A 54916-nucleotide genomic window follows, 5' to 3' on the forward strand; every position below is an offset into this window, starting at 1 on the left:
CCGTCGGCCTTCGGCCGGCGGGGTGACCTCGGTGAAGGCGGGCCCGGAACGCCCGGACCCGACGGCCCTCCGCTCTCCGGACTCGGTGAGGGCGGTTCGCCCCGGATACGCGGAGACCGTCCGTCCTCCGTTGGCCGTGCCCGTCCGAACCCCCGCTGTTGCGCGGCATGTTCCTCTCATCGGGGGAATCCGGACCCGCGCCTCGGCGGCGCAGGGGATCCGGCGGCAATGCGCGAGCCGGGCAGGGCCGCCGAATCCGTCCGGGTCGTTCGCGTGCGGTCCCTTGTCGGAGCAGTGGCCTCCGGAAGTTCACCGAGTGCAAGCCCGGTCTGTCGAGAGCCTCCGTGCCATTTCGGGCCTTTGATTCGATTGGCTGTTCCGCCGCACTCCGGGTGATGCCGACCGGAGTCGTATCAGAACGGAACCGCAGGTCATAAACGAAATGCACCCCGGCGGACGTGTCGCCCGAACACGGCTCCCGAGTTTTCTCGGCCGATGACGGAGTTGCGCTCCTCCACCTGGGCTGACGTGCGTATACGTTCTGATCGCAGACCTGGTTCCGGTCGCGCGGTTTTATCGGCGGCGCGCATGTCGGGAACGCGGACGACGCCGCGATCCCTCCGGTGGGAGAACCCGCAGGGGAAATCGGATCGGAAACGCGGGCGGACCTGGTCATCAGTAGCGCAACAAGAGGGAACTCGTCGGGGAATGCCCGGTGAGTCGTGCCAGTCGTCACCGTCCGGTGGTCGGCTGTTGGTCGGAAACTGGTTCCTTGTTCAGTCTTGTCGAGAAAGGTTGCTTCCCGCCGGTCCCCCTGGCCGGTTTCTCTCCCCCGCATATCGGAGGCAACCGCATGCCAACGCCCCATTCACGACATGCGCAGACGCGTCGCGCCCCCAGGGCACGCCGTTACTTTCGCACCGCGATGACGGCCTCGATGGCCGCTGCCATCGCCGGTTCCATCACCATGGTCCCCGCCCCGGCCGCGGCAGAGCCGTCGGAGAACGGGGACGACGCCGCCTACCGCGGCGGGATCGAGGTCGTCCGGTCGCAGCCCGCCGACGACTCGGTGCTGACGGGCCGGGTGTTCGTCGACGCCGACCGCAACAGCGTCAGCGACCGCGGCGAGGACGGCCTGGCCGGCGTCGTGGTCACCAACGGCCGCGACGTGGTCCGCACCGACCGGCGGGGCCGCTACGAGCTGCCCGCGTTCGACAACATGACGGTGTCGATCACGCAGCCCTCGGGCTACCAGGTGCCGATGGACGAGCACAACATCCCGCAGTTCCACTACAACCACCTGCCCGAGGGGTCCCCGGAGCTGCGCTACGGCGGCATCGAGCCCACCGGACCGCTGCCGTCCGCGATCAACTTCCCGGTCGTGGAGAGCGGGGAGACCGGCGACTCGGACCAGAGCTGCGTCATCGCCGGAGACCTGCAGACCTACGACGAGCAGGAGGTCGAGTACGCGCGCGCCGGCGCCATCAGGGACCTGGCCGAGCGCGACGACTACGCCGGCTGCGGCACCCTGTTCGTCGGCGACGTCGTGGGCGACGACCTGTCGCTCTACCCCGCCGTCAAGGACCTGGTCGCCGAGACCAACGGTCCGGCCCGCTTCCTGCCGGGCAACCACGACCTCGACTTCGACGCGCCGAACTCCGAGCACTCCTTCGACACCTTCCGCGCCCAGCTGGCGCCGGAGTACTACTCCTACGACGTCGGCGACGTGCACGTCGTCGCGCTGAACACCGTCGACTACCCGTGCACCGCGGCCGAGGACAGCCCCGCGGGCATCGCCGAGCACTGCGCGGACCCGGAGGGCCGCCCGGCGTACAACGGCCGCATCGACGACGACCAGCTCGCATGGCTCGAACAGGACCTGGCGCACGTCGACCGCGACAAGCTCGTCGTGGTCGCCGGCCACATCGGCCTGCTCAACTACGCCGACGAGAGCTCCCCGGTGCACCAGGTCGACCAGGTCCGCCGCGTGCACGAACTGCTGGAGGGGCGCAGGGCCGTGGCGCTGTCCGGCCACAGCCACAGCATCGAGAACCTCAAGACCGGTGACGACGTCGAGGGGTGGCGCACCCTCTTCGGTGTCGAGGGACTGCCGTTCCCGCACATCACCGCCGGCGCGATCTCGGGCGACTGGTACTCCGGCGAGGTCGGCGAGGAGGGCTACCCGACGGCGATCGGCCGCGACGGCGGCCGCCCCGGACTGGTGACGCTGGACATCGAGGGCAACGAGTTCCAGGAGCGCTACACCGTCACCGGTGAGTCCGACGACGTGCAGACGCAGCTGGGCATCAACAGCCCGACCTACCGCGAGTGGTTCGCGGAGCGCCAGGAGTGGAACGCCGACCCCGTGGGCGAGGCCCCCGAACTGGACGAGCCCCTGGTGGTCGACCGCTCCGACCTGGCAGGCGGGAGCTGGCTGACGACCAACTTCTTCTTCGGCTCCACCGGCTCGACGGTCGAGGTGAGCATCGACGGCGGGCGGACCAGGGAGGCCACGCGTACCCAGCAGATGGAGGGCGAGGACGTCAACGTCGGCGTCGAGTACTCCGACCCGTACGCGATCTCGCAGCAGCTGGTCCACGGCGGCAGCCTCGCCGACCGGACGATGCACCTGTGGCGGTTCGACCTCCCCAGGAACCTGCGCACCGGTGAGCACACCGCCGAGGTGACCGCGACCGACTCCTACGGCCGCGAGTTCACCGACACCATCGAGTTCGAGGTGGTGGGGCGCCGGTAACGGGGCTCCACCCGGAGGGCCGTCACCCGCAGGGGTGGCGGCCCTCCTCCGTGCGGACCGGCCCCGCGGAAAGGAGGCACGGGCCACGGGACTCCGCGCGGCGGTGACGGGTTCTGGCAGGGCCTCCCACCCGGGTTCCCGCGGATGTTTCACTGCGACAGGAGGCCGGAAGTCACGGCCCCCGCCTCGCCCCGCCCGCGTGCGGCGACTCCGCCGCGCCCCGGGCGTCGGCGAGGCCGTTCCGAAGAACACCGCTGAGGAGAAGCATGCCCACCGTTGCCGCCTACACGGCCACCTCGCCGACCGCGCCCCTGACACCGGGTACGGTCGAGCGCCGCGAGGTCGGCCCCAAGGACGTCCTGATCGACATCGCCTACGCCGGGGTCTGCCACTCCGACATCCACACCGTCCGCGGCGACTGGGGCGAGGTCCCCTACCCGCTGACCGTCGGGCACGAGATCGCCGGCGTGGTCGCCCGGGTCGGCGAGGAGGTCACCGCCCACAAGGTCGGCGACCGGGTCGGCGTGGGGTGCATGGTGGACTCCTGCCGCGAGTGCGCCAACTGCCTGGCGGGGGCCGAGCAGTACTGCCTGCGCGGGTTCACCGACACCTACAACGGCACCGACCGGGACGGCACCACCACCCAGGGCGGCTACTCGACCGGCATCGTGGTCGACGAGCACTTCGTCCTGCGCATCCCCGACACGATCCCCTTCGAGAAGGCCGCCCCGCTGCTGTGCGCGGGGATCACCACCTACTCGCCGCTGCGCAACTGGAACGCCGGACCCGGCACGAAGGTCGCCGTGGTGGGACTGGGCGGCCTGGGGCACATGGCCGTCAAGATCGCCCACGCCCTGGGCGCCGAGGTGACGGTGCTCTCCCAGAGCCTGAAGAAGCGCGAGGACGGGCTGCGGTTCGGCGCCGACCACTACCACGCCACCGCGGACCCGGCCACCTTCGAGCAGCTGGCCGGCGCCTTCGACCTGATCGTCAACACCGTCAGCGCGCCCATCGACCTGGACGCCTACCTGAACCTGCTGGCGCTGGACGGCACGATCGTGAGCGTGGGAGCCCCGCCCGAGCCGGTGTCGGTGACCCTGTTCACGCTGTTCGAGAACCGCCGCTCCTTCGCCGGGTCGAAGATCGGCGGCATCGCCCAGACGCAGGAGATGCTGGACTTCTGCGCCGAGCACGGCATCGCCCCGGAGGTCGAGGTCATCGCCGCCGACGAGGTCAACGACGCCTGGGAGCGGGTACTGGCCTCGGACGTGCGGTACCGGTTCGTCATCGACACCTCCACCCTGGGCGGGTCCTGACCCCGGACCGGGGGAGCCGCCGGACGCCCCGGGGAACGGCCGCGGGGGCAGGCCCTGCCGCACCCTGCGGTGAGGGGGTCCGCCAGGGCCTGCCACCCCGCGGACGCTCCGCCTAGCCTGGGGGCATGGACAAGAACACCGTCCGCGAGTTCCTGGTCAGCAGGCGCGCCCGCGTGACACCGGAACAGGCCGGGATCCCCGCCTACGGGAGCGACCGCCGGGTGCCGGGGCTGCGCCGCGAGGAGGTCGCGATGCTCGCCGACGTCAGCCTCGACTACTACACCCGCCTGGAGCGCGGCAACATCGGCGGCGCCTCCGAGGGCGTCCTGGACGCGATCGCCCGGGCGCTGATGCTGGACGAGGTCGAACGGGCCCACCTGTTCGACCTCGCCCGCGCCGCGTCCGGAAGCCGTGCCCGCGCCGCCTCGCCTCCCCCCGGCGGGGTGCGGGCCTCGGTGCAGCGGATGCTGGACGCGATGGACACCCCGGCCATCGTCCACAACGCCCGCCAGGACCTGGTGGCCGCCAACCGGCTGGGCCGGGCCCTGTACGCGCCGCACTTCGACACCGACCAGCGGCCGCCCAACATGGCGCGGTTCATCTTCCTGGACCCCCGCGCCCGCGACTACTACGCCGACTGGCCACTGGCCCGCCACACCACCGCGGCGACGATGCGCCTGGAAGCCGGCCGCAACCCCCTCGACAGGGAGCTGACCGCGCTGATCGGGGAGCTGTCGGCGCACAGCAGCCACTTCGCCGGGGACTGGGCCCGCCACAACGTCCACAGCCACCGCACCGGCACCAAGTCCTTCCGCCACCCCGACGTCGGCCCCGTCGAGGTCGACTTCGACGTGTTCGAGCCGACCGGGCAGGACAGGTTGTGGATCGTCACCTACACCGTCGAGCCGGGCACCCCCTCGGCCGACGCCCTCGCCCTGCTGGGCACCCTGGCCGCCACCGACGAGGACGGCCGGGACCGCGGCGCCGCCGGCGCGGATGCCGAGAGCCGTCGCGGGCGCTGAGGGAGGGGTTCTCCGACCCCTTCCACGTCCCGGAGGCCCCGGCCTCTCCCGCGGTTCCCCCGGTGGCATCGGCGCCGGTGGTGAACCCGGCACGCGCGGCCGCATGTCCGTGTCGTGCGGGCAGGCCGTGTGTGTCGGCGGAAGCCCCTCGCGGATGTCGGGGCGGACGGGCGGCGCGGCGGCGCGGCGCCCGGCCCGGCGGCGGGAGGACCCTCGGGCAGGCCGTCAGGGCGTGAGGAGCGCCTTGGTGGCGCGGCGCTCGTCCATCGCTCGGTAGCCCTCGGCGGCCTCCTCGAGCGGGAGGGTGAGGTCGAAGACCACGCCGGGGTCGATCCGGCCGCTCATGATGAGGTCGACGAGCTCCGGCAGGAACCGGCGCACGGGGGCCGGGCCGCCGAGGAGGCTCACCGTGGCGAAGAAGAGCTCCAGGCCGTCCAGTTCGACCCCGTGCGAGACGCCCACGTAGCCGACGTGCCCGCCGGGGCGGGTGGCGCCGATGGCCTGCGCCATGGACTCCTGGGTGCCGACGGCCTCGACGGTGGAGTGCGCGCCGTACCCGTCGGTGAGCTCCCTGATCCTCGCGACGCCCTCGGCGCCGCGCTCCTCGACGATGTCGGTGGCGCCGAACCGCCGGGCGAGCGCCTGCCGGTCGGGGTGGCGGGACATGGCGATGATCCGCTCCGAACCGAGGCGCTCGGCGGCCATGACCGCGAGCAGCCCGACCGCGCCGTCGCCGACCACGGCGACCGACTTGCCGAGCCCGGCGTCCGCGGCGACCGCTCCGAACCAGCCGGTGCCGAGAACGTCGGAGGCGGCCAGGAGGCTGCGGGCCTGCTCGGGGGTCGGCTCGCCGGGCACCTTGACGAGGGTGCCGTCGGCGAGGGGGATGCGGGCGTACTCGGCCTGCGTGCCGATCGCGCCCATCATGACCTGGTGGACGCAGCGGGACTGGAAGCCGGACCGGCAGATCTCGCAGGTGTTGTCGCAGGCCACGAAGGAGCCCACGACGAGGTCGCCCGCCCCGACGTAGCGGACACCGGATCCGACCTGCTCGACGACGCCGATGTACTCGTGGCCCATCCGCGCGGGGCCGTCCTGCTGTTCGATGCCGCGGTAGGGCCACAGGTCGGACCCGCAGACACAGGTGGCGGTGACGCGGATGACGGCATCGGTCGGTTCGATGATCGCGGGGTCCGCGACGTCCTCGACCCGGACGTCCCCGGGACCGTGCATGACGACGGCTCGCATGGGTGCTCCTCGGTTGTCGGTTCCTCGAAACCTTCTCCACACCACCACCGTTCCCGTCCGCGTGGAGTTCTACCTGGTGGAGGCGCTGACCGGGGTGTCCTCGCGCGGCCGGGCGCCCCGCCGCCCCCTGAGGAGACGGATCGGGACCACGGCGGCACGGGTGCGGATTCCGGGCGGGGTCCTTCGCCCGGGAGCACCCGTCCGCGCCTGCCGGGGAGGCCGGGAACGGCAACCGTGCAGGCAGGGGTGTCCGATCCGCGGACCCCGGGTAGTGGGGTCGCACGTTCCTGGGCGGAACGGTGACGAAGAGGCGGGTCAGAGCATGTTCCGACACACCGGGCACCTCCAGTGCGAAGCCGAGCCCGAGGCTCCGGACCTCCTGGAGTGAGACTCCGGAGAGGGGTGTGGACACCGCCGCGCCGTCAGCGGGACAGGTGTCCACACCCCCGCGCGGCCGGCCGGCGCCTCACGGCACGTACCCGGCCCGGCCCCGGCCGTCCCGGACGCCGACCCCGCGAAGAGCGCTCCCCAACCATGAAAGGCCGCCCATGATCCGCCCCGAGCCCCGAGGCCCGCTGAGTGAGCGACTGCTCCTCTCCCTGACCCGTCCGCCCCTGGAGGGGGAGGCGACGCTTCCCCGAGGCGTGCCGGCGGTCGCCGACCCGCTCCAGGACGAGGACCTGCAACTGTCCCTGTTCACCTGCTACCAGCTCCACTACTCGGATCTGGAGGGGGTGGACGGCACGTGGGAGTGGAACCCCGCACTGCTCGCCCTGCGCGCGGAGCTGGAGGGCGAGCTGGAGCGCGCCCTGCGCGAGGCCACCCCGGGCCACGGGTGGCAGGGGCAGGAGGACACGCTGCCGTGCGAGGTGCCGACCAGGCTCACGGGGATGACCCGTGCCGCCGGAGGGCCGCCCCTGTCGGCCTTCATGCGGCGGCACGCCACCTTCGGGCAGTACCGGGAGTTCGTCAAGCACCGCTCCCTTTACCACCTGCGCGAGGCCGACCCCCACACCTGGGCGATCCCGCGCGTACAGGGCAGGGCCAAGGCCGCCCTCATCGAGATCCAGGCCGACGAGTACGGGCAGGGGGAGGCCGGGAGAATGCACTCCGAGCTCTTCCGGAACACCATGCGCGGCCTCGGCCTGGACACCGCCTACGGCGCCTACCTGGAGTCGGTCCCGGCGGTGACACTGGCCCTGAACAACACGATGTCGCTCCTCGGCCTCCACCGGCGCCTGCGCGGAGCGCTCCTGGGGCATCTGGCGGCCTTCGAGATGACCTCGACCGGTCCCAACCGCGACCTCTCCCTGGGACTGCAGCGGCTGGGCGTGGCGGTCCAGGTGCGCCGCTACTTCGACGAGCACGTGGAGGCCGATGCCGCGCACGAGCAGATCGCCGCCCGCGACATGTGCGGCTCCTTCGCGGCGGACCACCCCGACCTGGTGCCCGACGTGCTGTTCGGCGCCGCGGCCTGCCTGACCCTGGACCGCCTGTGGGCGGAGCACGTCCTGGGCCGCTGGCAGGAGGGGGAGTCGTCGCTGTCGTCGGCGGACGCCCGGGCGGCCGCGGCCACATGAGTACCCCGGCCGAACTCAGCGTGGTCGTCCCGCTGAAGTGGGAGGACGACGGGGAGGCGGAGGACATGACCGCCTACCTGCGGTTCCTCGCGGGCGTGGTCCACGAGGTGATCGTCGTCGACGGTTCTCCGAAGGCCCTCTTCGACGGGCACGCAGAACTCTGGCGCGGAACGGGGGTACGCCACATCCCCCCGGACCGGGCCGCCGTGTGCGCGAACGGCAAGGTGGCGGGTATCCGCACCGGTGTGACGGCGGCGACCCGCGAGAAGGTCGTGATCGCGGACGACGACGTGAGGTACGACGAGCCCTCGCTGGGGCACGTCTCCCGGCTGCTGGACGGCGCCCACCTGGTCAGGCCCCAGAACTACTTCGACCCGGCGCCCTGGCACGCCGTGTGGGACACCGGGCGCACCCTGCTGAACAGGTCCGTGGGCCAGGACTATCCGGGGACCTTCGGGTTGCGGCGGTCGGCGCTGCTGGGCATCGGCGGCTACGACGGGAACACGCTCTTCGAGAACCTCGAACTGGTGCGCACGGTCCGGGCCGCGGGAGGGACCGAGGTACTGGCGACCGGCCTGTACGTCCGCCGCCTGCCGCCCCGGGCGTCCCGTTTCTGGTCGCAGAGGCCGCGCCAGGCGTACGACGACACGGCCCAGCCCGCGCGCATGGTGCTCTTCCTGTCACTGCTGCCCCTCGCGGGTGTCGCCGCCCTGCGCTCACCCGGGCTCGTGGCGGCCGGGGCCGGGGCCGTCGTCCTGCTCGCCGAAGCGGGCAGGAGGAGGGCGGGGGGAGGCGACGTCTTCCCGGTGCGCGCCTCGCTGGGCGCGCCGTTGTGGGTCCTCGAACGGGCGGTGTGCGCGTGGCCCTCGTTCGCCGCCTGGCTGACGGGGAGAGGCGTTCCCTACGCGGGTTCGAGGCTCACCGCCGCCGCCCACTCACCCCGTCTGCTCAGGCGGAGCCGGGCGGGCACGCTCTCCCTCCGCCCCGCCGGGGGCGGTGAACCCGATCTCCTTGTGCGTGCCGTCGCAGAAGGGGCGGATGGATGACGCACCGCAGCGGCACAGCGCCACCGTCCGGCGGCCCTTGGGGATGGGGTCCCCCTCCGCGTCCAGCAGCCGGAAGGGGCCGCGCAGCAGCAGCGGTCCGTCCGGGCAGGCGGTCACCGAGACCTCCGGGGCGGAAGGGCGTTCGTTCGGCGGGTCGTCTTCCATACGGGGCTCCTGCCCCGGCGGGGGGCACGGAAAACGGCGGCCCCGGCGGGCCCGGCCCTCTCCGCGCCGCCGCGGCCGTCCCGGGCGGGCCGGTGTCGCGGACATACGGGAGGACGGCGTGCGACAGGCGGGAGCGCGGGGAGGGTCACGACGCCTGAGGAGGAACCACGTCCAGGGCCCGGCCGAGAGCGGCGGTGAGTCGCGCAGAACGCCCGGGGAGGTACTGCTCGGCCCACACCCCGGCCGACCGCAGGAAACCGGTCAGGTCGTCCTCGGCGCCGGCCACCAGCCGGCGGAGCCCGGGGGCGGAGGTCTCGATGACCGGGCTGCCCGGCTGTTCCTGGTCGGGAGTCAGGCGCACGGTTCCTCCCGAGACCTCGACGAGCGGGAAGGGGTCGTGGCCGAGGTCGAGCCGAAGACTGCGTTCGTCGAGGTAGTCGAGCCAGTCACGCCACTCGTTGAGGTCGCTGCAGCAGCCGGGCAGCAGGGCGGCGCCGGTCGTGGTGTCGGTGATGCGCATTCCGCCTGCCACGAAGAGCTTGTCCGTCGTGAACAGGGGGTGGAGGAAGCGGTCGAGCGGTTCCGCAGGGCGCGGAGGATCCTCCCCGGGGAACACCCCTTCGACGTCGTTGCAGGCGACGATGAGCATCACCGCCGTACCGATGTCGACGGGGGACATCCCGCCGTGCAGCCGCAGGAAGTCGAAGGTGGTGGGTTTGCCGACGGGCCACAGCGAGAATCCGCCGCGGAAGTGGAGTTCCACCACGGGATGCACGACGATCATGCCGGGAGTCTGCCGCACGGCGGGCGGCGGCGCCACAGGTTTCGGCGGCCGGAGCGGCCCCGGCGGCGCTCGGCACCGGGGGCTTCCCGCACGGGGCGTCCGTCGCAGGGTGGCTGGACCGCTACGCCGCGCACGGCGCCCCTCGTCCGCGTGGTCGCACGGCGGGTCCCCCGTCCTCCTGTGGAGGGGACGGGTTCCCACCGTCCGTCCGCGGTGGGCGGCGGCCCCCGGGACGTGGGAGGCCCTGCCGTGCCCCTGGACGACATGTCCTCCCGGACTCCGGCCGGTGCCCGCGCCCCTGCCTCGACGGCCCCTTCCGGGCGGAGGGCCGCGGCCCCTACGCGTCGGGGACGAGCACGACCTTGCCGATGACGGTGCGGGACTCGGCGAGGGCCAGCGCCGCCGCGGCGTCCGAGAGGGGGATGCGGGCGCCGACCTGCGGCGTCAGGACGCCTTCGGTGAGCAGGCCGAGCACCTGGGCCAGGTCCTCGCGCAGCCGGGCGCGGAAGGCGTCGGCGCGGCGGCTCCCGGCCCAGAAGTTGTAGAAGCCGGCGCTGCGGCCGTTGGGCAGCGCGTTCCACACGCCGAGGCGGCCGAAGAGCTTGAGCACGGGCAGCCGGGAGCCGCCCTCGACGTCCTTGGTCGCGGCGGTCCCGTAGGAGACGAGGGTGCCGCCGCGCCGCAGCAGGTGCCAGGACCGGACGACGCCCTCGCCGCCGACGTGGTCGAACACCGCGTCCACGCCGTGGGGCGCCAGGGAACGGATCCTGTCGTACATGCCCTCGTCGTGGGAGTCGACGGGGGTGGCGCCGAGCTCGCGCACGGCCTCGTGGTGGCGCTGCGCGGCGGTGCCGATCACGGTGATCCCGGAGTGCCGGGCGAGCTGGAGCAGCGTGGTGCCGACCCCGCCGTTGGCGCCGAGGACGACGACCGTGCCGCCGCGCGGCACGGCGGCCGTGCGGTGCAGCATCTGCCACGCGGTGATGCCGTTGACGAGCAGTGTCTCGACGGCCGCGGGGTCCGCGTCCTGCGGCACGGGGACGAGGTCGCGGGCGTCGAGGTGCAGGTGGCTGGTCCAGGCGCCGGTCTTCGTGACGGCGGCGAACCTGCCTCCGAGGAGTGCGGCGTCCACGCCGGGCCCGACGTCGGTGACGGTGCCGACGACGTCGTAGCCGGGCACGAACGGGAACGGGGGCTGGTCGAAGTACTTGCCCCGGCGCATCTGCTGCTCGGCGAACGACACCCCGGTCGCCTCCATGCGGAGCAGGACCCGGCCGGATCCCGGAGCGGCCAGCTGCTGCGTGCGCACCCGCAGGCCGGCGGGCTCCACCTTGCCCGGCAGGAGGATCTGGGTGGCGGTGACGGTGGCGTCTCTGGCGGGGTTCATGCGGGCTCCTCCGGAACATGTTGGGTAACGACTGTAACCTTACGCATGTAATCATGGTGGTGCAAGGTCACCACCGGAAAAACTCGCAGCTGTAAGGTGACGCCATGAAGGTCACGAAGGACACCTCGGCTCCGCGCACCCGCAACCGCCGCGGCCAGGGCGGACGCCTGCGCGAGGACATCGTCGACGCGGCGGTCGCCCTGCTCGACGAGACCGGCGACGAGCGCACCATCACCCTGCGCTCCATCGCGCGCCGGGTCGGGATCGCCGCGCCCTCCATCTACCCGCACTTCTCCGACCAGCCCTCCATCATGCTGGCCGTGGTCCGGCGGGCCTTCGACGAGCTCGAAGCGGCGCTGCGCACGGCACTGGAGCAGGCGGGGGAGGACCCCCGGGCGCGCCTGTACGCCGTGTGCCACGCCTACCTGGACTTCGCCCGCACGCACCCCGAGCGGTACCGCACCATGTTCGGCGGCCTGTGGATGCCCACGCTCGCCGACACCGCGGTCACCGAGGAGGACCTCGTGGCGCTCGGCGACTCCAGCCTGCGGATCCTGTCCGGGGTCCTGGCCGCGTGCGCCGACGCCGGGCTCTCCACGAGTACCGACCCCGGCGCCGACACGTACGCGCTGTGGCTCGGCCTGCACGGGCTCGCGCACCAGCGGTCCGTCACCCGCGTGTTCCCCGGCCCCGACGACATCGGCGAGCGGATGATCCCCGCGCTGGCCCGCCTGCGCGAGGGCTGAGCCCGGCCCGGAGCCGCAGGCGGCCGCTCGCGCGAACGCGGCCGGGCGCGGTCGGCCGCGTCATCCCCGTGCCCGGCGGGCCGCACCGCCGGGTCGCGCGGTCGCGCCGGGCCTCGCGTGTGCCCACGCGAGGAGGCCGGCCAGGGCGTAGGAGGCGCCGAACAGGCAGGAGGCCCACCAGCCCCAGGTGGTGTACGCCCAGGCGGAGGTGACGGCTCCCAGGGCGGAACCCAGGGAGTAGAAGGCCATGTAGGCGCCGATGACGCCACTGGCGCGGTCCGCGTGCGCCGAGGTCAGCAGGTGCTGGTTGCCGACGTGGACGGCCTGGACGGCGAAGTCCAGCAGGACGATCCCGGCGACGAGGGGCCACAGGGTCGGCTCCGTCCGGGCGATGAGCGCCCAGGAGGCGACCAGCAGCACGAGGGACCACCCGCTGATCGGCTGGGCGCGGCCGCCGTCGGCCCACCTTCCCGCCCGGGAGGCCCCGAGGGCCCCGGCGAGGCCCGCCAGCCCGAAGAGGCCGATCTCGGTGGTGCCGAACGACCACGGTTCGGCGCCGAGCGGGAGGGCGAGCCCGCTCCAGAGGGTGCCGAAGGACGCGAAGAGGAAGAAGGCGATGAGGCCCCGGCCGAGGAGCAGGCGGTCGGTGACGGCCAGCCGCGCCATCGTGCCGACCGCCCGCGCGTACGGCTCGCGGGAGGTGCGGGGATCCGGGTGGAGGCCCGCGTGCACGGCCGCGGCGAGCACGGCGCACAGCAGCGCGAGCACGAGGTAGACGGCGCGCCAGCCCACCGTGTCGCCCAGTGCGCCCGCCAGGACGCGGACCCCGAGGATGCCGACCACCACCCCCGACGTGACCGCGCCGATGTTGCGTCCCCGCTCGCCGGGCGCGGAGACGGAGGCGACATGGGCCACGGCGACCTGGACCACGACCGCGAAGAAGCCGGCGGTCGCCAGCCCCGCCGTCGCCACCGCGCCGTTGGGGGCGAGGGCCGTGGTCCCGGCGCCCGCGGCGACGAGCGCCAGGAGCCGGGTGAGGAGCCGCCGCCGGTCCACCACGTCGCCGAGGGGGACCAGCAGGATCAGGCCCGCGAAGTAGCCGAGCTGGCCTGCGGCGGCCAGCTGCCCGAGTGACGCGGGCGCCATCCCCAGGTCGGCGCCCGCGGCTTCCAGGACCGGTTGGATCGCGTACACGGTGGACACCGCCACGGCGCACACCACCGCCAGGACGATGCGCTGAGCACTCGTCACCCCTGTCACCGCCCCACTTCTTTGGTTTCAAAATGCAACCATTGGAGGCTAGGGCATAATGGTTTCAAAGTGCAACCAGCAAAGGAGGGCTTCCATGGCGGAGGCGGAAACCGGCCGTGGCTGGACCGATCCCACGTGCCCGGTCGCCCGAACGGTCGACCTCGTCGGCGACCGGTGGAGCCTGCTCATCGTCCGCGACGCGATGGAGGGCCCGGCGTCCTTCACCGAGTTCCGCCGGCGGCTCGGCATCGCCCGCAACATCCTCAGCGACCGGCTCCGCAAGCTCGTCGACCACGGCGTCCTGGTCACCAGTCCCAGCGGCGGACGACACGTCTACGAGCTGACCGGGGCCGGAAGGGACCTGTTCACCGTCGTGGTGGCGCTGAGGCAGTGGGGGGAGCGCCACGCCTTCGCCGACGGCGAGCCCCGTTCGCGCCTCACCGACGCCGAGGGGCGTCCGCTCGCCGAGCTCCGCCCCCGGGGCCAGGACGGCGCCCCTCTCACCGCCGGTGCGACCCGGGTGGAGAGGGTGGGCTGAAGGGGACCGCGGCGTTCCTCCCGGACGCCGCCGGACGGGACCGGCGGCGCGGCCCGACGCGCGGCGACGCCCCTCCGCGACGCCGTACGGCCGGGTAGGTGTACATGCTGGCCAAACCTGGCCATAGCCTGCGAAAACATCTCATCCAGGTTCGGTGGCCTGCCAGGATGACGCTTCCGACAAGCACTCACCCCTGGAGCGCCCATGCCACGACCCGCCTCGCGCGTCACCGCCGTCGCCGCGGCAGCCGTCGCCGCCCTGTCCCTGCTGTCGGCCCCCGCGCAGGCCGCCTCCTCGACCGGGGCGCTGACGGTGACCCATGTGCGCGCCAACTCGGCGGGCACGGACACCAAGAGCAACCTGAACGGCGAGTACTTCGTCATCAAGAACACCAGCACCAAGACGGTGAACCTGAGGGGGTACGTCCCCGACATCACCAGCAACACCTACGGCCGGGTCCTGCCCTCCTACAACCTCCCTGCGGGAGCGGTGGCCTACGTGCGCACCGGCAGCGGTACCAACCGCCGCGACGCGAGCGGCAACCACCAGGTCTACCGCGGCTACGCCCGCCACGTGCTGCCCAACGACGCCACCGGCCGCAGCCCCGACCTGCGCCTGAAGAGGCCCGGAAGCGCGGACAACAACTCCTCGAGCGGATCCATCAGCTCCTGCAACTGGGGCAGGGCCGCCAACGGCACCACCTACCGCTGCTGACCCCAAGCCCGTCGGCGCCACCGGGCCCGTCCGGGGACTCCCCGGGCGGGCCCGGCCGCCGGTGCGGTACCGTCCCCGGTCGCCCGGAAAACCCGTCACCACCGCTGGTACCGGACACCGCCCCGGCGGCGATCGGACCGTTTCGGCCACGCGGCGGCCATGCGGTGTGGTAGGTCTCGGGGGACACCCTGGGAAAGGCGGGACGTTGGTCAAGATCGCACTGGTCTGCGGAGACGGGCTCCCCGTCAGCGGCCTGCTCACCGTCTTCCGCAACGTCGTGACCCGCTTCCACGGGCGACCGGACCCGCACGAGCCGGTCCCGGCCGACCTCGGCTACTCGTGGCGCCCCGACAAGCCGGCCTTCTTCCCCGACGGCGCCGGAGCGGACTGCTATCCGCCCTGGCTCCGGGTGAGCCGGGCCCGGCCCTGCGCGGGACCGGACCTGGCGGGGGAACTCCTCGACGTGCGGCGGCAGGTCGCCCGGGCGGACGCCCTCGGCCCCGGGGAGAGGGCACGCCTGCACCGGCGCGTCGAGGCCCTGGCCGGCCCCTACCGGGCCTACTTCTCGGAGTGGCTCCACGAGCACGACGTGGACTGGGTGGTGGCGGTCAACATGACCCTCTCCGACGCGGTCCCGGTGACCCTGGCCCTCCACCGCGCCGCGGAGGAGCGCTGGGGCGGCGGGCGCCCCGGCGGAGTCCTCTTCTGGGACCACGACCTGTTCGGCAGCTACGCCGTGCACGAGGGCGACGAACGGGTCTACCCCCCGGCCCCCAACGAGTTCACCCCACTGCCGGGCAGGCACCCCGCGCACCGCTGGGCGGTGGTCTCGGAGGCACTGCGTGCCGAGGCCCGCGGGTACCCCACCCCGCTGGAGCCGGTCACGGTCCCCAACGTGCTGCCCGAGGCTCCCCCCGAGGGGCTGGAGGACCGGCACACGGAGTTCTTGGAGCAGATCGGCGCCGCGCCCGACCAGCCCCTGCTGCTGGTCCCCGTCCGCGTCTTCAGGGTCAAGGGTGTGGAGATCTCGGTCCGGCTCTTCTCCCGCATGCGGCAGGTGAGCCGGGAACAGGGGCGTCCCGAACCCCTTCTCCTGGTCTTCGGGGACCTCGGCGAGGATCCGGACTACACCAAGGAGGTGCTCGACGAGGCCTCGCAGGAAGGGGTGCTGGACCACGTGAGGTTCCTGGACGGGGTGCCGCTGCAGAGCCACCGGGGGACGGACCTTCGCTGGCGCCTCGACGAGGTCGACCTCCTGCGCGTGAGCGCCGCCACGGGCGGCGGGGTGCTGTTCACACCCAACCGCCCGGACGTGGAGAGCGTGGGGCTGGGGCCCGCGCTCGCCACCGTCGCGGGCCTGCCCAGCGCGGTCGGGGACTTCCACGCCTTCTCCGACATCTACGGCGACGCGTTCCTGTGCGCCCGCCTGCACCGGGACGGCGACCTGAGGAGGACCGCCGAGGAGATGCTCGGGCTCATGCGCGCCCGGGTGGGCGGCGAGCCCCGGTTCGCCGAGGGCATGCGGCGGAACAGGGCGAGGATGGACTCCCACTTCCCCGTCGAACCGTGGCGGCGGCTCTGGGAGGAGCTGGTCTCCGTGACGGAAGGGGCCGTCCCGGCGCCGGAGGACCCGGCCGGCGCATGAGCGCGGTCCCGCCCGTGCGGAGGGGTGGGACCGCGAGCCGTCCGGCCCCGTTCGCGCCCGGCCCGGGAGCGGCGGAGCCCCCGCGCGACGCCTCGTCGTGCAGGGGCTCCGCTACAGCGCGGCCGGCCGGACCGGAGAGGGCCTCAGCCGGGGAGCTCGCCCGAGCGGGTGGAGCGCAGGGTCAGCGCGGTGAGCAGGCCGACCACCGCCACCCCCATCACCCAGTAGGCCGGGGAGACCGGGTTGCCCGTGGACGCGACCAGTTGGGCCGCGATGTAGGGGGCCGTCCCGCCGGCGACGATGGTCCCGATGTTGAAGCCGAGGGAGACGCCGGTGTAGCGGACCGCCCGCGGGAAGAGCTCGGTGAACAGGGGGAACGCGGGGACCTGCAGTGCCGCGTTGAGGATCATGAACACCAGGTACACCAGCCCCACGACCAGGAGCCCCGAGGCCTCGGACATGGCCAGCAGGATGGGGTAGGCCAGCAGGACGTACCCGACGCACCCCGTGGTGAGCACGGTCAGGCGCCCGAAGCGGTCGGTGAGCATGCCCATGAACGGCATGCACAGGCAGGCCAGGCCGATGATCGCAGCCGAGAGCCAGTACACGTGCTGGGAGTCGTAGCCCAGGTCGTTGATCAGGTAGACGTTCATGTAGGTCAGCCCGATGTACCCCGTGCCATTGGTGGCGACGGCCAGGCCGATGACCTTGAGGACCGATCCCGAGTTGCTCCGCAGCACGTCGACGAAGGGGCTGCGGGTCACCTCCGACCGGGCCTCCATCTCCCTGAAGTCGGGGGTGTCCTCCAGCTTGAGCCGCGCCCACAGGCACAGGAGGGTCAGCGGGATACACAGCAGGAACGGGACGCGCCATCCCCAGGCCGACATCTGATCGGGGGAGAGGAGCCCGACGACGATCCCGGCCACGGCCGCCGCGACCGCGAAGCCCAGGGTGGACCCGGTCGGGGTGAAGGCCCCGAAGAAGCCGCGCAGCCCGGACGGCGAGGACTCCGCGATGTAGGTGGCCGATCCGCCGATCTCGCCCCCGGCAGAGAAGCCCTCCGCCATGCGGACGATCACCAGCAGGATCGGAGCGGTGATGCCGACCTGCGGGTAGGTGGGCAGTACGCCCATCAGGGCGCAGCACAGGCCCATGCTGACGACGGTGGACACCAGTGCCACCTTGCGCCCGCTCCGGTCGCCGAGGCGGCCGAAGAAGATCCCGCCGAGCGGCCGCATCAGGTAGCCGGACCCGAACACGGCCAGGGTGGCCAGGATCGACGTGGCGGGGTTGGAACTGGGGAAGAACAGCGGGGCGATGACGACGGCCAGGAACCCGTAGACGCTGAACGCGTAGTACTCGATCAGGGTTCCCACCCCGCCGGCGACCGCGGCCCGCAGTGCGGTGCGCCGGTCGCGCACGGGTGCGCCGGGTGCGGCGACGGCCGGGGAGCTCCCGGCGCTCTCTGCAGAGGACAAGGCGATACCTCCTGGTGGGGATGGAGCTCGAGCGCCCGTCACGGGCTCTCGGGGGGATGGTGCCTCCCCGTGCGTGCGGGGCGGCGGGGCGCCGGCGTGGTGTTCGCGCCCGTCGGTGAGGCGGACCGGGAGTGCCGGTCAGCCGGTGGCGCGTGCCCGTCGGTGCTCGGCGAGGAGCAGGTTCAGGCTCCCGCCGGCCTCGATGACCTTGACCACGCGCTCGCTGAGCGGTTCCCCGGTCAGCTCGGCGTCCTGGCGGGCGAGGCGGACGGCGGGGCGCCGCCAGTCGATGGAGACGCGGTCCCACCGGCGGACGGCGCGGGTGATGCCCGGGACGGTCAGCAGCGGCATGCCGTTGTAGGTCTCCCCGCGCCAGAAGCCGGGGGAGAAGGACTCGGCGACGACGGCCGCGATCCCCAGGTTGCGCAGCGCGACCATCGGCGGGTAGTGCGGGTGCCCGTAGCCGAAGTTGCGGCCCCCGACGACGACGTCGCCGGGGCGCACCTCGTCGGCGAACGCCGGGTCGTAGTGCCGCATGCACACGCTGCGCAGCACGTCGGGGTCGTAGTGCTTGATGTTCTCCACGCCGATGACGAGGTCGATGTCGAAGTCGTCCCCGAAGATCCAGGCGACACGGCCCTCGATGGTGTCGGGCGGGGGCAGCGCACTCACGGGCCCGTCACCTCCCGTACGTCGGAGATCTCCCCGGTCACGGCGCTGGCGGCGACGGTGTAGGCGGACCCCATGTAGATGTGGGCGCCCGTGTCGCCCATGCGCCCGGAGATGTTGAGCACGCCCGTGGACACGCAGTTCTCCCCGGCCTTCAGCGGTTTCTGGTAGCCGAAGCAGAAGTCGCAGCTGGACGTGGCCACGGCCGCCCCCGCGTCGCGCAGGACGTCGAGCAGCCCCTCCTCCTCCGCCCGCCGGTGGATCGCGGCCGAGGTGGGGACGACGTTGAGCTGCACGCCGTCGGCGACCCTGCGGCCCCGCAGCACCTGCGCGGCGGCGCGGATGTCCTCCAGCCTCCCGCTGGCGCAGGAGCCGATGAACGCCTTGGTGACGGGGGTGCCCTTCAGGGCCGAGACCCCCCTCGTGTTCGCGCCCCGCGCGGAGCCGGGGAGCACGACCTGCGGTTCCAGCTCCGAGAGGTCGATCTCGTGCACGCCGGCGTAGACCGCGTCGGGATCGCTGTACAGCGGTTCGGGGACGGTGCCGGACACCTTTCGGGCGTAGTCCAGGGAGAGCTCGTCCGGGTTGAAGATCGCCGACACCGCGCCGGTGAACATCGCCATGCCGCACAGTCCCTGTCTGCGGTCGATGCTCATGGAGCGCGCTCCGGGCCCGGTGAACTCCATGACCTGGTGGGCGCAGCCGTCGGCGCCGAGCCGGGCGATGATGGTGTGGATCAGGTCGCGGTTGTCCACCCCCTCGGGGAAGCTGCCGGTGAGCTCGAACCGCACCGACTCCGGCACGTCCAGGTGGATCCGTCCGGTGACCCACGCCTCCAGGAGGTCGCGCCGCACCCCCCAGCCGAGGGCCCCGAAGGCTCCCAGTCCGCTGATGTGGCCGTCGAAGTGGATGAGGAACCTGCCGGGGAGCGCGTACCCGAGCTCGGCGGCGACCTGGTGGCCGATCCCCTCGGCCTCGTGCAGGGTGATCCCGTAGAAGTCGCACCAGTCCCGGGTGACCTGGTGGACCGCCTCCTCCTTGGCGTCGCCCCGGGTGAGCATGTGGTCGATGAAGACCAGGTAGCGCTCGGGGTCGTCCAGCTCCGTGATGCCGAAGTCGTCGTGCATCTGGCGGAACATCACGTCGGTGTACCCGGGGAAGTCGTAGGCGATCATGTGGTCGGGGCGGAAGGCGCGGTTGTCGCGGGCGCGGACCGGTGGGCCCTCGGCCGTCCGGCCGAGGATCTTCTCGGTGATGGTGCGGCCCATGGTCAGGCTCCTCCCCGGGCCGCGGGCAGGTAGGCCTTCTGTGCGGCCTCCACCTCGGCGAACCCGATCAGGTCGACGAACTCGTGGTGCGGCAGGGCGTCGGCGCTCACGTCCGCGGGGGGCTCGCCCGCCGCGAGCCGGCCCAGGGCCTGTCGCATGGCCCCGGTGGCCGCCATCAGGACCTGGGTGGGCAGGAGCGCGATCGCGACCCCGACCTCCTCCAGGACCCGGGGGGTGAACTCGCGCTCGGTCCAGGCGGACGCGGTGAGCGTGGCCACGAGGGGGACGCCGGCGGCCTCCCTGCACCGGGCCCATTCGTCGATGGTGGAGAAGGTCCTGGTGACCGGCATGACCATGTCGGCCCCGGCCCCGGCGTAGGACTTCGCCCGGTGCAGCGCCTCCTCGCCCCGGGCGTCGGTGCGCGCGATGACGAGGACGTCGTCGCCGACGGCGTCCTTGACGGCGCGCACCTTCATGGCCGCCTCCTCCGGCGGGACCAACGGCACTGGGTCTCCGACGCAGAGGGGGCAGCGCTTGGGCGACTCCTGGTCCTCCATGAAGACCGCGGCGACCCCCGCGTCGCGGAAGCGCCGGGCCGTCCGGGCGGCGTTGACGGCGTTGCCGTACCCGGTGTCGATGTCGGCGATCAGCGGGAGGCCGCTGGACTCGCGGATGCGGCGGGTGGCCTCCAGGTTCTCCGACATGGTGTAGAGCTCGGCGTCGGGGTAGCCGAGGGACGCGGAGACCGCGAAGCCCGAGGCGCACAGTGCGGAGAAGCCGGCCTGCTCGGCGAGGCGGGCGGTGAGCCCGTCCCACACGCCGGGCGCGTGGACGACCCCCTCGCCCATCAGCTCGCGCAGTCGTCGGGAACTCATCCCAACCCCTTTCGTATTGCGGAACGCGTTTCAAAAGGACACTAGGGAGCGCTAGGATCTTGTGTCAAGGGTCACTATGGTCTGTAACCCAGCAGACACGGAAGTGATCTACGTGCTGAAACGGTCTGTGTCGGCGATCTGCTCCGATCGCGATGCCGACCGGATCAGTAAAAAATGGAACGCATTCCGGTCCACCACGAAGAGGGGAAGCCTCCATGATCTCCGCGATGCAGACCGAACCCCTGGGGTTGCACCACGTCTTCGAGCGGGCCGAGGCGGTCTTCGCCGACCGCGAGGTCACCGGTCGGGAACCCGGAGGAGTCCGCGGACTGGACTACGCCGAGCTCTTCGCCGGGGCCCGCGGGCTCGCCGAGGACCTGGAGGGGCTCGGACTCCGACCCGGCGACCGGGTCGCCACCTACGCCTGGAACACGCTGGACCACATGCGCGCCTACATCGCGATCCCCGGGGCGGGCATGGTCATGCACACGGTGAACATCCGCCTCGGCGCCGACGAGGTCGCCTACACGCTCGCGCACGCCGGAGACCGCGCGGTGCTCGTGGACGGCGCCCTGTGGGAGTCCTGGTCCGCCGTCGACCTTCCCGACACGGTCGAGCACGTGCTCGTCATGGGGGAGGCCCCCGACCTCCCCGCCGTCCAGGGCGGCGCGGCCGTGCACCGGCTGGAGACCCGGCCGGTCCCCGAGCGGCGGGGCTGGTGGCGCCCGCGCGACGAGAACGAGGCCGTGGGCATCTGCTACACGTCCGGCACCACCGGCCGCCCCAAGGCGGTCGTCTACAGCCACCGGTCGGTCTACCTGCACGCGCTCACGCTGTGCGGGACCGACGCGTTCGCCATCGGCCACCACGACGTGGTGCTGCCGGTCGTGCCGATGTTCCACGCGAACGCGTGGAACCTGCCCTACGCCGGCCTGGTGGCGGGGGCCGGGCTGGCGTTCCCCGGACGCCACCTGGACCCGCTCGGCCTCACCGGGTTCATCCGGGACTCCCGGGCGACGTTCGCCGCCGGCGTCCCCACCGTGTGGGCCGCCGTGGTCAGGGCGCTCCACGAGGGGCGGGCGCCAGGAGACGCACTGGCGACCATGGACCGGATCGTCATCGGCGGCTCCTCCGCCCCGGAGAGCCTGCTCGACGCGCTCACCGGCCTCGGGATCCGGCCCGTCCACGCCTGGGGCATGACCGAGTGCTCGCCGGTCGGACTGGTCGCGTCGGAACCGTGCACCCCCGACGGGGCGGTGCGTTCGGCCGCCCGGCGCACGCAGGGCCGACCCCTGCCGGGCCTGGCCGTGCGCTCGTCGGCGGAGGGGCGCGAGGCCGCCCGCGACGGCGCCGCGGTGGGGGAGCTGGAGATCAGCGGCCCCTTCGTCGTCGACCACTACCACGCCCCGGAGAAGGACGACAGCGCCTCCTTCACCGCTTCCCCCGACGGGCGCCGCTGGCTGCGCACGGGGGACATGGTGACGGTCGACGCCCGGGGATACGTGACCCTGGTGGACCGGGCCAAGGACATGGTCAAGTCCGGAGGGGAGTGGATCTCCTCGGTCGACCTGGAGAACAGGCTGGCCGCCCACCCGCGGGTGAACGAGACCGCCGTCATCGCGGTCCCCGACGAGGTCTGGGGAGAGCGGCCCGTCGCCGTCCTCTCGAGCACGGACGGTGAACCGCTCGACCCCGACGAGCTGCGGAGCTTCCTCGGGGCGCAGATCCCGCGCTGGCAGCTGCCCGACCGGTTCGTGGTGGTGGACGAGGTGCCCAAGACCGGCGTGGGCAAGTTCGACAAGAAGCGGATGCGCGCGGAGTACGGCCATGGGCGCTGAACCGGCGGGAGGCCCCGCACCCGGGGCCCGCACACGGTGGCGGGAGCGCCGCGAACCGGCCGTTACCCTGTCATCGACGACGGAGCGTGCTAGGAGGTCTCCTCAGTGGCGATGATCGACGGTGAATCGGCCGCTGATTCCAAGGGCACGGTCAACGCGGTGCTCCGTGCCTGCCGGCTCCTGGAGTGCTTCACCCACGAACGGCCCGCGCTCACGCTCGGTGAGCTGGCGGAGCGGACCGGCCTGAACAAGGCCACCACGCACCGCCTCCTGGCCACGCTGGTGCAGGCCGGCTGGGTCAGCCAGCGCGCGGACGGCGCCTACAAGGTCAACATGAGGCTGTTCGCGGTGGGGTCCGTGGCGCTGGCCGAGCTCAACCTGCGCGACGAGGCCGCACCGCTGCTGCGGGACCTGTCCGCGCGCTTCGGCCACACCGCCTACCTGATGGTGCCCTCCGAGGACGGGGCGGTCTGCATCGACCTCGTCGAGGGGGCCGGGCCGCTGACCGTCAAGCAGATCACCGTCGGCAGCGTGCTGCCCTTCCACACGGCGGCGGGGCCGATGACGATGCTGGCCCACTCCTCCGCGCTGCGGGAGCGGTGGCTGTCCCGGCCGCTGCGCAGGTACACCCCGCACACCCTGACCGACGCGGGGGTCCTGCGGGGTGAGCTGAAGAAGATCGCGTCCGAGGGCTACACCGTCAGCGACGAGGACTTCCTCCAGGACGTGGGCGCCGTGGCCGCCCCCGTGTTCGACTCCTCCGGGGACCTGGCGGCCACGGTGAGCCTGGGCGGCCCGGCCACGCACTTCCGGGGCACGGGCCTGGTCGGCGTCATCGCGGCCGTCCGCGAGGCGGCGGCCGAGCTTTCGCACCAGCTGGGGGCCCAGGGGCGGGTTCCCGCCGGGGGCTGAGGGCCCGGGGCGGCTCCGGCTCCCGGCCCCCTCAGCGGCGGGGGCGGCCCCACCCTCCGCCGGGCATCCAGGGCCCCTCGCACGCCACCCTCGACGCCTCCTCGGGCCGGCCGTCCTCCAACAGCCACACGATCACGTGGAGCTGCTCCCGGTAGGCGGTTTCCGCGGACCCGGCCGACGGCCGCCGCCACGCCTCTAGCATGGCCCGTAGCCCGCCCGGACGGCGCGCCTCCGGCCGCGGCCACCGCCACCGGCCGTCCCGTGTGACCACCATGGACCTCTCCCTCCGTGCTCGCCCGGAGCCGCCCGGGGCAGCGGCTCCCGGGGATTCTCGCCCATGGGCCCGGAGCTTGCGTTGAGGCCGGACGAAGAGGGGTGCCCAGAAGATGAAGGCAGGACCGATGGGGGTGGCCGACCTGAGCGACCTCGCGCTGCTCGTGGAGGTGATCGAGGCGGGTTCCATCACGGACGGGGCCCAGCGGTGCGGGATATCGCTGTCGGCCGCCAGTGTCCGCATCACCGCGCTCGAACGGCACTACGGGCTGCGGCTGCTCGACCGCCGCCACCGGGGGGTGACGCCGACCCCGGCCGGCGAGGCCCTGGCAGCGAGGGGCCTGGTCCTGCTCGACGGCGCCCGGGAGCTGGAGGCGGGCATGGCCGCCCGCGCCCGGGGGCTGGAGAACAGCGTCAGGCTGGCGACCAACAGCTCCGCCGCCGACGCCCTCACCGAGTTCCTCGCCGCCACGCTCAACCGCCTGCCCAACACCGCGGTCACCCTGGTCGAGCTGAGCAGCGAGGCGGCCGTCGCCCACGTCCTCGACGGGCTCTCCGACATCGCGGTCGTCTCCTCGGTGCCCGCGGGCGCGGCCTGCCAGACCCGCCGGCTGTGGGACGACGACCTCGTCGCCGTCGGCCCGGCCTCCTCCCCGCCCCGGAGGCCGCTCCGTCTGGCGGACCTGCTCCGCGAACCCGTGGTCGGCCTCCTGCGGGGGAGCCCTCTGCAGGACCTCGTCGACCGGCAGGCGCACGCGGCGGGGACGGAGCCCGCCTACCGGGTCCGGCTGCCCTCGCTCGGGGCCGTCTGCGCCGTGGCCTGCACCGGTGTGGGGTACGCCGTGGTGCCGCGGGGGGCGGCCCGGCGCCACGGTGTCTCTCCCGCGTCCCTGTACGAGTTGGACGAACCGTGGGCGCCGCGGCACGCCGTCCTCGTCGCGGCGGACTTCTCCACCCTCACCGAGGGCACGGCGGCGTTCGTCCACCACCTCCTGGAGCACGGTCCGGCCCTGGACGAGGAGGGGTAGGGCCCGCGCCGCTGTCGGGACGCGGCGGCGGGAGGAGGACGCGGCACAGCGAAACGCACAGGCGCCCCCCGGAGGGCGCGCGGGCCCGGCGCGGCGGCCGGTGTCAGTCCTTCCCGGGGAGGGCCAGGAAGAACTCCCGGACGTCCCGGGCGAGCAGGTCCGGCACCTCCATCGCGGCGAAGTGGCCGCCGCGCTCGAACTCCGACCACTGCCTGATGTCGTACAGCCGCTCGGCCAGCGGTCGCACCGACTGCGTGATGTCGTGGGCGAAGACCGCCACGCCGACCGGTACCGGGCACGGCTCGGTCCGCCGCCGGGCGTCGCGGTGCAGCCGCGCCGAGGAGGCCGCGGTGGCCGTCAGCCAGTACAGCGAGACGCCGGTGAGCATCCGCTCGTCGTCGACGGGCGAGCGGGGGTCGGTCCACTGGGCGAAGCGCTCGGCGATCCAGGCCAGCTGGCCGACCGGCGAGTCGGTCAGCGCGTAGCCGATGGTCTGCGGGGTCGCGGCCTGCAGGGCCTGGTACGGCGGGCGGTTCGCCATCAGGTGCCTGACCTTGTCCAGACGGGCCTCGTCCTCCTCGGACAGCTCGATGCCGGCGTCCGGGTCCGGCCTGGTCGGCAGGTAGTTGACGTGCACCCCGACGACCTGTTCGGGCGCCACCGCGCCGAGCGCGGTGGAGATGCCCGACCCGAAGTCGCCGCCCTGCGCCCCGTAGCGCTCGTACCCCAGGCGGCGCATCAGCTCGGCCCAGGCCCGCGCGATCCGGACCGTGTCCCAGCCGCGCTCGCGGGTCGGCCCGGAGAAGCCGTAGCCCGGGATGGAGGGGATCACCAGGTGGAAGTCGCGTGAGAGCGGTTCGACGACGTCGAGGAACTCCAGGAACGAGCCGGGCCAGCCGTGGGTGAGGACCAGCGCGAGCGCGTCCGGTCTCGGGGAACGGACGTGGACGAAGTGGACGGTCTGGTCCTCGATCTCGGTGGTGAAGTGCGGAAGCTCGTTGAGCCCGGCCTCGTGCTCGCGCCAGTCGTAGCCGGTACGCCAGTACTCGGCCAGTTCCCGGAGCCGTGCCAGCGGGAAGCCGTAGTCCCACCCGGCGTCGGCGACCTCGTCGGGCCAGCGGGTGCGGGAGAGCCTGTCGGCCAGGTCGTCGAGGTCGGCCTGGGGGATGTCGATGCGGAACGGCTTGATCATGGTCCTGGCTCCGGGTATTCATTGGCGACATGAATGTTTGGCCACCAAACGTTTGGGTCACGAACGGTAGCACAATCATTGGAGTCACCAACGGTTCGTTAGACTCCAGGCATGGAGAACCCACCGGAGAAGACGCCCGCGGCCTGGGAGGGCACGCCCAGCTGGCTGCTCACCCAGACCGCCCACCACGCGCACCGCCTGGTGGCCGACGGGTTCTCGTCCGTGCGCGCCCGCGGCTACCACTACCGCCTGCTGGCCACGCTGGAGGAGTCCGGCCCGGCCAGCCAGGCCGAACTGGGACGCCGCAGCGGCATCCACGTCAGCGACATGGTCGCGACGGTCAACGAGCTCTCCGACCGCCGACTGGTCGAGCGTGCCCTGGACCCCTCTGACCGGCGGCGCAACATCGTCTCGCTGACCGCCGCGGGCAGGAGGCAGCTGCGGGTGCTGGAGGAGCGGCTGGCCCGCACCCAGGAGGAACTGCTGGCCCCGCTGGCGCCCGAGGAGCGGCAGGTGCTGACCGGGCTGCTGGCCCGGCTGCTGGAGCACCACGACCGGCGGAGCGGTGCCTCCGGGGAGGCACGGAGCTGACAGGGGCCCGCCCCTCTCCGGAGGAGCGCGGTGCCGCGGCGCCGGTCAGGGCCGGCCGCGCCACCCGCGGGGCAGAGCCCTGCGCTCCACCGCGATCTCGACCCTGTCCTCCTCCACGGCCACGACGTCCTCCCACCGGACGTAGCGCTCGTGGCGCCGCAACCACCCCAGCAGATGCCTCCAGGGGGTGGGAGCCTCCAGGGAGTCCCCGAACCCGAAGCGTCCGGCGAGCGCGGAACGCCCCGCGACCAGTCCCAGGACGGTGTACGCGCCCCCGCTGTGACGGACGACGATGTCCTGGACCGAACCCGCGTCCTTCCCGTTGCAGTCGACGATCCGCAGCCCCAGGAGCGCGCCCGCGCGCAGCCGGTTCACCGCCGCCCCCCGGGGATGCGGCCGATGAGGTGGCGTGCCATCCACGCCTCCAGGGGGCGCATCCCCGGCGGGGCGTCCGTGGACAGCACCGTGGTGGGGGCGAACTCCTCGACGTCGGTGAGGGGGATCCGGGTGGGCGCCTCCTCCGGCGGGCGCATCCGTTCCAGGACCGTCTCCCAGAACCGGCCGAACCGCCCGGCGATCCGTCCGCCGAGGGAGGCCGCGTCGATGATCAGGGCCGTCATGGCCGGCGCCTCCCCCTCCCGCCAGGTGAACTCCACGTCGTCGACCTTGCCCAGGTTCTCGCCCCCGCGGTCGACCACCTGGCGGTCCAGGACGGTGAACCCGATCCGGAAGATCGTTCCGTCCGCCTCGTCGGACATCTCACTGCCCCGCTTTCGTGTAGAGCATGAGGGGGATGGCGGCCACCGACACCACGCACAGCAGCACCAGGTAGACCGAGGCCAGGATGTTGGTGAAGCGCGAGTTGACCTGGTCGCCGAGGTAGCCGCGGTCGTTGGCGACGACGAGGATCGGCAGGTAGGTCAGGGGCAGGGCCGCGGCCGAGAAGACCAGGCTGTACTCGGTGACGGTGATGGGGTCGACCCCGGTGAGGACGAAGAGGGTGCCGCTCAGCAGGCTCACCATGATGACGAGGTGGAAGTAGGGGGCGCTCGCCGGCGGCAGTGTCTTCCCCCAGTGCCAGCCGAAGTACTGGGCGACGCCGTACCCCGCCGCCAGGCCCGACTCCAGGGCGGCGCCGAAGGTGGCGGCGAAGAACCCGAGGATCACCACGATCAGTCCCAGCCTGCCGAGGGTCGAGACGACGGGGAGCGCGACCTGTCCCAGGTCGGACACCTGGACCCCGGCGGGCATGAGCAGGACGGCGGCGCAGCCCATGATGGCGAGGGACAGCAGCCCTCCCAGGGGGAGGCCGAAGAAGACGTTGAGGCGCGCGGTGGCCAGATCCTCGGAGGTCCACTTCTCCTCGACCCCGCCCGAGGAGAAGAAGAGGACGGTGTAGGGGGTCATCGCGGCCCCGAACAGGGTGATGGCGTAGTACCACCACACGGCCGCCCCCTCGTTCGGCGGCGGGGAGAAGGACACCGCCTCCGTGAAGAGCGCCCCCAGGTCCGGGCCCATCCTCCACAGGGCCACACCGAACACGACGAGGGCCAGGCCCAGGAGGCCGTAGGTCTTCTCCATGTACGCGAAGGGCAGCCGCCACAGCACGATCCAGACGAGGAACCCGACGACCGGCACCCACAGCAGGTAGTGGATGCCGCTGGCGAGCTCCAGGGCCAGCGCGATACCCCCCATCTGCGCGGACAGGGTGAGCAGGGTGATGAGGTAGGAGGCCAGGAGGTTGGCGAGACCGACCCTGGCGCCGAGCCGTTCGCGCACCAGGTCGAAGGTCCCGCGACCGGTGGCGGTGACCACGCGGGCGGACATCTCGGTGAACACCATCAGCCCGACCACGCCGACGGGGACGACCCAGGCCAGGGTCATCCCGAAGCGGGAGCCGACCACGGAGTTGGCGACCAGGTCGCCGATGTCCAGGAAGCCGCCGATGGCGGTGAGCAGGCCCAGGGTGAAGGCCGCCAGCCACCTCACGAGAGGGACTCCTCGAGGTCGGAGAGTCCGGACGAAACGGCACGGAGGGTCCGCCCGGCGGCCTCGACCGCGGCGCTGTCGTCCCTCTTCAGGGCGATGCGCAGGTCGGCGAGCGCGTTCACCGCGGTGTCGCAGAGGGGGGAGAGCTCCGCCCGCAGGGCGTCGGACCCGGCGGTGGGCGGTTGGCGCGTCCCGAAGGTGTCGGCGATCGAGCGGGCGGCGTCCTCGGCGTCCTCGGCGGTGGTCTCCGCGTAGGGGGAGAACGCCCTGTTGCCCCGGTGGATCTCGACGAGCAGGACGCCCGTCCCGACGGCCGAGAGGAGGTCCGTGACGGTCTGCTCGGCGGCGTCCCGGTAGGAGCCGGCGGTCGGGGTCGGGGCCGTGCAGCCGGCGACCAGGAGCAGGAGGACCGCCACCAGGGCCAGGACGGGGGCGGTGGGCTGCGCCGGGGACCGGCCGGTGCGACCGGGCTCCTGAGAGGGCGAACGGGGCTGGAGCACTCCACGACGATAGCCATCGGTGACGGGAGAATCACCGAGCGAGAGGGTGGGGCGTGTCGGGGCGGGGGCGGAACGGCGCCCCGGGGCGGTTCCGCTCCCGCGGTTCCCGGTCCTGCGCTCCGGCCGCCCGCCGGGGGACGCGGACGGGACAGGGGAGGAAGCCGCCGTCCGCGGCCCCGCGCGGGCGGTGTGCCGTCCCCCGGCGCACCGCCCGCGCGTCACCCGTCCCGGGGTGGGCGCACGGGGTTCCCTCAGGCGCCGTCGTCCGGGGCGCGCATGGCGTCGGCGATCCAGGCGTAGGGCAGCGTGTCCTCCTCGGGCCCGGTCCCGTTGACCACTGTCACCAGGGACAGGTACCGGCCGTGGGTGTCGTCGTAGACGGGGTCCTCGGAGGCGGCGTCCTCCTCGGCGATCTGGCGCTCGATGTCGGGGAGCCGCCGGTAGGCGTCGGCCATCCGGTTGCGGATCTCGGGGGTGAGCGCTGTGTCGGCGGACACCGCCGTGACCGCCTCCATGAAGCGCGTGACCACCGCCTGCGCCCAGGGGGACCGGGGGGACTCACCGGCGCGGTAGGCGGCGAGGACCGCCTCCACGAGCGGTCCCCCGCTCTCGTAGATGAACTCCTGCATCGGCTCGGTCGCCATGGCCTGCCACTCGTCCGTGGTGTAGGTCTCGTGCAGGTAGGTGCGGACCGCGTCGCGGAACGCCGGGTCCCGCACCAGGTCGGCGAGTTCGATCCACGCCTCCAGCTGGGCGGCCGTGGGGTCGGCCGGCAGGATCGGCCGCATCGCGCGCAGCCGGTCGACGAAGCCGTCGGGGACGTCGAGGCCCTCCCCGACGTCGTTCCAGAAGTCGTCGATGGTCTGCTCGCGTTCCTCGTCGGTCATCGAGACGAGCTTGTGCATCAGGTCGGCCTGCGCGGTCGTGCCGCCCTGCCTGATCAGGGTCCGCAGCACCGCCCTCCTGGCCCGCAGGGTGCGCTCCTGGCGCTCGACGATCTCCAGGTGGGTGGTGAGCAGGTCGTGCAGGGTCGTGTCGCCTTCGAGCAGGCGGCGGATCTCGTCCAGGTCGGTGTCCAGATCACGCAGGGTGCGGACGAGTTCCAGGCGGGCGATGGCGTCGACGTCGTACAGGCGGTGGCCCGCCCCGGACAGGTGTGCGGGCTCGACGATCCCGGCGTCGGCGTAGAAGCGGACGGCGCTGACGCTCAGGCCGCTGCGGCGCGCGGCGTCTCCGATGGGGTACAGCTCGTTGTCGTTCATGGGAGCCACTGTGGTACCTCGAGCAGCTTGAGATGCAAGCCCCCGGGGCGCCCGGATCCGCGCGCAGGCGGCGGAGGGGAGGGGAGGGCTTCGCGTACGGGACACCCCGTCCGGTCGATCGCCTCAGGGGTGGGTCCCGCTCCGCGGCCGCCCGCCGACGGCCCGGGAGGGAACTGGGTGGTTCTCACCGACGCGAACGACCGCACGGGGACGCGACTGTGTCTGTGACACGCCCTGTGCCCCGGCGGGCGCCGTTCCGGCGCCGGATCCCGCCCCCGACGCGGCCGGGGCACCTTCCTTCCGTCCTCAGTGGAGATGCCTGTGAAAGACCTGACGAAGTCGACCCGCCGCCGCTGGTGGTGGACGCTCTGGGGCCTGTTGGCCGTGTCGGCCGCCGCTGTCGCCCTCTATTCGGCGGAGCCCTACGCTGTCGGGGACGTGGAGCGCAACAGGATCCCGCTCGACCCCGGGGTCGCCTCCCACTACCTCTCCATCGCCGTGCACGCGATCCCCAGCTCCTTGGCGCTGCTCATCGGGCCGTTCCAGTTCCTCACCCGGTTCCGCGTCCGGTACCCGCGTGCGCACCGCGTCGCCGGCCGGGTCTACATGGTCTGCGTGGTGCTGGGGTCGATGGCGGCCCTGTTCGCCGCCGCCTTCTCCGTCAGCGGGTTCTCGGTGCAGGTCGCCTTCTTCATCCTGACGGCGGCCTGGCTCTACACGCTCGTCCAGGCCTTCCGGACCATCCGCCGTGGGGAGGTCCGGCTCCACCGGGTCTGGATGATCCGCAACTACGCGCTCACCTTCGCCTCCGTGAGCCTGCGGATCTACCTCGGTCTCGGGCTGGCGCTCCAGGCGAACTACTTCCCGTCCCTGACCTTCGACGACGTCTACCACGCGAGCGCGTGGGCGTCCTTCCTGGTGAACGTCCTCGTGGCGGAGTACTTCATCGTCCAGCGCGTGCTGAGGCCCGCGGCCCGCCGACAGGGGGCCGCGGGGACCGCCCCCGCGTCGGCGGGGGACGGCCGCCGAGTCCCCGTGGACGCGGTCGGACCGGCCGGGAGCGGTTCCGGGGCACGGGACCGTACCTGACCCGCGCCCCTCCCCGTACGCTCGCGGTCGTGCCGCCCCGGGCGGCGACGGTCCGGGGCGGGGACGGGGCTCCGGGCGACGCCCTTTCAGGGCCGCACCACGGCGAAGGCGGGGGCCGGCGCCTCCAGGACGCCGAACAGCGAGCGGAGCACCCCGAGGCCCCCCTCGTGCCCGATGCCCCGGAGGTCCCGGCGGGTGATGACGCCGACCAGCTGCTGCCTCGTCATGGTGGGTGCCAGGCGCGCCCCCTCGTGGTCCGGCTCGGCGAAGACCGCGTGGTTGAGCAGGGTGGCGGCGAAGCGCAGGTCGCCCTCGCCGGCGAGGGCGTCCGCGTGCGAGGGTCCCGCCGATGCCGCCGAGCAGGTCCACCCAGAGCCTCGACTCCTCGATCGGCGGGTGCTCCCACAGGTGGGCGGGGTTTCCGTCGAGCCAGCCGAGGCAGTGCTGGTGGACGCTCTTGACGTTGTGGCTCAGCGACCCGCAGTAGCCGCGGCTGGCGCACTGCCGGTCCAGGGCGGGAGGAAGCGTGAGCTCCTCCGCGATCTCCCGGGGGGTGAGGCCCCGGTTGACCAGGCGCACCGTCCGGTCGTGCAGGTAGGCGTAGAGGTCGCGCTGCCCGGTCGGGAACCCCTCGATCCGGTCCGCGCCCCAGGTCGGCCGGTGGTGGGTGGCGAAGGAGACGTCGGCGCGGTGGCAGAAGAGCTGGACGGCCTCGGTGAGGTAGCGGGCCCACTGGTGCGCGTCGCGGACCCGGGCTCCTCGGAGGGGGCGCCGCCGCGGACCGGCCGCGGCGGCGGGGCCGGGGGGCAGACCTCCTCAACCGTTCCCGGGAGGGCCGTCGCGCAGGCGGGTGTTCTCCTCCTCCAGCTCCAGGATCCGACCGATCCCCGCCAGGTTCACCCCCTGGGCCGCCAGCTCGACGACCCGTCGCAGCCGGGCGATGTCGTCGTTGCTGTACATGCGCGTGCCGCCCTCGGTGCGCGCCGGGGCGACCAGGCCCCGCTCCTCGTAGGAGCGCAGGCTCGGTGGTGCGACCCCCGCCATCCGGGCGGCCACGGAGATCGTGTACAGGCCGCGTGCGGTACCCGGCCGCGGTTCTGCCATCAGCACGTCCTTCCTCGCCGAGCCATCGGTGCGCCCTCCGACCCTACCTCCGGGCTTGAGAAAACCTGTATCGGACACGGTTGTTTATCTCCCGTGTCCTGAGGTATAAAACTTGCGTCACCTCGCATCAGGTTTTCTCGTAGGGACAGAGGAGGTTTCCATGATGCTGATGCGTACCGACCCCTTCCGGGACATCGACCGCCTCACGCAGCGGATCCTGGGGGAGGCGTCACGACCGGCCACCATGCCGATCGACGCCTACCGCGAGGGCGATGACTTCGTCGTCTGCTTCGACCTGCCGGGGGTGCGCGCCGACTCCATCGACCTGGAGGTCGAGCGCAACGTGCTCACCGTGACCGCCGAGCGCCCCGACGCCGTGCGCGACCGCGAGGCGGTGGTGGTCGCCGAACGCCCCTCCGGCACCTTCTCGCGGCAGCTGTTCCTCGGCGAGACGCTGCAGACCGACGCCATCCGGGCCGACTACGCCGACGGTGTCCTGACCCTGCGCATCCCGGTGGCCGAGCAGGCCAAGCCGCGCAAGATCAGCGTCAGCCGGGGCGACGGCCGGCCTCGCAGCATCGACGCCTGAACCCCCGGCGGCCCGGCTCCGGCCGGGCCGCCCCCTGAGCAGTGTCCGTTCCCCTCTTCTCAGGAAGCAGTGAACCGAATGCCTTCCACACTCCGCAGGACGCGCGCGATGGCCGAGCACATCCAGCGCCACGACCACCGAGAGTCGACCCACCTGGCGTGCGTCCGCTTCTTCCGCGCGCTCCGGGCCTACGAGTCCGCCTGGGGGAGCACGCCAGGACGGCTCCGCCAGGCGCTGGAGGACCTCAGGAGTGCCACCGCCGACCTCACCGGCGATCCCGAGGCCTTCCGGCGCGCGTTCCGGGACCCCCGTCACCGGGGCGCGCCGCACAGCCTCGACGAACCGCTGGCCGAGCAGCTGCGGACGTTCTTGGAGGCCCCGGCCTACGCGGGGGCGGGCTGAGGCGCCGGCTCCAGAAAACCTGCCCACAGGGCGAGCCAAAATCTCCATCGGCCAGAGTAGACATGCGCCGGGACCGCTGATACATTTCCTGTCGTAGCCACAGGGATCCACGAGGTGGACCACCGGAAACGCCGGTGGAGAGCAGGATCGGCGTCCCGCCGACACGGGAGGCGCCGGGGTAGTGGGGAAGGACGCGGTAGGGCTCGACCGGTACGGAGATGTCGGACAGTACCGGGGGCCGGTAGGACCGCAGTGGCAGTAGCGGTGTCCCGCCCGTGGGGGACCGCGCAGTAACGAAGCAGGTCGGCTCGACCGGTGCGCACGTGCATCAGGGCACCGGCAGCCGGTTGGACCGGCGTCCCGTCTTCGCGGGGGACGCCGTGGCGGTGAAGAAGGACGCGGTAGGGCTCGACCGGTGCAGAAGACGTTGGACGGCACCGGGGGCCGGTAGGACCGCAGTTGCAGTACCGGCGCCCCCTTGTACGGGGGCGCCGCAGCAGGAGTGAAGTGCACGCAGTGAGATCGAGAGGAGTAGATGCCATCGAGGATCGCCCGGGTGTGGGTTGTTCCGCTCGGGTACCGCAGGCCCCGGTTCGGAAGAAGGTGGTCCACGGTCACACAACCGCGATCCCCGCGTTCCCGTTCCAGTTCCACATCGGGAAGCGGAAGACCGGCAGCAGCCGGTAGATGGTATTGAACTCTCGGACCCCAGCGCCGTTCGGCGCTGGGGTCCTCGGCGTGCGATGAGGAGAGAAAGAGAAACGCTTGACCAGTTCCGGAACCAACCGGTTCGACGATGACGACTACCCCGCCTACACCATGGGCCGCGCCGCGGAGATGATCGGCACCACGCCGGCCTTCCTGCGCGCTCTGGGCGAGGCCCGGCTGATCGAGCCCCTGCGCTCGGCGGGCGGACACCGCCGCTACTCCCGCTACCAGCTCAGGATCGCCTCCCGCGCCCGCGAACTCGTGGACGAGGGCACCCCGATCGAAGCCGCCTGCAGGATCATCATCCTGGAGGACCAGCTGGAGGAGGCGCAGCGGATCAACGAGGAACTCCGCACCTCCGGAGGCGGGCCGCGGACCGACTGAGCGGTCGCCGACCCGGAGGCGCCCGGGACGGCACGGACTCACAGGACCGCTCCTGGGAGCCCGTCCCGCCCGGTGGCCTCACCCCGTCCGGCGCTCCCGGTGTGCCCGCACCACCTGCCGGTACCAGTGGCAGCCGTCCTCGGGCGTGCGTTCCGGCGTCTCGTGGTCGACCGACACGATGCCGAACCCGCGGTCGTACCCGTAGGCCCACTCGAAGTTGTCGAGCAGGGACCGGACGAAACATCCCCGCACGTCGACTCCGGCCGTGACGGCGGCGGCCGGGGCACGTTCCGGGACTACTCCGAGACCGCCGTGTAGTAGCGGACTCCGTCACCGTTGTGGGCGGCCCTGGGCTCTCGCGGCTCGGACAGGTCGATCTCCACGCCCGGCAGGGCCTCGCGGATGCGTTGACCCACTTCCTCGGACAGGAAGTGGTGGTGCAGGTTCAGTCGGTCCAGGTGCGCGAAGGCGGGCGCGGCCTCGGCCAGGGCCCGTCCGCCCTCGTCGGTGAGGGCGCCCCTGGACAGGTCCAGCGTGTGCAGCCGCCGGGTGAGGGGGGCATCGGCCAGGACGGTGATCCAGTCGTCCACGTCCTGGGCGTTGCACAGACCGAGCGAGCGCAGCCGGGGGAACGCCTCTCCGCCCAGGACGGGGGCGAGGTCGCCCGGGGAGGTGTCGCCCCCGTACTCGGGCACCCCCAGCCACAGCTCCAGGTGTTCGAGTTCGGGGTAGCCGGAGGAGGCCACCTCTCTGGCCAGTTCGCCGGGCAGGCCTCCGCCCTGGAGGGTGAGCCGGCGCAGGGATTCGTGCCGGGGGACATGGAGGTACAGGGCCTCGGTGCCGCGCACCGCGAACTCCGTCAGCTGCGGAAAGGCCCTCAGCAGGAAGGACATGTCCTCGTGCCGGATCCAGGAGAGCTCGCACTCGTCGAAGGTGACGTCTCCGTAGAAGAGGGAGCGCAGTCCGCTCAGGCGGGGTGCGACCTCCACGAGGGACTCCGCGAGGGCGGAGTTGCCTTCCGAGACGAAGGCGTTGCAGACGTCCCCGATCACGATCGCGGCGACCCGGTCCTGGTCGACCGCCTCGGCGAACCGCCGGTAGTAGCCCAGGGGGGAGGTGTCGGAATCGCTCTCCTGCCCGTTGGCGTCGTCGAGCCGCCAGGCCACCGAACCGGGGTCCGCCAGGGCCGCGAGCAGCTCCGGCGGAGGGCCGGAGGAGGCGCCCTCGAAGGCCGTGGCGGAGCGGTACTCCACGACGGGCAGGCCGGCGAACTCGGACAGATGGTGGTTGAAGACCACAGGGACTCCCGGAGGGGGCAGGGGTGAGGTGTCCTGCCTACCAGCGCGCTCCGACATCCCGGCGCCGCGCGGCCCGGGACCCGTCCCGGTCCCGTCCGACACGGCAGCGGGGTGCTTGCACGTGCACCGCCCGCCACGGAACCTGGGAAAGTCCGGGGCGGGCCTTCCGGACACCGCGCCCCGGGAGGCCGGCGGTGCGACCGCCGCGGCCCGGCCGTCGGTCCGCAGCTGACGAGGAGGCGACGCGGTGAGTACCGAGGACAGCACGAAGGCCGTGGTCATGGCGCTGGCGGCCAACCTCGGGATCGCCGTGACCAAGTTCGTGGCCTATCTCCTGACGGCGTCCTCGGCCATGCTCGCGGAGTCGGTGCACTCGGTGGCCGACTCCGGAAACCAGATCCTGCTGCTCATCGGCGGACGGCGGTCGGTGCGCACCGCCACGCCGGAGCACCCCTTCGGCTTCGGCCACGAGCGCTACGTCTACGCCTTCCTCGTGGCGATCGTGCTGTTCACCCTCGGCGGGCTGTTCGCCCTGTACGAGGCATGGGAGAAGATCCGCGACCCCCACCCGATCACCTCCTGGCAGTGGGTGCCCATCGTGGTGCTGCTGCTGGCCGCCGTGATGGAGGCGACGGCTCTGCGCACCGCGCTGCGCCAGTCCAGGTCGGCGCGCGCCCGGGTGGGGTGGTTCGGGTTCATCCGCCGCACCAAGTCCCCCGAGCTGCCGGTGATCCTGCTGGAGGACACCGGCGCCCTCATCGGCCTGGCCTTCGCCCTGGTCGGGGTCGGTCTGACCCTGATCACCGGCAACGGCGTCTGGGACGGCCTGGGTTCGGGGGCCATCGGTCTGCTGCTCGTGGTGTTCGCCGTGCTCCTGGCCGTGGAGGTCAAGAGCCTGCTCATCGGGGAGTCCGCCAGCGAGGAGAACATCCGCCTCATCCGCCGGGCCATCCTGGACTGCGCGGACATCGACGCCGTCATCCACATGCGCACGATGCACCTGGGGCCCGAGGAACTGCTGGTCGCGGCCAAGGTCGCCGTGGACGCCGAGGACGACGCCCGGCGTGTCACCCGCGCGATCGACGAGGCCGAGCGCAGGATCCGCGAGGCCGTGCCCATCGCGAAGATCATCTACATCGAACCCGACCTGCTGCGCCCCCGCTCCCCGGGCTGAGGCGGCCGCGGAGTCCCCGGAGGCCGGGTCCGCGGGGGTGCGGTGCCCGGACAAACGGGTTGCGGCTGCGGGCGGGCGGGGCAACCCTGGGCGTACCGGCCCCCGCAGCGGGTCGGGCCGCGGCCGGGGCGTGGGGTGTGGGCACGCCGGCCTCCGCACCGGGCCGACCGACGAACCACCGAAGGGGCAACGATGATCGACACCCGCCTCGCCGGACAGACCGTCCTGGTCACCGGCGGATCCGGGAACATCGGCGCGGCGATCAGCCGCGCGTTCGCCGCCCAGGGGGCGCGCGTGGCGGTCCACCACCTCGACCGCGACCCTCCGGCGCCGGCCGGGGCCGGGTGGGCCCACGTCACCCCCGCCGCGGGGACCGCGGACGAGCTCGCGGAGGAACTCGGCAACGGCTCCTTCGCCGTCGGCGCCGACCTGTCCGAGCCGGACGGGCCCGTCCGGCTCGTGCGCGAGGTCGCGGACCGGGCCGGACCGATCAACGTCCTGGTCAACAACGCCGCCCACTGCGAGACGCCGGACACCGTCGACACCCTGACCCACGCGTCCCTGGAGCGCCACTACCGGGTGAACGCCGTCGCCCCCGCGGTCCTCACCGCCGAGGCGGCACGGCTGCGCCGCGGGGACGAGCCGCTGTGCATCGTCAACATCACCACCGACGCCGCGCGGGCCTTCCCCGGCCAGACCGGCTACGGGACGTCCAAGGGCGCGCTGGAGGCGCTGACCAGGTCCACCGCGCTGGACCTGGCGGCGCGCGGCATCCGGGTGAACGCCGTCGCCCCGGGGCCCGTCCAGACCGGCTGGATGGACGAGGAGCTCGTCGCCCGGGCGGGGGAGGCCGTGCCGATGGGCAGGGTCGGAGAGCCGGACGACATCGCCGACGCCGTGGTCTACCTGGCCTCCCACCAAGCCCGATGGGTCACCGGGCAGGTCCTGCAGGTCGCCGGGGGACACGCGCTGTGACCGTGGCGGGGAGAGGTGCGCCTTCGGCCAGTCCCGCACCGGAAGGCTCCCGATCTCCTGTCTGTCCCTCGGAACTGCTAGGCATGGGGGACATTTCGCCCCCTGAAGCCTGAGAAGAGAACCCCCATGTCCGACCTCACCGAGTTCGCGGGCCTGCCCGTGGTCGAGTTCCCCGCCAGCGGCACGTGGGAGGAGCGGCTCGCCCGCATCCGGGAGCAGGGCGGCGACCCGCACGACCCCGCCGCCACAGCCTGGCGGCTGCGGACCAGCGCGGGCCTGCGGACACCCCCCGAGGACGAGTGCGCCGACTACCTCGCCCGGTTCCTGTCCGAGGTGGACGCCGAGCAGCTGACGGCACTGGTCATCGGCGAATGGTCCTATGCCAATGAGGGAGGCATGTACCAGGCCGCGGACCTGCTGGTCGAGCACGCCGACGCGCTGCCGAACCTGCGCTCGGTCTTCTTCGGCGACATCACCTTCGACGAGTGCGAGCTCTCCTGGATCTCCCAGCCCGACCTGGCGCCGCTCGTGGCCGCCTTCCCCCGGTTGGAGGCGCTGACCGTGAAGGGCGCCGACGGCATGGAGGGCCGGCTCGGACTGCACGTGCCCTCGCACGCCTCGCTGCGTTCCCTCACCCTGCAGAGCGGTGGTCTGCCCGGCCGGGTCGTACGCGAGGTGGCGTCCTCGGGGCTGCCCGCGCTGGAGCACCTGGAGCTGTGGCTGGGGATGGAGGACTACGGCGGCAGCACCTCCCCGCAGGACCTGGCGCCGGTGCTCTCGGGAGAGGCGTTCCCCCGGCTGCGGTACCTGGGGGTGCGCAACGCCGAGAAGTGGGCCGAGTGGGTCCCGGTGCTCGCCGAGGCCCCCGTCCTCGCGGGCCTGGAGGTCCTCGACCTGTCCCTGGGCATCCTCACGGACAAGGGCGCACAGGAGCTCGTCGACCGGGCCGGGGCCTTCTCCGGTCTGCGCCGGCTCGACCTGCACCACCACTTCCTGGGCGAGGAGACGGTGGAGCGGGTGAGGGCCGCGTTCGCCGGATCCGGGGTCGAGCTCGACCTGGACGCCGGCAGGGACGACGATGACGAGGAGTACGACGAGGACGAGGAGCCCTACTACTACACCGCGGCGTCCGAGTAGCCGGAACGCCCACGGCCGGGGCCGGACCGACCACCGGCGGCCCCGGCCGAACACGGTTCCCCGCGCCGCCACATCCCGCCGCTACCCGGTGGCGGGGCTCCGGCGGTCCCGGTGTCCGACCGCCGCGGGCGCGCCCCCGACGAGGTCGCGCAGCTGGGACCGGGCGGTGACTCCCAGCTTGGGGAAGCTGCGGTACAGGTGCGAGCCCACCGTGCGCGGGGAGAGGAAGAGCTTCTCGCCGATCTCGCGGTTGGTCAGCCCCCGGGAGGCGAGCCTGACGATCTGCTGCTGTTGCGGGCTGAGTTCGGCGAGCGCGTCCGGGGCGGAGTCCACGACGTCGAGGCCCGCGGCGCGCGCCTCGGCCCGGGCTCGCTCGATCCACGGCCGTGCGCCCAGACGGCGGAAGACCTCCAGGGCCTCGGCGAGCGGCGCCCGGGCCTCCGCGATGCGCCGTCGGCGCCGCAGCCGTTCGGCGAGGTCGAGCAGGGCCTGCGCCCGCTCGAAGGGCCAGTGCTCCAGGACCGGGTCCGCCAGGGCGGCCCGCAGGTGCGGTTCGGCGTCCCCGGGGTCCGCCAGCAGGCCCCGGGCCCGGTCGACCAGCGCGCGCAGGCGGGGTGAGGCGCCCTTCGCGAGCAGGTGTGCGCAACGCTCGACGATCGCGGCGGCCTCCTCGCGGTGACCGCTGCGCACGGCGGCCGCGGCCAGGTCGGCGAGGGCCGGGTGGGAGGCGTGGTAGTGCACGGGCCCGCCGTCCGCGGTGAAGACCGCGCGGAGGTGGTCGTAGGCAGTGCCGTACGCGCCTTCGACGGCAGCCGCGGCCCCGAGCGCACGGCGGGCGTAGACGCCGATCGAGCGGCTTTCCAGCGGGTCCACCAGGGCGAGCGCCTCCTCGGCCCGGGCGCGGGCCGCGACAGCGTCACCCCGGTGGGCCAGCACGACGGCGTCCACGGCTGCCGCGCAGGCCACGGCGTGGTCGAGGACGGCCAACCGGCCGACCGCCGTGGTGCGGGCGCAGGCCTCCCGGGCCTGGTCCCACCTTCCCCGGTCCACATAGGCCCAGGCGACGGCGCCGCCCAGCCCCTCCGGCAGCGTTCCCCGCACCTGCCAGCGGTCGAACGCCTCGTCGAAGACGCGGACGGCCCGCGGGGTCTCGTCCAGGAGCCATGCCATGATCCCGACGGCGGTGAGCCGCTCCGGCCGGTCCCGCGCCTCGGCGGCCAGCCGCGGGAGCAGGGGGAGGACCTCGTCCCTGGCGGCGAAGGGGTCCGACACGGTCCTCACCCAGGCGCGCAGGAAGGCGTCCGAGGCCCCCTCGGGAAGGCGCCCCAGGAGGTCGTGGACGCGGTCGTGCTGGGCGTCCTCCCCGGAGTAGAAGCGCACCACGGCGGCCTCGGCGAGAAGGTCCAGGGCGGCGGCGGGCCGGGAGGCCGTCAAGCCCCCGGCGGCGTCGGCCAGCCGGGAGAAGACCGCGGTGTGGCGCCCGGTCAGGACCGCCAGCCGTCCGGCCTGTACGGCGACGGACGCCAGCAGCGACGCGTCGTCCGTGCGCGCGCGTGCCGCGGCCGCCAGTTCCTCGACCCGGGCGAGGTCCCCGGTGAACACGGCCGCCGAAGCGGCCCCGACCAGCAGCCGGGCGCCGTCCTCGCGCCGCGGCGCCAGCTCCGCGGCGCGCTGGAGGGCCTCGGCCGCCGCCGCGTGGCCGCCGCGCCGGCGGGCCCGGTCGGCGGTGCGCTCCAGCTCCGCGGACACGGCCGCGTCCGGGCGCGTGCAGGCGGCGGCCAGGTGCCAGGCGCGCCGGTCCGGTTCGTCCCGCAGCAGTCCGGCGAGCGCGAGGTGGGCCTCGCGCCGTGCCTCCGGGGGTGCGGCGTGGTACACGGCGGACCGCACGAGCGGGTGGCCGAACCGGGGGACCGGGCCGGTCCGCCGGACCAGCCCGGCCTCCTCCGCGGGCGGCCAGACGGCGTCCCCGGCGCCGGGCAGCCCGGCCGCGGCGGCGACGTCGGAGTCGGCGCTGTCCATGGCGGCCAGGAGCAGCAGAGCCCGCCCCGTCGCCGCGGGAAGGCCGTCCAGGCGTGCGGCGAAGACCCGCTCCAGGTGCCCGGTGAGCGGGAGCGGGCCCGCGTCGGGCAGCCCCGCGGCCGTGTCGCGGGAGGCGGCCGCCCTTGCCAGTTCCACCAGCGCCAGCGGGTTGCCGGCGGCCTGCTCGGTGATCCGCGCCCTGGTGCGTCCGGTGGGAGCCGCCGGCTGCAGGTCCAGGAGCCGGCCGGCCGCGGCGCCGTCGAGCGGGCCCAGGGTGAGTGTGGGCACGTGGCGGTCGAACCCCGGGAGGCGGTGGCCCTCGCGGGCCGCGACCAGCACGGTGACCGGTTCCCCCGCCAGCCGCCTGGCGGCGAAGGCCAGGGCGTCCAGGGAGGCGCGGTCGAACCACTGCGCGTCGTCCAGTGCCACGAGCACGGGCTGCCGCTCGCCCACGGCCGACAGCAGGCCCAGGACGGCGATCCCGAGCAGGAGGGGGTCGGGCGCTCCCTCGCGAGCGACGGCGCGCCCCGCGCCGAAGGCCTCCCGCAGGGCGGCGCGCTGCCCGTCCGGCAGTTCGTCCACCTCCTCGTGCAACGGCCGCAGCAGCTGGTGCAGGGAGGAGAACGCCAGCCCGGACTCCGACTCGCTCCCCGCGGCGCGCAGCACGCGCGCGCCGTCGGCCCCGGCCCGGCGCGCCGCGCGGTCCAGGAGCGCGCTCTTCCCCGTGCCCGCGTCCCCCAGCAGCACCACCACCGGGTCCGCCGATTCCGGCTCCACCGCACGCAGGAGACGCGCCCACTCCGCTTCCCGGCCGACGAACGGCCCCCCGGCCTCCGGCTCCGGCCCCGCGGCCGTGCCGACGCCGCCTGTGTGCTCACCCACGGAAGCCCCCCGCAAACATGGCTCTTCGACCCGGTGCCGTCCTGCCCCGGCCCCGGCAGGCTACAAGCCGCCCGGCCCCGAGCCCGGAAGGGCCCTGCGCGCAGGTGCAGTCACGTGACGGATACCGGGCCCGCCCGGGCCGCCCGTACGGTTCCCCAGAACCCGCCGAAAACACGAGGACGCCCCATGGAACAGATCACGCTCGGAAACGTCACCATCGACCGGGTCCGGGAATACTACGGAACCGTCGACATGACGACCGACGCCTTCTTCCCGGAGACCCCGAAGGAGGCCTGGAACGACGGCGCCTCCTGGCTGGACCCGCATTTCCTGGATTCCGGGACCAATACCGTGAATTCCGCGATCCAGACCTGGCTGCTGCGCAGCGAGGGCAGGACCATCCTCGTCGACACCGGTGTGGGCAACCACAAGGAGCGCCCGTACTCGCCGGTCTGGAGCCGCCTCGAAACAGACTTCCTCGCCAATCTCGCGCGCGCCGGCGTCGAGCCCGAGGACGTGGACATCGTGATCAACACGCACCTGCACGTCGACCATGTCGGCTGGAACACCTACCTGGACGGGCGGAACTGGGTACCCACGTTTCCCAACGCCACCTATCTCATGCCCAAGGACGACTTCGACTTCTGGAACCCCGAGAACGGGCACGAGCCGAACCTCGGCCGGGGCAACCAGAACGTCTTCGAGGACAGCGTGGCCCCGGTCCACCGGGCCGGTCTGACACTGCTGTGGGAGAACAGCCACCGGATCGACGCCGGCCTGCGCCTGGACGCGGCTCCCGGGCACACCCCCGGCTCCTCCGTCCTGACCCTCACCTCCGGAACGGACCGCGCGGTGTTCGTCGGCGACATGCTGCACAGCCCGGTGCAGATCCTCGAACCCGACTCCAACAGCTGCTTCTGCGAGGACCCCGCGGGCGCCCGCGCCACCCGCCGCAAGGTCCTGGGCTGGGCGGCCGACAACAACGCGCTCGTCATCCCCGCGCACCTGGGCGGCCACGGCGCCGCCGAGGTGTCGCGCGCGGGGGACAAGTTCGCCGTCAAGGGCTGGGCCCCCTTCGCCCCGTACACCGAGCAGGGCTGAGGCCCGCGGAAAGGCATCACCATGAACCACCACACCGGACCCGTCGTCACCACTGCCCGGGGTGCGGTCCGCGGCCTGCGCCGGGGCGACACCGACGCCTACCTGAACATCCCCTACGCGGCGCCGCCCCGCGGCGCCGGCCGCTTCGCCCCGCCCCGGCCGCACGAGCCCTGGGACGGCGTCCGGGACGCCACCGCGCCGGGCCCCAACGCGCCCCAGGCCGAGCGCAGGCTCGGCAGCGTGGACATGTCCCCCTACTTCGGAACCGGCTGGAGCCGAGGGGAGGACTACCTCACCGTCAACGTCTGGGCGCCCGCCGGAGGCGGCGACGGCCTGCCCGTCATGGTGTTCGTCCACGGCGGCGGGTTCGTCGCCGGCTCGACGCGGTCCGCGCTCTACGACGGCTCGGCCTTCGCCCGCGACGGCGTCGTCCTCGTCACCCTCAACTACCGGCTCGGCATCGCCGGGTTCCTGGACCTGCCCGGGGCGCCCGCCAACCGCGGCCTGCTCGACGTCGTCGCCGCGCTGCGCTGGGTCCGCGAGAACATCGCCGCCTTCGGCGGCGACCCGCGCAACGTCACCCTCTTCGGCCAGTCGGCCGGGGCGACCGTCGTCGGCGGCGTCCTCGCCTCCCCCGAGGCCGTGGGCCTCCTGCGCCGGGCGATCGTCCAGAGCGGCAGCGGCCTGGGCGCGTTCACGCCCGAGCAGGCCGCACGCGTCACCGAGGCGGCGGCACGGGACCTGGGGGTCGAGCCCCACGCAGACGCCTTCGCCGGCCTCTCCGACGACCGCCTGGTCGAGACGTCCTCCCGGCTCTCGGGCATCGACCTGCGGGCCGGGACGCACCGCGACCCGCTGATCGGGCTCAGCCCCTTCAGCCTGGTCCTCGACACCCAGCCCGCCGTCTCCCTCGCCGCCGGCCCCGGCGCCGACGCCGACCTGCTCATCGGGACCAACACCGAGGAGGGCAACCTCTACCTGGTCCCCGTGGACCGGTACTCCGCCTCGACCGCCGAGGACGTCGACGGCGCCGCGGCGCGCTCTCACCCGGATCCCGCCCGTCTCGTCGCGGCCTATCGCACGTCGCGCCCCCGGGCGTCCTTCGGCGAGCTGCGCTCCGCGGTCATGGGCGACGCGCTGTTCGGTGCGGGCACCCGGGCCCTGGCCGACGCCCACACCGCCCTGCCGCGGGTCGCCACCTACGGCTACGAGTTCGCCTGGCGCTCACGCGCCCTGGACGGACAGCTCGGCGCCGCCCACGGGGTGGAGCTGCCCTTCGTCTTCGACCTGGCCCACCTCTCCCGGCTGCGGGGTCCGGCCGCCCTGCTCGGCCCCGAGGAGCCGCCCGCCCGTCTCGCCGCGCGCATGCACGGGGCCTGGGTCCGGTTCGCCGGGACCGGCGACCCCGGATGGGACCCGTACGACGACGGGAACCGGGTCACCATGCGCATCGACGCCGAGTGGTCCCGCGTGGAGGACCCCCGCGGTCGGGAGCTGGAGGCCTGGACGACCGCGTGACGCCCCGTCCCACCGGTTCCGTCCACCCGCCCGCCGGGTGACGGAACCGGTGGGGGCCGCCGAGCCCGCCGGGGCGCTTCGGCAGGCTCCCCGCCACGGACGGGACACCGGCAGGTGTCACCGGTCCCGGCCGGCGGCGGCCGACTCGACGAGGTTGCTCTTGGGCAGCCCGGCTCCGGAGGCCACGGCCCGGACCCACTCGTCGGTCGTCGCCACGGCGGCGAAGTTCGAGTTGAGCATCGCCATCAGGGTCTCGTGCACGGTCTTCGCGCGAACCGAACCGGCCGCGTTGGCGATGTCGACGGCGCCGGTCGCGTCGGAGAGCACCTCCGCCCGGAGCCCGCGGGCCTCCGCCTCCACGGAGGAGGCGAGGATGCAGTTGTTCGTCATGTATCCCACCAGCGTGACGGTGTCGATGCCCCGGCCGCGCAGCCAGTCCTCCAGGTCGGTACCGGCGAACACCGAACCGTGCTGCTTGACCAGGGGCTTCCACGCGTCGCTGCGGCGCTCCTCGACGGCGGGGTGGAGCTCGTAGGTCGGCAGCGTCGGGTTGAACACGGGGGACCGGTCCCCGGCCGAGTGCTGGACCACGACCACCGGGATCCCGGCTCCGGCGGCGGCGTCGATCGCGTTCGCGACCTTCAGCACGGACTCGTCACGCGGCGGGTACTGAATCGGCAGCAGGCCGGTGAAGTACTCCTGCTGGACGTCGACAACCACCAGTGCACGCGACTGTGCCATGGGTTCCTCCTCGGGTCGGGTGGCGGCGCTCCTGGCCACCGCGGGCATCCTCGCCCGCGTGCAGCGCCGCTGGGACAAGCCTGGCGAGAACGGCGAACGGCCACCAGTGGCACGAGTGCAATCCTTCGATGCATGCGTGCCATAGTGTGAGGATCATGCGGATCGCTGTCTATGCGTTCGACGACGTCACGATGTTCCACCTGTCCACGCCGACCCTCGTCTTCGACGAAGTCGCCCGGCAGGGGTTCGCCGACTGGTCGTCGGTGTTGTTCTCCGAGGCGAGGGGGCGTGTACGCACGGCGGAGGGGTACCAGCTCGGCGGGCTCGCGGACCTCACCGCCCTCGAGGACGCCGACGCGGTGGTGATCCCCTCCTGGCACACGGACTTCCGAAGGCCGAGCCCGGCCCTGATCGGCGCGCTCCGCCGCGCGCACGAGCGGGGGGCGACCGTGGTCGGCCTCTGCCTGGGGGCCATCGCCGTGGCGGACGCCGGTTTGCTGGACGGGCGGGCTGCGGTCACGCACTGGAAGGCGTTCGAGACCTTTCGCACGCGGCACCCGGGTGTCGCCCTGGACAAGAGCGTGCTGTACATCGACCACGGTGACGTCCTCACCTCCGCCGGCACCGCCGCTGGCCTGGACGCCTGCCTCCACCTGGTCCGCACCCGACTCGGATCGCACACCGCAGGCCAGGTCGCCAAGGAACTCGTCGTGGCCCCCCACCGCGGCGGTGGCCAGGCGCAGTACATCGACGGCCCCCGCCCTTCGCGGACCACTGCCGAACCGATCTCCCGGGTCCTCGAATGGGCGCTCGAACACCTCGCCGAACCGATCGACGTCGACACCCTCGCCGGCGTCGCACGTATGAGCAGGCGCACCTTCATCCGTGCCTTCACCGCCACCAACGGCACGACCCCGGCCGCCTGGCTCCGGGAACAACGCCTCAACGAGGCCCGCCGGCTTCTGGAGACCACCGACCTGCCGATCGAACAGGCCGCCGCCCGGTGCGGACTGCACAACGCGGCCACGTTCCGGAAGCACTTCCGGACCTCCTTCGGGATGACACCCTCGGAGTACCGCCGCGACTACAGCACCCGGCACGGCGACTGACCCGGCCCGGCCGGGAACGCGGGGCCGTGACCCCGGTGTCCGTTCGCCCCACCGCTATCGTGGCGACCGGACCAGAGCCGATCGAGGCTGCCTCAGAAGGACGCGACGGAGAGCCTGACGCACGATGACCGACCCGTACGATCCCCAGAACGTCTTCGCGAAGATCATCCGCGGCGAGGCGCCCGCCTTCACGATCCATGAGGACGACGAGGTCCTCGCCTTCCTCGACGTGTTCCCCCAGTCCTACGGTCACGCCCTCGTGATTCCGAAGACCGGGCAGCCCCGGACCCTCCTGGACGCCACGCCTGCACAACTCGCCACGCTCATCCAGAAGGTGCAGCGGGTCGCGCGGGCGATCGCCGACGAGCTCGAACCCGACGGCATCCAGATCATCCAGTTCAACGAGGCCGCCGCCGGGCAGACCGTGTTCCATCTGCACTTCCACGTCATTCCCCGATACGAGGGCGAGACCCTCGAACTCCACGCCGCCGTCCGGGCGGACGACAGCCGGCTCGAGGCGCTCCAGCGGCGGCTGCGGGACCGGCTGGACGCGGCACCGCAGGCTCCGTCCGCCTCCTGAGCGGCTTCGGGAGGACCGGGCCCCTCGCACGCGTGACGCCTGTGCGGCGTGGCACGCGTGCGAGGGGTGTCACTGCTGGCGGAGGGCCGGGTCAGCTGGCGAAGTGGTCGCCCGCCACGACACCGCTGGCGTGGTGGTCGTCGGCGTGCGCGGGGGCTCCGAGCACGAGGGCGGTGGCTGCGGCGAGGGCTGCGGTGGCGATCAGTCGGCGGATCATGTGTGTCTCCCAGGAGAGGCCAACAGGTCCCTTCGAGCATGGCAAGCCTCCCCGGAACTGTCGTTGGCCCCGAGTCGCCGCTTTCTTGATCCTCGGTCGACTGTTCCGGGACGGATCCGGCGGAGGGCAAAACGCCCTCCTCGCCGGAACGGTCCCGGAGGTCGCCGAACCGGGTCCGAGGGTGTCGGTAAGAGGCCGACCTGGGGCCCGCCGTCGCGGTTCCCCTCGTCCGCCCCGCTCCGGCACCGTGAGGTCACGAGGCCCTGCGCGCGTCGGCGAAACCGGTGAGCAGTGCCTCAGACCGCTCCCGGGCTCCGCGTGGAGACCTCCGTCGCCCCCTCCCGGCCCACCCCGTCCGCTTCCTGGAGGGGGAGGTCCAGCAGGGCGGCGACCCTGGCGGCGAGGTCCGGCCCGCCGTCGGCGTGGACCGTCGTGATGCCCAGCTCCCGGGCCGGAGGCAGGTTGTCGGGGTTGTCGTCCACGAACACGCACGCGCCGCCGTCCAGGCCCAGGCGCTCCAACGTGCGCCGGTAGATCTCGGGGTCGGGCTTGGCGATCCCCTCGACCTCCGACAGCACCGTCACGTCGAACAGCCCGTTCACCCCGAGCGTCTCGTAGGGGTCGTACGGGTCCAGACCGAAGCTGTTGGACAGCAGGGCGACCTTCAGCCCCGCGCGGCGGGCGGTGCGGGCCAGGGCGATCATGGCGGCGTCGGAACCGACCCCGGCCCAGGCCCGTCCCATGAGGTCCTCGTGATCGGCGACGCCCAGCAGCGCCGCGGTGCGCCGGTTCCACTCGCGCTGGGAGAGCCGGCCGGCCTCCAGGTCCAGGTAGAGCCGACGGCCCTCGGGGTGATGGGTCAGCGTCGTCCCCCACGCACGGGGATGCAGCCCCTGGGCCACGCACCAGCCCTGCACGGACGCGCGCACGTTCGCGGTGAGCACGCCGACGAAGTCCAGGACGAGCCCCCGGTAGGGGCCGGGAGGGGGAGGGGAGGAGGTCACGGTTCACCTTCGCTGTCGGAACGGCGGGGTACGGACGGGCGGACACGGGCCTGTGGCCGTGGGGCCGGGCTTCCGGAGGCCTGCCGCCGCTTCGGGACGGGGCCGCCCGCCCTCGCCGTCCGGCTCGAAGTGGCGGCCCGAGTGATACCTCCTCGCGCGTGTCCTCGAAGGACAGTAGCCCGCCGGGCGCCGTGGGTCCCCGGCGATGACCGGACCCGGTCATTCCGGGCATTCCAGGTTCCCCGGTGCCGGGACGGTCGGCCACGGAGCCGCGGAATCCTCCGCTGCCGGACGGCCCGCGCCGTGAGCAGCCTCCGCGTCGACCGGTCCGCCGGCCGTCCCGGGCGTTCGCGTCCGAAGGGCGGCCCCGGGGCGACGTGCGGTGAAGGCCCGCTGAAAGCACCGTCGGTGACCCTGGTGGTACGTGGAGCCACCGGCTGACGGGGCCGGTGGCGGAGCCGAGCGAAGGACGGACACGGTGATCGAGTCGGAGTTCAACACCGACGAACTGCCCGCCGCGGACCGCTTCGAGGTGTGGCGCCGGATCATGGCCACAGCCCCGACGCCCATGGATGCCACGAGCGACCGGATCGCTGACTTCCGGGTCCACCAGCGGGACCTGCACCTGGAGGGCGCACGCGTGTGGAAGATGGGGTTCCGGGCCCTGACCGCGCGCAGGACGGCACGGTTGATCCGGCTCTCCGACCCCGAGGCGTACAACATCTGCCTGGTGCGGAGCGGCACGATGGAACGCGACTGGGACCGGCGCAGGGCCGCGTACGGCCCCGACGAGATCCACGTGAACGACTCCTCCACGCCGTACGACATCCAGGCGCCGGGCGACAAGGGACTCGTCGTGAGCGCGGGCGTCGACATCCCCAAGCACCTGCTGACCCTGCCCCGGAGCAGGGCCGACCGGATCACCGGTCTCCGGCTCTCGGGACGGGAGGGGTTCGGAGCCCTGCTCACCGGCTTCGTCCACCAGCTGACCGAGAACCCCGGAACCTACTCCCCGGGCGACGATCCCCGACTGGCGCTGATCCTGGGCGACCTCGTGTCGGCCCTGTTCGCGCACACCCTGGAGGCGGAGGACACCCTGGTCCCGGAGAGCCGCGGCCGGAGCCTGCTGCTGCGCATCCGGGCCTTCGTCCTGGAGCACCTCCACGACCCGCGGCTGACACCGGCGGCGATCGCCGCCGCGCACCACATCTCCACCAGCTACCTGCACCGCCTCTTCCAGGAGGGCGACACCACCGTCGCCGCCTGGATCCGGGAGCAGCGCCTGGAACGCGCCTGCCGGGACCTGGCCGACCCCGCCCTGGCGGCGGTCCCGATCCACAGCATCGCGGCGCGCTGGGGATTCGACCACGCCGCCGCGTTCAGCCGGACCTTCCGAGCCGCCTACGGGATCCCCCCGCGTGACTACCGGTCGCAGGCGCGGTCCGGTCGGCACGGCGGGCACGCGACGGAGGACGGGCGTCCCGGCACGGTGCCTCCGCCCCACGGCCCGGCGGGGACGCAGCGGTCGGGCACGGTCCCGGCCGTGCGGCTGCACGTGGTGGACCACCCGGTCCGGGAACAGCGGGAGGGCCCCGGAAGGGTTCAGCGGGCCGGTGGCCGTGCCGTCCGGCGTTCGCCACGGGTGTCACGGGGAGAGACTCCGTAGCTCTCACGGTAGGCCCGGCTGAAGACGGACGCGCTGGAGAACCCCCACTTCTCGGCGATGCGGTGGATCGGCACCGGGTCCAGGTCCGGGTTCTCCAGGTCGGCACGGGCGTTCGCCAGGCGCTGTCCGCGGATCCACGCGCCGACGCTGGCGCCCTCGTCGCTGAAGAGCCGGTGCAGGTAGCTGGTGGAGATGTGGTGGGCACGGGCCACGGTGCGGGGTGTCAGGGACGGTTCTCCCAGCCTGCTCCTGATGAAGTTCCTGGCGCTCATGCGCAGAGTTCTCGCCCGGCTCTCGGGAGGGAGCCGGTCCTCCGCCTCCAACGCGTGGGCGAACAGGCCCGAGACGAGGTCGCACACGACGGTGGAGAGGTGGTTGCCGTCCGAGGGCCGGTAGGAGGCGCTGTCCTGTGCCAGCTGGGAGAGGAACCGGCGCAGGAGGGCGCCGTAGCCGTCGGCGGCGGAGAGCTTGGCGCCCACCAGGGGCTCCACGCTGCGCCCGGGGATCGCCAGTCTCCTCTTGGGGATCTCGAGGCCGATGCCCACCTGTCGGGGAAGCCCTGCCGCGGCTCGGATCCGGAAGGGGACCGAGGTGTCGACCACGTTGATCTCGTGCTCGCGGACGTCGCTGGAGCGGCCCTCGGACTCCACCTCGAGCCGACCTGTGGTCACGAGGCTGAGGTGGTAGCGCTCGGGGTCCGAGGCCCGGATGAGCCGCGGGATCCTCTCGAAGGTCACCGGCTGGAAGGCCGTCGGCCACACCATGACGTCGGACAGCTCCATCATGTGCTGGTAGGCGAGGAAGTCGTCGGTGCGGTCGCTGGTGAGGCGGACGGGGGCGTGGGTCATGCCGATGCAGTCCTGCCAGTAGCCGAACCGGTCAGCGGGGGGAAGGTCCCGTGTGTGGAACACTTTCTCGATCACAGAGAGATGTCCTGGGTCTCACGGATTCTGCTTTCGAGGAATGGTACGTCGGCTCGGCGAGCGGCCGTCAAGGATTTCTTCTACCGAACGCCGTGAGGGGAAATCACTTTTCACACCGGGCCGTTGCCGCCCCTCGGGCAACTTTCGGGAAGGGAAGTGCACGGTGTTCCTTGAAAAGGGCTCCCGCTGTTCCGGGGACGCGTGTTCCGGCATTGCCGGTGCGGCGTCAGGGGCTACGGGCCGAGAACGACGTCCGAGGGGCGCCGCGGTTCCGTGTCCGACTGTGCGGGGGCGGGCCCGTGCCGGGCGATCACGCTGCGGGCGGCGTCGAGCTCGGCCTCCTTCGCCTGTGCGAACCCGGCGAAGTCCTCGGGGTGGGAGTCGATGACCTCTCGCTGGATCCCCTCCTCCACCGCGGACCACACCTCCACGAGACCGGTCTCCTCCTTGCAGCGCACGTCCGTGCGGGCCGCGGTGATCTCGAGGTCCGAGGGCTCCTCGGTCTCTGCCCAGGCGGGGTCGCCGTTGGCGTCGAGCGGATCCGCGTAGTCGAACCCCTCCGCTCGCATGCACGTGCTCCACCCGTCGAGGGCCCGCACCACCTCGGGGTGTTCCCGGGAGGCTTCGAAGGTCTGGCCGATGTAGCCGTTCAGCAGGGTGGTGTCCACCGCCGGGACGTCCCGGCGGAGCGTCTCGCGAGCCTCGGCCAGACATCCTCCCTCCCCGTCCTCTCCGTACGCGGTGGTCCAGTGGTCGCGGGGCAGGGCCTCCCTGGCCTGCCACACCCGGTCCCGGGTGCGCTGGTCCTCGGCGGGAGGCGGCGGATGGTAGCCGTGGCGTTCGGCGAGCTCGGGCTCGACCAGCCCGTAGCGCTTGCGGTTGAGCGGGTCGCTGTCCTCTTCGGGAGGGGGCGGCAGGGGCTCCCACGGCAGGCCGGCGTCGCGCATGCAGCCACCGGCCAGGAGGTCCTCCGCGTACTGGACCGTGAGCAGGTCGGGTCTGGAGAGGCTGTACTCGTCCAGGGGAACCCACAAGTCGGCGACCTGTTCTCCCACTCGCGGGGCGGTCTGTTCCGCGGGGGCGGTGGAGCACCCCACGACGGCGAGGAGCGCTCCCGCCCACAGGACCAAGGAAGTCCGCACGGTCGCTTCTTCCCTTCTCGAACGGAAGGGGTGCGGCGCCGGACCCGGCACCGCACCCGGTGCGTCGTTCTCCTAGCTCAGGAACTTGACGGAACTCGCCTTGTTATCGAAGTTGGACGGGTTGTTCGAGTTGCTGCTCAGGTCCTTGTCCTGTGAGGTGGGCTGGGCCCTGTAGGGAGTACCGCCGTGGTTCGGGGAGGGGTACAGGTAGGCCCACATGTCGCCCTGGTTCTTGATGGAGCTGATGTTGTCGTCGATGGTCGCGGTGGTGTTCGTGTTCCACCTGTTGTTGTTGAAGTTGCTGTCGTTCGCGGTCAGGTGGGCCGAGCGGCCCCCGAAGTCGTCGTGCTCGTAGACACGGAGGGAGCGGAGCGCCTGGGTTCCCACGTCGCTGGTCTGGGCGGCCGTCGCGGGCGCCCCCATGCCCAGTGCCCCGGCGAAGCCGAGTGCCGCGAGCGTCGCCGCCAGACCGAATGTGCGCTGCATGTCGATTCCCCTGTTTCTCAGCCGCCCTGTGGGGCGGGAACGCCTTCACCCGTGGCCCGGGTGCGGAGGGACGTGCTCCTGAGAGGGGCCGGGGCCGCCGGCCCGGGGGACCGGTCGGCGCCCGGGCCGCCGGGGCGGGGGACCTGCTCCCACGCCCCGAACCCCCAGGGGCTCGCCGAGCGGACGTCCGTGTGTCAGGCGCCCTGCGGGCCCGGCGTCCGGCTCTCTTCAACGATCGCGCTTGCGCCGCCCGCTGTCATTGACGCAGGATCCACGGTTCCTTGACGTTCCCTCCACCCGGGCCGCCGCGGCATCACGCCCCAGCCCGGCTGCCCCGGCGCTGCCGCCAACCCGCGAACCGGGCCCGTCCCACCGGCTTCCCCACGCGCGCGCGGACCCGGCGCGCGTGCGCCGGGTCCGCCCGGTGCGGGGCCCGTGGGGGCCGGCCCCGCGAGGACCGGATCAGTGCACGTAGGGCCATCCGGAGGAGTCCCAGCCGAGCCAGTTCAGGCCCAGCAGCGCCGTGCCGTTGTCGTCGTAGTAGTGGTAGGCCAGGATGTCGCTGTCGGTGTCGGCGAAGACGTCCTGGTGGCCGGGGCCGTGGATGCTGCCGTGGCCGGACAGGACCTCCGTGCCCCCGCCCGCGAGCATGGCGGTGCCGTTGCGGTCGACGTAGGGGCCGGTGATGCTGCTGGAACGGCCGACCATGATCCGGTAGGTGCTCGCTGCCCCCTGGCAGCACGTGTCGAAGGAGACGAACAGGTAGTACCGGCCGCCGCGGTAGAAGATGGTCGGGGCCTCGATGGCGTCCCCGCCGCGTCCGGCGATCGAGTACAGGGTGCCGTCGTGGCGCTTGCCGGTCGCCGGGTCGATGCGCACCATCTTGAGCCCCGACCAGAACGAGCCGAACGCCAACCACCAGCGCCCCTGGGCGTCCACCTGCAGGTGGGGGTCGATGGCGTTGAAGTCGTCGGAGGTGAACGACTCCACGACCAGGCCCTCGTTGTTCCAGGTTCCGGAGTTTCCGCTGGTGCTGGTCGCCAGGAAGATCGCCGACCGGTTGGAGCCGAAGGTCGAGGCGGAGTAGTAGAGGTGGTAGCGCCCGTCGGCGTAGGACAGGTGCGGGGCCCACAGGTTGCGGTCGCCGCCCGTGTAGGGGGTGGTCCACGGTGCGCCCGAGGGGAAGACCACGCCGGCGTTGCTGAAGGCGGTCCGGTCGGTCGAGGTCTTCAGGCCCACGCCGTGGGCGGTGTGGGCGACCAGGTAGCCGCCGCCGGGCCGCTTGACGAAGGACGGGTCGTGCACCCTGACGTCGCCGGTCACGAGGCCGGGGCCGGGGTAGTCGGCGGCCGCGGCGTGTCGGGGGAGGGCCGCGTCGGCGATGCCCGGGACCGCTGCCAGCGCTCCCGTGGCCAGGGCGGCGCCCAGCATTCTGCGGCGGGAGAGGAAGGGGGAAGGAGTGAGCGGGTTTTCCTTCATGGGGGAGACTCCTCGGTGTCGGTGCCTGTCCTGGCCGACATGGGTGGAGGGGACCGACGCGGTCGCCCGCCCGCGCCGCGGCGGAGCCGTGCCCGCCGCAGGTCGCGGTGGGGGGCGGTTGCCCGGGCGCAGGGGTGGAGCCCGGGGGAGCCGAGGATGTGAGCGCTCACAATGTGAGCGCTAACAATGCGGGCGGCGAAAGCGTCGTGCATGGGGGTCCGTCAGTGGGGGGCTGGGGGATCGCCGGACACCGCACATCCCGATCCGACTCGGCCGTCCCGGTCCCGTGGTTCACCGGGCAGAGGGCGGCGGTTCGGTGGGGGCGTCGGTGGATGTGGTTCGTTGTTACGAACACGCTTCGTAATTGTTCGGTCATCGTAAGATGGCGCCCCTGCAGCGTCAACCCTCCTTCGCGTACCGTCCTGGCCGGCCGGTCCGCGGTGTGTGTGCCGCGTGGGAGCCGACCCCCTCCCGCCCGGAGACGGGCAGCGGCCCGGACACCCGCGCGGTCCCCCGGAGGCCGAGGACGTGGAAGCACCGGCCCTTCCCCGCGAAACGTGTGTACCGACCAGGTGCGACTCGTAGACTGCGGACACCCTTCGAGCCGCGCGTCCTCTCTGGAGCCGACCGGTGACGATCACCGACGAACTCATCTCGACCACGCTGACCGCCTACCTCGGGCAGCGCCCCGACGAGGCCGGGGCGCTCGCCGAACCGGTGCGGCTGCTGCGCCGGGGCAGGGATTTCGCCTCGCGCCGCACCTTTCCCCTGCATGTGACCGTGGGCGCGCTCCTGGTCCACCGGGAGGCCGGGATCCTGCTCGTCCGGCACCGGGCGTACGGGCTGCTGCTGCAACCCGGAGGACACCTCGAACCCGGGGACACCGCCCTGGCCGGCGCGGCCGTGCGTGAACTGGTGGAGGAGACCGGTGTCGACGCCGACGCGGTGTCCCTCTCCTCGCGGGTCCCGGCCTACGTCGAGTTCGGCCGGGTTCCGGCACGGCCGGACAAGGACGAGCCGGACCACTGCCACCTCGACTTCGGCTACGCGTTCACGACCGCCCGCGCCGAGATCGGGCGCGTCCAGGAGTCCGAGGTCACCGGTGCGGACTGGTACC

At 72.9% G+C, this 54916-nt stretch carries 53 protein-coding genes and 2 pseudogenes (1 of these 55 running past the window's edge); 26 read left to right on the plus strand and 29 right to left on the minus strand.

Annotation, left to right across the window (positions count from 1 at the left end; translation table 11 throughout):
- Positions 1-937 precede the first annotated feature (937 nt).
- The 3 genes from ACWGL3_RS01655 to ACWGL3_RS01665 all read left to right on the plus strand — a co-directional run bounded on the left by ACWGL3_RS01655 (position 938) and on the right by ACWGL3_RS01665 (position 5093).
- Complete coding sequence (locus ACWGL3_RS01655; protein WP_267945157.1) at positions 938-2755, plus strand: calcineurin-like phosphoesterase family protein; 1818 nt, start codon at positions 938-940, stop codon at positions 2753-2755.
- A gap of 266 nt (positions 2756-3021) precedes the next feature.
- Positions 3022-4071 carry an NAD(P)-dependent alcohol dehydrogenase gene (locus ACWGL3_RS01660; protein WP_267945156.1) on the plus strand — a complete coding sequence of 350 codons (1050 nt, stop codon included), beginning with the start codon at positions 3022-3024 and terminating at the stop codon, positions 4069-4071.
- 125 nt (positions 4072-4196) lie between these two features.
- The gene (locus ACWGL3_RS01665; RefSeq protein ID WP_267945155.1) at positions 4197-5093 is read left to right on the plus strand and encodes a helix-turn-helix transcriptional regulator; all 897 of its coding nucleotides are present in this window, start codon (positions 4197-4199) and stop codon (positions 5091-5093) included.
- 225 nt (positions 5094-5318) lie between these two features.
- Here the strand turns inward: ACWGL3_RS01665 and ACWGL3_RS01670 are convergent, their stop codons facing one another.
- Positions 5319-6341, minus strand: coding sequence for a zinc-dependent alcohol dehydrogenase family protein (locus tag ACWGL3_RS01670; protein WP_267945154.1), 1023 nt, complete (start codon positions 6339-6341; stop codon positions 5319-5321).
- A gap of 548 nt (positions 6342-6889) precedes the next feature.
- On the opposite strand from ACWGL3_RS01670, the gene ACWGL3_RS01675 reads away from it, so the two are divergent.
- Positions 6890-7921, plus strand: a complete 1032-nt coding sequence (locus ACWGL3_RS01675; RefSeq protein ID WP_452460667.1) for an iron-containing redox enzyme family protein — start codon at positions 6890-6892, stop codon at positions 7919-7921.
- A complete protein-coding gene (locus tag ACWGL3_RS01680) occupies positions 7918-8967 on the plus strand; it encodes a glycosyltransferase (protein ID WP_452460668.1) in 1050 nt (349 codons plus the stop codon). The genes ACWGL3_RS01675 and ACWGL3_RS01680 overlap by 4 nt, the downstream gene beginning before the upstream one ends.
- Here ACWGL3_RS01680 and ACWGL3_RS01685 read toward each other — a convergent pair.
- The 3 genes from ACWGL3_RS01685 to ACWGL3_RS01695 form a co-directional block, all read right to left on the minus strand.
- Positions 8857-9237, minus strand: coding sequence for a CDGSH iron-sulfur domain-containing protein (locus tag ACWGL3_RS01685; protein ID WP_452460669.1), 381 nt, complete (start codon positions 9235-9237; stop codon positions 8857-8859). The two genes, ACWGL3_RS01680 and ACWGL3_RS01685, sit on opposite strands and share 111 nt — an antisense overlap.
- A gap of 40 nt (positions 9238-9277) precedes the next feature.
- A complete protein-coding gene (locus ACWGL3_RS01690) occupies positions 9278-9916 on the minus strand; it encodes a hypothetical protein (RefSeq protein WP_267945151.1) in 639 nt (212 codons plus the stop codon).
- Between the two features lie 337 nt (positions 9917-10253).
- Complete coding sequence (locus ACWGL3_RS01695; RefSeq protein ID WP_452460670.1) at positions 10254-11303, minus strand: medium chain dehydrogenase/reductase family protein; 1050 nt, start codon at positions 11301-11303, stop codon at positions 10254-10256.
- Between the two features lie 104 nt (positions 11304-11407).
- Here ACWGL3_RS01695 and ACWGL3_RS01700 point away from each other — a divergent pair, with 104 nt between their 5' ends.
- Positions 11408-12049 carry a TetR/AcrR family transcriptional regulator gene (locus tag ACWGL3_RS01700; protein ID WP_267945149.1) on the plus strand — a complete coding sequence of 214 codons (642 nt, stop codon included), beginning with the start codon at positions 11408-11410 and terminating at the stop codon, positions 12047-12049.
- Between the two features lie 60 nt (positions 12050-12109).
- Here the strand turns inward: ACWGL3_RS01700 and ACWGL3_RS01705 are convergent, their stop codons facing one another.
- Entirely contained in the window at positions 12110-13309 is a 1200-nt protein-coding gene (locus ACWGL3_RS01705) for an MFS transporter (protein ID WP_267945148.1), read from the minus strand.
- 85 nt (positions 13310-13394) lie between these two features.
- On the opposite strand from ACWGL3_RS01705, the gene ACWGL3_RS01710 reads away from it, so the two are divergent.
- From ACWGL3_RS01710 to ACWGL3_RS01720, 3 genes are all read left to right on the plus strand, one after another.
- Positions 13395-13838, plus strand: a complete 444-nt coding sequence (locus ACWGL3_RS01710) for a winged helix-turn-helix transcriptional regulator (protein WP_267945147.1) — start codon at positions 13395-13397, stop codon at positions 13836-13838.
- 204 nt (positions 13839-14042) lie between these two features.
- Positions 14043-14552: a lamin tail domain-containing protein gene (locus tag ACWGL3_RS01715; protein ID WP_267945146.1), complete on the plus strand. Its 510-nt coding sequence runs from the start codon at positions 14043-14045 to the stop codon at positions 14550-14552.
- Positions 14553-14757: 205 nt separating this feature from the next.
- Positions 14758-16197: a hypothetical protein gene (locus ACWGL3_RS01720; RefSeq protein WP_452460671.1), complete on the plus strand. Its 1440-nt coding sequence runs from the start codon at positions 14758-14760 to the stop codon at positions 16195-16197.
- Between the two features lie 143 nt (positions 16198-16340).
- Here the strand turns inward: ACWGL3_RS01720 and ACWGL3_RS01725 are convergent, their stop codons facing one another.
- From ACWGL3_RS01725 to ACWGL3_RS01740, 4 genes are all read right to left on the minus strand, one after another.
- The gene (locus ACWGL3_RS01725; protein ID WP_267945144.1) at positions 16341-17675 is read right to left on the minus strand and encodes an MFS transporter; all 1335 of its coding nucleotides are present in this window, start codon (positions 17673-17675) and stop codon (positions 16341-16343) included.
- Between the two features lie 138 nt (positions 17676-17813).
- Entirely contained in the window at positions 17814-18347 is a 534-nt protein-coding gene (locus ACWGL3_RS01730; protein WP_267945143.1) for a LeuD/DmdB family oxidoreductase small subunit, read from the minus strand.
- Positions 18344-19612, minus strand: a complete 1269-nt coding sequence (locus ACWGL3_RS01735; RefSeq protein WP_344180969.1) for a 3-isopropylmalate dehydratase large subunit — start codon at positions 19610-19612, stop codon at positions 18344-18346. Before ACWGL3_RS01735 ends, ACWGL3_RS01730 begins: the two co-directional genes overlap by 4 nt.
- Positions 19613-19614: 2 nt before the next feature.
- Positions 19615-20487 (minus strand): isocitrate lyase/PEP mutase family protein, encoded by an 873-nt coding sequence (locus ACWGL3_RS01740; RefSeq protein ID WP_267945141.1) that lies wholly within the window; start codon positions 20485-20487, stop codon positions 19615-19617.
- Between the two features lie 227 nt (positions 20488-20714).
- Between ACWGL3_RS01740 and ACWGL3_RS01745 the strand changes: the two genes are divergently transcribed.
- Positions 20715-22325 carry an AMP-binding protein gene (locus ACWGL3_RS01745; protein ID WP_267945140.1) on the plus strand — a complete coding sequence of 537 codons (1611 nt, stop codon included), beginning with the start codon at positions 20715-20717 and terminating at the stop codon, positions 22323-22325.
- A 111-nt stretch (positions 22326-22436) separates the two neighbouring features.
- A complete protein-coding gene (locus tag ACWGL3_RS01750; RefSeq protein ID WP_267950421.1) occupies positions 22437-23237 on the plus strand; it encodes an IclR family transcriptional regulator in 801 nt (266 codons plus the stop codon).
- A gap of 31 nt (positions 23238-23268) precedes the next feature.
- Here ACWGL3_RS01750 and ACWGL3_RS01755 read toward each other — a convergent pair whose 3' ends face one another.
- Entirely contained in the window at positions 23269-23439 is a 171-nt protein-coding gene (locus ACWGL3_RS01755; protein ID WP_267945139.1) for a hypothetical protein, read from the minus strand.
- 184 nt (positions 23440-23623) lie between these two features.
- On the opposite strand from ACWGL3_RS01755, the gene ACWGL3_RS01760 reads away from it, so the two are divergent.
- Positions 23624-24538, plus strand: a complete 915-nt coding sequence (locus tag ACWGL3_RS01760) for a LysR family transcriptional regulator (RefSeq protein ID WP_267945138.1) — start codon at positions 23624-23626, stop codon at positions 24536-24538.
- Positions 24539-24641: 103 nt separating this feature from the next.
- Here the strand turns inward: ACWGL3_RS01760 and ACWGL3_RS01765 are convergent, their stop codons facing one another.
- Positions 24642-25730, minus strand: a complete 1089-nt coding sequence (locus ACWGL3_RS01765) for an epoxide hydrolase family protein (RefSeq protein ID WP_267945137.1) — start codon at positions 25728-25730, stop codon at positions 24642-24644.
- 111 nt (positions 25731-25841) lie between these two features.
- Between ACWGL3_RS01765 and ACWGL3_RS01770 the strand changes: the two genes are divergently transcribed.
- Positions 25842-26321: a MarR family winged helix-turn-helix transcriptional regulator gene (locus ACWGL3_RS01770; protein ID WP_267945136.1), complete on the plus strand. Its 480-nt coding sequence runs from the start codon at positions 25842-25844 to the stop codon at positions 26319-26321.
- A gap of 45 nt (positions 26322-26366) precedes the next feature.
- Here ACWGL3_RS01770 and ACWGL3_RS01775 read toward each other — a convergent pair whose 3' ends face one another.
- From ACWGL3_RS01775 to ACWGL3_RS01795, 5 genes are all read right to left on the minus strand, one after another.
- A complete protein-coding gene (locus ACWGL3_RS01775) occupies positions 26367-26696 on the minus strand; it encodes a PRC-barrel domain-containing protein (protein ID WP_267945135.1) in 330 nt (109 codons plus the stop codon).
- Positions 26693-27079: a hypothetical protein gene (locus tag ACWGL3_RS01780; protein WP_267945134.1), complete on the minus strand. Its 387-nt coding sequence runs from the start codon at positions 27077-27079 to the stop codon at positions 26693-26695. The genes ACWGL3_RS01775 and ACWGL3_RS01780 overlap by 4 nt, the downstream gene beginning before the upstream one ends.
- A 1-nt stretch (position 27080) precedes the next feature.
- Positions 27081-28310, minus strand: coding sequence for an NRAMP family divalent metal transporter (locus ACWGL3_RS01785; protein ID WP_267945133.1), 1230 nt, complete (start codon positions 28308-28310; stop codon positions 27081-27083).
- Positions 28307-28810, minus strand: a complete 504-nt coding sequence (locus ACWGL3_RS01790; RefSeq protein ID WP_452460672.1) for a hypothetical protein — start codon at positions 28808-28810, stop codon at positions 28307-28309. Before ACWGL3_RS01790 ends, ACWGL3_RS01785 begins: the two co-directional genes overlap by 4 nt.
- 251 nt (positions 28811-29061) lie before the next feature.
- A complete protein-coding gene (locus ACWGL3_RS01795) occupies positions 29062-30072 on the minus strand; it encodes a MerR family transcriptional regulator (RefSeq protein ID WP_330158124.1) in 1011 nt (336 codons plus the stop codon).
- Positions 30073-30387: 315 nt separating this feature from the next.
- On the opposite strand from ACWGL3_RS01795, the gene ACWGL3_RS01800 reads away from it, so the two are divergent.
- On the plus strand, positions 30388-31161 hold the full coding sequence (locus ACWGL3_RS01800) for a DUF2306 domain-containing protein (protein ID WP_431061429.1): 774 nt from the start codon (positions 30388-30390) through the stop codon (positions 31159-31161).
- A gap of 86 nt (positions 31162-31247) precedes the next feature.
- On the opposite strand, the gene ACWGL3_RS01805 is transcribed toward ACWGL3_RS01800, so the two are convergent.
- The 3 genes and pseudogenes from ACWGL3_RS01805 to ACWGL3_RS01815 all read right to left on the minus strand — a co-directional run bounded on the left by ACWGL3_RS01805 (position 31248) and on the right by ACWGL3_RS01815 (position 32265).
- Positions 31248-31388 (minus strand): hypothetical protein, encoded by a 141-nt coding sequence (locus ACWGL3_RS01805; protein ID WP_267945129.1) that lies wholly within the window; start codon positions 31386-31388, stop codon positions 31248-31250.
- Between the two features lie 45 nt (positions 31389-31433).
- Positions 31434-31740, minus strand: a pseudogene (locus ACWGL3_RS01810) (alkyl sulfatase dimerization domain-containing protein); the annotation flags it as partial.
- 237 nt (positions 31741-31977) lie between these two features.
- The gene (locus ACWGL3_RS01815) at positions 31978-32265 is read right to left on the minus strand and encodes a MerR family transcriptional regulator (protein WP_267945127.1); all 288 of its coding nucleotides are present in this window, start codon (positions 32263-32265) and stop codon (positions 31978-31980) included.
- 160 nt (positions 32266-32425) lie between these two features.
- Between ACWGL3_RS01815 and ACWGL3_RS01820 the strand changes: the two genes are divergently transcribed.
- The 3 genes from ACWGL3_RS01820 (at position 32426) to ACWGL3_RS01830 (ending at position 34348) form a co-directional block, all read left to right on the plus strand.
- The gene (locus ACWGL3_RS01820) at positions 32426-32854 is read left to right on the plus strand and encodes an Hsp20/alpha crystallin family protein (RefSeq protein WP_276567167.1); all 429 of its coding nucleotides are present in this window, start codon (positions 32426-32428) and stop codon (positions 32852-32854) included.
- A 78-nt stretch (positions 32855-32932) separates the two neighbouring features.
- Entirely contained in the window at positions 32933-33256 is a 324-nt protein-coding gene (locus ACWGL3_RS01825; RefSeq protein WP_267945126.1) for a hypothetical protein, read from the plus strand.
- A gap of 819 nt (positions 33257-34075) precedes the next feature.
- Positions 34076-34348: a MerR family transcriptional regulator gene (locus tag ACWGL3_RS01830; RefSeq protein WP_267950419.1), complete on the plus strand. Its 273-nt coding sequence runs from the start codon at positions 34076-34078 to the stop codon at positions 34346-34348.
- Between the two features lie 78 nt (positions 34349-34426).
- On the opposite strand, the pseudogene ACWGL3_RS01835 reads toward ACWGL3_RS01830, so the two are convergent.
- Positions 34427-34633: pseudogene (locus tag ACWGL3_RS01835) on the minus strand (family 1 glycosylhydrolase); the annotation flags it as partial.
- Between the two features lie 11 nt (positions 34634-34644).
- Positions 34645-35646: an STM4015 family protein gene (locus tag ACWGL3_RS01840; RefSeq protein WP_452460673.1), complete on the minus strand. Its 1002-nt coding sequence runs from the start codon at positions 35644-35646 to the stop codon at positions 34645-34647.
- A gap of 247 nt (positions 35647-35893) precedes the next feature.
- Here ACWGL3_RS01840 and ACWGL3_RS01845 point away from each other — a divergent pair, with 247 nt between their 5' ends.
- The 3 genes from ACWGL3_RS01845 (at position 35894) to ACWGL3_RS01855 (ending at position 38932) form a co-directional block, all read left to right on the plus strand.
- Positions 35894-36820 (plus strand): cation diffusion facilitator family transporter, encoded by a 927-nt coding sequence (locus tag ACWGL3_RS01845; protein WP_267945124.1) that lies wholly within the window; start codon positions 35894-35896, stop codon positions 36818-36820.
- Between the two features lie 192 nt (positions 36821-37012).
- Positions 37013-37795, plus strand: coding sequence for an SDR family NAD(P)-dependent oxidoreductase (locus tag ACWGL3_RS01850; protein WP_452460674.1), 783 nt, complete (start codon positions 37013-37015; stop codon positions 37793-37795).
- 126 nt (positions 37796-37921) lie between these two features.
- On the plus strand, positions 37922-38932 hold the full coding sequence (locus ACWGL3_RS01855; protein WP_267945122.1) for an STM4015 family protein: 1011 nt from the start codon (positions 37922-37924) through the stop codon (positions 38930-38932).
- 81 nt (positions 38933-39013) lie between these two features.
- Here the strand turns inward: ACWGL3_RS01855 and ACWGL3_RS01860 are convergent, their stop codons facing one another.
- A complete protein-coding gene (locus tag ACWGL3_RS01860; protein ID WP_452460675.1) occupies positions 39014-41833 on the minus strand; it encodes a helix-turn-helix transcriptional regulator in 2820 nt (939 codons plus the stop codon).
- Positions 41834-42019: 186 nt separating this feature from the next.
- Here ACWGL3_RS01860 and ACWGL3_RS01865 point away from each other — a divergent pair, with 186 nt between their 5' ends.
- Complete coding sequence (locus tag ACWGL3_RS01865) at positions 42020-42934, plus strand: MBL fold metallo-hydrolase (RefSeq protein WP_267945120.1); 915 nt, start codon at positions 42020-42022, stop codon at positions 42932-42934.
- A 21-nt stretch (positions 42935-42955) separates the two neighbouring features.
- Positions 42956-44452, plus strand: coding sequence for a carboxylesterase/lipase family protein (locus ACWGL3_RS01870; protein WP_452460676.1), 1497 nt, complete (start codon positions 42956-42958; stop codon positions 44450-44452).
- Positions 44453-44569: 117 nt separating this feature from the next.
- On the opposite strand, the gene ACWGL3_RS01875 is transcribed toward ACWGL3_RS01870, so the two are convergent.
- Positions 44570-45193 carry an isochorismatase family protein gene (locus tag ACWGL3_RS01875; RefSeq protein ID WP_267945118.1) on the minus strand — a complete coding sequence of 208 codons (624 nt, stop codon included), beginning with the start codon at positions 45191-45193 and terminating at the stop codon, positions 44570-44572.
- 155 nt (positions 45194-45348) lie between these two features.
- Here ACWGL3_RS01875 and ACWGL3_RS01880 point away from each other — a divergent pair, with 155 nt between their 5' ends.
- Complete coding sequence (locus tag ACWGL3_RS01880; protein WP_267945117.1) at positions 45349-46302, plus strand: GlxA family transcriptional regulator; 954 nt, start codon at positions 45349-45351, stop codon at positions 46300-46302.
- A 124-nt stretch (positions 46303-46426) separates the two neighbouring features.
- Positions 46427-46882: an HIT family protein gene (locus tag ACWGL3_RS01885; protein ID WP_267945116.1), complete on the plus strand. Its 456-nt coding sequence runs from the start codon at positions 46427-46429 to the stop codon at positions 46880-46882.
- A 91-nt stretch (positions 46883-46973) separates the two neighbouring features.
- On the opposite strand, the gene ACWGL3_RS01890 is transcribed toward ACWGL3_RS01885, so the two are convergent.
- Both ACWGL3_RS01890 and ACWGL3_RS01895 read right to left on the minus strand, forming a co-directional pair.
- On the minus strand, positions 46974-47099 hold the full coding sequence (locus ACWGL3_RS01890) for a hypothetical protein (RefSeq protein ID WP_267945115.1): 126 nt from the start codon (positions 47097-47099) through the stop codon (positions 46974-46976).
- A 296-nt stretch (positions 47100-47395) separates the two neighbouring features.
- Positions 47396-48103 (minus strand): HAD family hydrolase, encoded by a 708-nt coding sequence (locus ACWGL3_RS01895; RefSeq protein WP_452460677.1) that lies wholly within the window; start codon positions 48101-48103, stop codon positions 47396-47398.
- A 478-nt stretch (positions 48104-48581) separates the two neighbouring features.
- On the opposite strand from ACWGL3_RS01895, the gene ACWGL3_RS01900 reads away from it, so the two are divergent.
- Entirely contained in the window at positions 48582-49769 is a 1188-nt protein-coding gene (locus ACWGL3_RS01900; RefSeq protein WP_452460678.1) for a helix-turn-helix domain-containing protein, read from the plus strand.
- Here the strand turns inward: ACWGL3_RS01900 and ACWGL3_RS01905 are convergent.
- The 4 genes from ACWGL3_RS01905 to ACWGL3_RS01920 all read right to left on the minus strand — a co-directional run bounded on the left by ACWGL3_RS01905 (position 49706) and on the right by ACWGL3_RS01920 (position 53799).
- Complete coding sequence (locus ACWGL3_RS01905) at positions 49706-50692, minus strand: helix-turn-helix domain-containing protein (RefSeq protein WP_267945112.1); 987 nt, start codon at positions 50690-50692, stop codon at positions 49706-49708. The genes ACWGL3_RS01900 and ACWGL3_RS01905 overlap by 64 nt on opposite strands.
- A gap of 233 nt (positions 50693-50925) precedes the next feature.
- Entirely contained in the window at positions 50926-51834 is a 909-nt protein-coding gene (locus tag ACWGL3_RS01910) for a hypothetical protein (protein ID WP_452460679.1), read from the minus strand.
- Positions 51835-51906: 72 nt separating this feature from the next.
- Positions 51907-52320 (minus strand): peptidase inhibitor family I36 protein, encoded by a 414-nt coding sequence (locus ACWGL3_RS01915; RefSeq protein ID WP_267945110.1) that lies wholly within the window; start codon positions 52318-52320, stop codon positions 51907-51909.
- A gap of 462 nt (positions 52321-52782) precedes the next feature.
- Positions 52783-53799, minus strand: coding sequence for an arabinan endo-1,5-alpha-L-arabinosidase (locus tag ACWGL3_RS01920; protein ID WP_267945109.1), 1017 nt, complete (start codon positions 53797-53799; stop codon positions 52783-52785).
- Positions 53800-54429: 630 nt separating this feature from the next.
- Between ACWGL3_RS01920 and ACWGL3_RS01925 the strand changes: the two genes are divergently transcribed.
- Positions 54430-54916 carry the 5' portion of an NUDIX hydrolase gene (locus tag ACWGL3_RS01925; RefSeq protein ID WP_267945108.1) on the plus strand. Its footprint extends 74 nt past the window's final position, so the window shows 487 of its 561 coding nt (coding positions 1-487); it begins with the start codon at positions 54430-54432; its stop codon lies off the right edge, out of view.

The organism is Nocardiopsis sp. NPDC055824 (assembly GCF_053616335.1).

Bases quoted from the DNA above. Each gene is read 5' to 3' on its own strand.
- ACWGL3_RS01690 (WP_267945151.1), bottom strand. From the start codon at position 9,916: ATGATCGTCGTGCATCCCGTGGTGGAACTCCACTTCCGCGGCGGATTC.
- ACWGL3_RS01665 (WP_267945155.1), top strand. From the start codon at position 4,197: ATGGACAAGAACACCGTCCGCGAGTTCCTGGTCAGCAGGCGCGCCCGC.
- ACWGL3_RS01850 (WP_452460674.1), top strand. From the start codon at position 37,013: ATGATCGACACCCGCCTCGCCGGACAGACCGTCCTGGTCACCGGCGGA.
- ACWGL3_RS01870 (WP_452460676.1), top strand. From the start codon at position 42,956: ATGAACCACCACACCGGACCCGTCGTCACCACTGCCCGGGGTGCGGTC.
- ACWGL3_RS01670 (WP_267945154.1), bottom strand. From the start codon at position 6,341: ATGCGAGCCGTCGTCATGCACGGTCCCGGGGACGTCCGGGTCGAGGAC.
- ACWGL3_RS01695 (WP_452460670.1), bottom strand. From the start codon at position 11,303: ATGAACCCCGCCAGAGACGCCACCGTCACCGCCACCCAGATCCTCCTG.
- ACWGL3_RS01805 (WP_267945129.1), bottom strand. From the start codon at position 31,388: ATGACGAGGCAGCAGCTGGTCGGCGTCATCACCCGCCGGGACCTCCGG.
- ACWGL3_RS01885 (WP_267945116.1), top strand. From the start codon at position 46,427: ATGACCGACCCGTACGATCCCCAGAACGTCTTCGCGAAGATCATCCGC.
- ACWGL3_RS01765 (WP_267945137.1), bottom strand. From the start codon at position 25,730: ATGATCAAGCCGTTCCGCATCGACATCCCCCAGGCCGACCTCGACGAC.
- ACWGL3_RS01755 (WP_267945139.1), bottom strand. From the start codon at position 23,439: ATGCTAGAGGCGTGGCGGCGGCCGTCGGCCGGGTCCGCGGAAACCGCC.
- ACWGL3_RS01890 (WP_267945115.1), bottom strand. From the start codon at position 47,099: ATGATCCGCCGACTGATCGCCACCGCAGCCCTCGCCGCAGCCACCGCC.
- ACWGL3_RS01700 (WP_267945149.1), top strand. From the start codon at position 11,408: ATGAAGGTCACGAAGGACACCTCGGCTCCGCGCACCCGCAACCGCCGC.
- ACWGL3_RS01880 (WP_267945117.1), top strand. From the start codon at position 45,349: ATGCGGATCGCTGTCTATGCGTTCGACGACGTCACGATGTTCCACCTG.
- ACWGL3_RS01680 (WP_452460668.1), top strand. From the start codon at position 7,918: ATGAGTACCCCGGCCGAACTCAGCGTGGTCGTCCCGCTGAAGTGGGAG.
- ACWGL3_RS01675 (WP_452460667.1), top strand. From the start codon at position 6,890: ATGATCCGCCCCGAGCCCCGAGGCCCGCTGAGTGAGCGACTGCTCCTC.
- ACWGL3_RS01770 (WP_267945136.1), top strand. From the start codon at position 25,842: ATGGAGAACCCACCGGAGAAGACGCCCGCGGCCTGGGAGGGCACGCCC.
- ACWGL3_RS01865 (WP_267945120.1), top strand. From the start codon at position 42,020: ATGGAACAGATCACGCTCGGAAACGTCACCATCGACCGGGTCCGGGAA.
- ACWGL3_RS01735 (WP_344180969.1), bottom strand. From the start codon at position 19,612: ATGGGCCGCACCATCACCGAGAAGATCCTCGGCCGGACGGCCGAGGGC.
- ACWGL3_RS01820 (WP_276567167.1), top strand. From the start codon at position 32,426: ATGATGCTGATGCGTACCGACCCCTTCCGGGACATCGACCGCCTCACG.
- ACWGL3_RS01780 (WP_267945134.1), bottom strand. From the start codon at position 27,079: ATGTCCGACGAGGCGGACGGAACGATCTTCCGGATCGGGTTCACCGTC.
- ACWGL3_RS01745 (WP_267945140.1), top strand. From the start codon at position 20,715: ATGCAGACCGAACCCCTGGGGTTGCACCACGTCTTCGAGCGGGCCGAG.
- ACWGL3_RS01830 (WP_267950419.1), top strand. From the start codon at position 34,076: ATGGGCCGCGCCGCGGAGATGATCGGCACCACGCCGGCCTTCCTGCGC.
- ACWGL3_RS01875 (WP_267945118.1), bottom strand. From the start codon at position 45,193: ATGGCACAGTCGCGTGCACTGGTGGTTGTCGACGTCCAGCAGGAGTAC.
- ACWGL3_RS01710 (WP_267945147.1), top strand. From the start codon at position 13,395: ATGGCGGAGGCGGAAACCGGCCGTGGCTGGACCGATCCCACGTGCCCG.
- ACWGL3_RS01815 (WP_267945127.1), bottom strand. From the start codon at position 32,265: ATGGCAGAACCGCGGCCGGGTACCGCACGCGGCCTGTACACGATCTCC.
- ACWGL3_RS01760 (WP_267945138.1), top strand. From the start codon at position 23,624: ATGAAGGCAGGACCGATGGGGGTGGCCGACCTGAGCGACCTCGCGCTG.
- ACWGL3_RS01800 (WP_431061429.1), top strand. From the start codon at position 30,388: ATGCCTGTGAAAGACCTGACGAAGTCGACCCGCCGCCGCTGGTGGTGG.
- ACWGL3_RS01655 (WP_267945157.1), top strand. From the start codon at position 938: ATGGCCGCTGCCATCGCCGGTTCCATCACCATGGTCCCCGCCCCGGCC.
- ACWGL3_RS01825 (WP_267945126.1), top strand. From the start codon at position 32,933: ATGCCTTCCACACTCCGCAGGACGCGCGCGATGGCCGAGCACATCCAG.
- ACWGL3_RS01685 (WP_452460669.1), bottom strand. From the start codon at position 9,237: ATGTCCGCGACACCGGCCCGCCCGGGACGGCCGCGGCGGCGCGGAGAG.
- ACWGL3_RS01660 (WP_267945156.1), top strand. From the start codon at position 3,022: ATGCCCACCGTTGCCGCCTACACGGCCACCTCGCCGACCGCGCCCCTG.
- ACWGL3_RS01715 (WP_267945146.1), top strand. From the start codon at position 14,043: ATGCCACGACCCGCCTCGCGCGTCACCGCCGTCGCCGCGGCAGCCGTC.
- ACWGL3_RS01740 (WP_267945141.1), bottom strand. From the start codon at position 20,487: ATGAGTTCCCGACGACTGCGCGAGCTGATGGGCGAGGGGGTCGTCCAC.
- ACWGL3_RS01795 (WP_330158124.1), bottom strand. From the start codon at position 30,072: ATGAACGACAACGAGCTGTACCCCATCGGAGACGCCGCGCGCCGCAGC.
- ACWGL3_RS01750 (WP_267950421.1), top strand. From the start codon at position 22,437: ATGATCGACGGTGAATCGGCCGCTGATTCCAAGGGCACGGTCAACGCG.
- ACWGL3_RS01855 (WP_267945122.1), top strand. From the start codon at position 37,922: ATGTCCGACCTCACCGAGTTCGCGGGCCTGCCCGTGGTCGAGTTCCCC.
- ACWGL3_RS01915 (WP_267945110.1), bottom strand. From the start codon at position 52,320: ATGCAGCGCACATTCGGTCTGGCGGCGACGCTCGCGGCACTCGGCTTC.
- ACWGL3_RS01920 (WP_267945109.1), bottom strand. From the start codon at position 53,799: ATGAAGGAAAACCCGCTCACTCCTTCCCCCTTCCTCTCCCGCCGCAGA.